This window comes from Stenotrophomonas acidaminiphila, from assembly GCA_002951995.1.
Lineage (GTDB): Bacteria > Pseudomonadota > Gammaproteobacteria > Xanthomonadales > Xanthomonadaceae > Stenotrophomonas > Stenotrophomonas acidaminiphila_A.
In genome coordinates, this window is the sequence record CP019797.1 from 3,126,219 (window position 1) to 3,181,622 (window position 55,404).

Here is a 55,404-nt window from a genome sequence, read left to right on the forward strand (position 1 = left end):
TTGAGCTGCGCGCCGGCGCCCATCTCCACCACCTGGTAATGGACGTTGCCGTTGACCCGGGCGGTGGGCGTCAGTTCGATGCGTTCGCCGGCGTGGACGTCGCCGTCCATGCGCCCGCTGAGCACCACCACCGACGCGCGCACCTCGCCGTCGATATGGCCCTGTTCGGCCAGGGTCAGCACCGCCTTGGCGCCCTCCTCGGCGATCACCCGGCCCTCGATGCGGCCTTCCACGTACAGGCCGCCGCTGAACACCACGTCGCCCCGGATCACCACCTGCGGCCCGATCAGGGCGTCCACCACCAGGTGGCTGTCGCGGCTGGACTTGTTCTTGAACATCACTGCTCCCCTCTGCCGTTGCCGGCGAGTTTCCAATCGAATGTCTGCGTCGCGCTCCCCCGGGCCCGGTCAACGAGACTCGCACACGTTGCGGGGTGAAATCCTTGGGCAGCATCACGCTGCCGTCCAGGCGCTGGAAATAGCGGAACGAATAGGCCTGCCCGGGCACGTCGCGGCGCTGGTGGAGCTCATCCCAGCTCACCGTCGCCAGCTTGCCGCCCTTGACCCCTTCCACCGAGAACCGCATCTGCCCCTGGCTGATGGCCCCCCTGTTCAGGTTCTGCGTCAGCACCACACTGTACTGCCAGGTGCCGGCGGCTTCGGCGGAGAACTCCACCGAATGCGCATTCAGCCCCTTGCGCTGGCTGGTGGCGCCCACCAGGCGCTCGTAGAACGCGACGTCCGCGCGCAGCCCGGCGATCTCCTCGTCACGCTCGGCCAGCGACGCCTGCACCTCGGTGTTGGCCGCGCGGCTGATCTTGTCCGATGCCTCCAGCGTGGCCTGGCGCTGCCGCAGCTCCTCGATCTGCGCGCGCTGCGCGGCCACGGTGCGCTCGCTCTGGCGCAGCCGCTCGCGCAACCCGCCGGCATCGGGCGAGGCGTAGCGGGCGGCCAGCCAGCCGACCAGCAGCAGCGACACCAGCCAGGCGACGGCGAGGGCGGCCAGCCGGGTCCAGGCCGATCGCTGCGGGGTGCCGCGCAGGGTGATCTGGAAACGCGACGGGGATCGGTTGCTCATGGCGCTGCATCACCGGTGCCGGGTCCTGCGCGAAGCGGCACCTTCGCTCCGGTTGAAACGGCTGGGCAGTGTAAACGACTCCCGGCATGGCCTGCCGGGAACTGGCAATCGCCAGGGGCATGGTCGATAGTTGCGATTCTGCTCACAGTTCCCGCGGGAGTCCGCGACCATGACCGACGCCCACGTTTTCGTCATCGGCATCCTGCTGGCCTGGCTGGCCGGCATCCGCGTGTACCTGACCGTGTTCGGCGTCGGCCTGGCCGGCGTGCTGGGCTGGGTCGAGCTGCCACCGGCACTGCAGGCCACCCAGTCCTGGTGGGTGCTGGGTACCTCGGCGGCGCTGGCGACCACCGAGTTCTTCGCCGACAAGATCCCCGGCGTGGATTCGATCTGGGACCTGCTGCAGACCCTGGCGCGGGTACCGGCCGGGGCCTTCCTGGCCGCGGCCACGTTGTCCCCGGATGGGCATCTGGGTGCCGGCGCGCTCGCCGCCGGCGCCGGCGTGGCGCTGGCCAGCCATGGCCTGAAGGCCGGTACCCGCGCACTGCTGAACACTTCCCCGGAGCCGGCCAGCAACTGGGCCGCATCGGTGGCCGAGGACGGCGTGGTGATTGCCGGCCTGGCCCTGGCGCTGGCCCACCCGTGGCTGGCGCTGGCGCTGGTGGTAGGCGCCAGCCTGCTGGGTGCGCTCACCGTATGGCTGGTGTGGCGCGCGCTCTGGCGCGGGGTCAAGCGCCTGTTCGCCGCACCAGCGCCGGCCGCGCCAGCGGCACCGGCCAGGGACCATTCGCTGCCACCGGCTCGTTGACCGCATAATCCACGGCATACGGGGAGTACCGATGGCAAGCAACGACACACCCACTTCCTCCGCCCGGCTGACGCGCGCGGAGGTCCCGCCGGCTGACTACTGGCAGCGCTGGAGCGTGGAGAACGCGCCGCCGGCCGAGGCGGTCCGCGCGCATATCGCCGCCGCGCCGGCCACCGCGCCCGAGCCGGGCCAGGCCGCCGCAGCGGCCGAAACGCCCTATCGCGTGCTGATCGTCGAGGACGACCGCTCGCAGGCCCTGTTCGCGCAGAGCGTGCTGCACGGCGCCGGCATGCAGGCCATCGTGCAGATGGACGCCGAAGGCGTGCAGCAGGCGATCGTCGAGCACCGCCCCGACCTGATCCTGATGGACCTGCACATGCCCGGGCTCGATGGCATGCGCCTGACCGCGCTGATCCGCCAGAACCCGCAGCAGCAGTTGCTGCCCATCGTGTTCCTGACCGGCGACCCGGACCCCGAGCGCCAGTTCGAGGTACTCGACAGCGGCGCCGACGACTTCCTCACCAAGCCGATCCGCCCGCGCCACCTGGTCGCCGCGGTGGCCAACCGCATCCGCCGCTCGCGCCAGCAGGCGCAGGGCACGGCCGAAGGGCTGGCGCTGAGCAACCCGGAGACCGGCCTGCCCACGCGCCACAACCTGATGCTGCAGCTGGATACGGCACTGGCCGGATCCGAGCACGGCGGGTTGATGTTCATCGAGATCGCCAGCGCGCTGGGCCTGCGCGAACGCTATGGCTATGCCGCCTTCGAACGGTTGATGGTGCAGGCCGGCCGGCGCCTGGCCGAAGCCGCGCGGCCGCACCTGCTGGCGCGGCTGAACGACAACAGCTTCCTGCTGCTGGGCCGCGGCATGGACGAGGACGCGGTCGAGGCGCTGGCCCGTTCGGTACGCCAGGCACTGTCCGCGCACCCGTTCGTGGTGCGCGATGACGAATCGCTGCATCTGCGCTGCGCGGTCGGCCACGCCCGCCTGTCGCAGGGCTTCGAGGATGCCGGCGTCGCGCTGGAGGCGATCGAGCGCACCGCCCTGCAGGCGCGGCTGCTGGCCGACGGCGTGGCCGCCCACCAGGGCAACGGCGATGCCGCCGCGCAGGAACACCTGGCCCTGCTGGAAGGCCAGATCGAGCTGGCCTACCAGCCGATCGTGGCCGTCGCCGGCAGCGACACCGCGCAGTACCAGGTACTGCTGCGCCTGCGCCGCAACGACGGCACCCTGCTGTCGGCCGGCCAGGTGATTCCGGCGGCCGAAGCGGCCGGGCGCATCGGCGACCTCGACCAGCAGGTGCTCGACCACGCGCTGGGACTGCTGCACCGCTACCAGCACGCCATGCCACCGATGCGGCTGTTCGTGTCGCAGTCGCTGCGCAGCCTTGCCCGCGAGGCCTTCGCCGGCTGGCTGCTCAAGGCCATCGCCGACCGGCAGATCGCCGGCAGCTCGCTGGTCATCGACGTGCGCCTGGGCGATGCGCTGGTGCACGCGGTGACGCTGCAGCAGTTCTGCGAGCGGCTGATGCCCGCCGGCGTGCAGTTCTGCCTGAGCCAGTTCGAACCCGGCGACGAGGCCAACGCGCTGATGACCCAGCTGCCGCTGGGCTTCGTGCGCATGGCCGGGCGTTTCGCCGGCAGCCATGCCAGCCAGAAGCTGCGCGACGAGCTGCGTGGCGCGATCGACGCCGCGCACCGCGCCGGGCTGCAGATCATCGGCCAGCAGATCGAGGACCCACAGGCCGCCGCCGCGATGTGGATGAGCGGCATCGACTTCATCCAGGGCAACGTGGTGCAGTCGGTCGGCAGCGAGCTGGACTTCGACTTCCAGAACACGGTGCTCTGACATGCGGGCAGCCAACCGCTGGGCCATGGCTTCGGCGATGCTCGCGGTGGCCGCGGGCGCGGCGCAGTGGCTGCCGCCGCCGCTGCCGGCGCACGCGGTGTCCACCGTCTTGGCCGGGTTTGCCTGCCTGTGCGCGCTGCTGGCGGCGCTCGCCGCGCGCGCCCTGGCCGAAACCTCCGCCGCGTTCGCGCGGCGCGCGCGCGACAACGAGCGCGAGCTGCAGCGCCTGCGCCAGGAACAGCAGCGCCATGTGCAGCTGGAGCAGCAACTGCTGCAGGCCAAGCAGGACGCCGAAGCGGCGATGCTGGCCAAGGGCGAGTTCCTGGCCACCATGAGCCACGAGATCCGCACCCCGCTCAACGGCATCATCCCGATGCTGGAGATGGTCGCGCAGGGGCCGCTGGGCGCCGAGCAGCGCGAGATGCTCAACACCGCCAGCGAAAGTTCGCGTGCGCTGTTCCGCATCGTCGACGACATCCTCGACTACTCCAAGCTCGAAGCGCAGCGGCTGGAGCTGGAGATCACCACCTTCAACCTGCGCGAACTGCTCGATTCGCTGCTGCAGCTGATGCGGCGTTCGGCGGCGCACAAGGGGCTGGACATCACCCTGGCGCTCGATCCGGCGGTGCGGCTGGCGGTGCGCGGCGACCCGGTGCGCCTGCGCCAGGTCCTCAGCAACCTGATGGTCAATGCGATCAAGTTCACCGAGCGCGGCGGCATCCAGGTGCAGGTGCGGCGCATGGGCGAGACCAATGCCCAGCACCTGCTGCGCTTCGAGGTTCGCGACACCGGCATCGGCATCGACGCCGACCAGCAGCAACGCCTGTTCAGCGCCTTTACCCAGGCCGACGCCTCGACCACCCGCCTGTACGGTGGCACCGGCCTGGGGCTGGCCATCTGCAAGCGCATCATCGACCTGATGCACGGCAAGATCGGCCTGGACTCGGTACCGGGCCAGGGTTCGACCTTCTGGTTCGAGATTCCGCTGCTGAAGGTGATCGGCGACCTGCGCGTGCCCGCGCATGCCGCCCATCCCCGGGTGCTGCTGGTGTCCACCGACGCGCGCCTGCGCCAGCGGCTGGAGCTGGTGCTGCCGAACTGGGGGTTCGACGTGCGCAGCGTGGACACGGTGCAGGAAGCGCTGGACCTGCTGCGCGCCGGCGGCACGCCGCAGCCCTGGCATGCCGTCATCGGCGACCTGCCGTCGCTGCGCCTGGGCGTGGCGGCGCTGCAGCGCGCCAGCGGCGAGCACCGCCTGGTCTGGCTGCAGGGCGATGCGCCACTGCCGGCCGAGCTGCACGACGGTGCGCGCGTGATCGCGCGCGAGGCGGCCGATGCGGCACTGCGGACGGCCTTGAGCGAACCGGCCACCCGCGCGCCGCTCCCGCTCCAGCAGACGCCCGCCACCACAGCGGAAGCGCCGCATGCCGACATGCCGCCGCCGGCACGCGCCGGCGGGCTGGCCGGCGCGCGGGTGCTGCTGGTCGAGGACAACCCGGTCAACCTGCTGGTGGCGCAGAAGCTGCTGGGCGTGCTCGGCTGCGAAGTGGACACCGCCATCAACGGCCAGCTGGCGCTGGACAAGCTGCACGCCACCACCTACCAGGCGGTGCTGATGGACTGCCAGATGCCGGTCCTGGACGGTTACGCCGCCACCCGCCGCTGGCGCGAGCACGAGGCCGCCACGCAGGCCGCACGCCTGCCGATCATCGCCATGACCGCCAACGCCATGGTCGGCGACCGCCAGCGCTGCCTGGACGCGGGCATGGACGACTACCTGTCCAAGCCCATTTCGCGCCAAGGCCTGCAGGCCTGCCTGCTGCGCTGGTGCGGACCCGCGCCGACCGCCGGCGACGAACCGCCGCAGGCGGCACCGGCCCAGCTCGAGGAAGCCCCGGCCTCGGCCGCGCAGTCCACCGCCCTGCCGGTGCTCGACCGCGAGGTGCTGGACGAACTGCGCGAGATCGCCGGCGCCGAGACCGCCACCATCATCGACGTGTTCCTCGACGACACCACCCCGCTGGTGCGGCAGTTGCAGGAGGCCGCGGTCGCTCCCGACCTGGAGCAGTTGCGTGAACTGGCGCACAGCCTCAAATCGGCCAGCGCCAACGTCGGCGCGCTGGCACTGTCGGCCGCCGCGCGCCGGGTCGAACTGGCCGCCCGCGCCGGCAAGCTGGAACGCCCGGCGGTCATGGTCGCGCTGATCATCGCCGAGTTCGCGCGCGCGCGGCTGGCATTGATCGGCTACCAGTCGGACATGCGCGGCGAACGCGCCGTGCAGGCCTGAACCCGGCTCATGCGCATGCGCGCGTCGCGCCCGAGCGCGCGTGCGGGCAAGGGAGTGAGATCACCGCCGCGCAGGCAGCACCGCACTGCGCAGGTGAGGGATGCCGTGGCACACGGCGGCGCGGACGCGCCGTAGCCGGGGAGCCGGCAGTGCCCGGCGCGGCGCCGGGCCGCAGGTTCAATCGTCCAGCTTGGTCAGCAGGTAATTCGGTTCGCCGATGCGCTCGATCAGGTCGAGCTGGGTTTCCAGCCAGTCGATGTGCTCTTCCTCGGAATCGAGGATCTTCACGAACAACTCGCGGCTGACGTAGTCGCCGATGCTCTCCGCGTACGCCACGGCTTCGCGCAGCACCGCCACGGCTGAGGTTTCCAGCGCCAGGTCGCAACGCAGGATTTCCACCGGGCTCTCGCCGATGCGCAGCTTGCCCAGCGCCTGGAAATTCGGCAGCCCCTCGAGGAACAGGATGCGGTCGGACAAGGCGTCCGCATGCTTCATCTCGTCGATGGATTCCTTGTACTCGTGCTCGGCCAGTTCCTTCAGGCCCCAGTTCTTCAGCATCTTGGCGTGCAGGAAGTACTGGTTGATCGCGGTCAGCTCGTTGTAGAGCACCTTGTTGAGGAATTCGATGACCTTGGCGTCGCCTTTCATGGGGGTTGCTCCTGCACGCGTTGAACGCGCGCACTGTAGCGTCACGCGTGCGGCGATGAAGGAACGCGAATCGTATGCATTGGTCCGGCCGCGATGGCGGCAGCGTCCCGCGAGGTCACCCCGCGGCGGTGCGCCGCGACGTTCTTCAGGCCACCCTGGCCAGGCCGAGGATCGGCAGCGGCAGGTCGCGCGCCGCGCGTGCCCGGGCCAGCAGCTCGCCCGCCATCTCCAGGCAGGAACCGCAGTTGGAACCGCAGCCGGTACGCATCGTCAGTTCGGCAACCGAACTGCAGCCGTTGTCGGCCGCTTCGCGGATCTGGTGGTCGGTGACACCGTTGCAGATGCAGACGTACACGGGGGCGCTGGGCAGGACCGGCCGGGAGTGGCCGGACACCATTTCATCGAAAACGAGAACGATTGTCAATTAAAATCCTGAATCGTTCTCGATCAGACGCCGCCAGTCAGGCCGTCGGCCCCTCGCCCTGCGCCTTGCGCGGCCAATAGCCGCGCTTGCGGGACCGCTTGCGCGGGCGCTCATGGCCCGCCGCATGGCCCGGCATCCACGCCTCCTGGGCGCTCTTCGGCATCGCGGTAACGCCCTGCCCGGCGATGCCCCGCGCCAGTGGCGCCAGGTGCCGCAGCGCACGCGCGTAGACCCCGCGCTTGAACATCACCACATGCTCGACCGGGTACCAGAAATCCACCCAGCGCCAATGGTCGAACTCGGGGCCTCGGTATGGTCCAGGCGCACATGGCCCTCGTCGCCGGTCAGCCGCAGCAGGAACCAGACCTGCTTCTGGCCGATGCAGACCTGCTTCTCGGTGCGGCGGATGGCGCGACTGGGCAACCGGTAGCGAAGCCAGCCCGGGGTAGCCCCGAGCACTTCGACATGTTCAGGCAACAGGCCGGTTTCTTCCTGCAACTCGCGATACATGGCCTCGACCGGGGTCTCGTCGGAGTTCATCCCACCCTGCGGGAACTGCCAGCCATCCCGGCGCACGCGTCGTGCCCAGAACACCTGTCCGTCTTCCCGCATCAGCACGATGCCGACGTTCGGTCGATAGCCGTCCGGATCGATCACGATGCGGACTCCTAAATATTTCTACTGGCTTGGACTCTGCCATGGCCGCTGCAATGCCACAAGCGTGGAAAAAACAGTTGACAGGCAAGCCGCCGATACGCAGAATTGCGGGCTCCCTGAGGCTATGTAGCTCAGCCGGTTAGAGCACAGCACTCATAATGCTGGGGTCGGTGGTTCGAGTCCACCCATAGCCACCAAGGGAGCAGGAGCTCGGCTCCTGAAAGCCACAGCCCCGTCGCCAAGCGGTAAGGCATCTGACTCTGACTCAGACATTCGGAGGTTCGAATCCTTCCGGGGCTGCCAGATACCGAAGACCAGATCGAAAGATCTGGTCTTTTTTTGCCTGCTCCAGCGGTCTTGCCACGCCTGTTGGCCTCGGCCGCCGCGGCATGCGATAATCCACCCCTGCCTAGCCCCGTCGCCAAGCGGTAAGGCACCTGACTCTGACTCAGGCATTCGGAGGTTCGAATCCTTCCGGGGCTGCCAAACAGCAAAGGCCTGATCGAAAGATCAGGCTTTTCTTTTTGCCCGTCCTGCCATCGGCAGGCACCTCGACCGGGCGGCCGCGCGGCATGGCCTTCGCGCCACCCTTGAACGACAAAAGCCCGGCCAAGGCCGGGCTTTTGTTTTCCCAGCGGGATCCCGGAGGATCCCACGCCAGGCGCGATGGATCAGCGCTTGGAGAACTGGGTGGCGCGGCGGGCCTTGTGCAGACCAACCTTCTTGCGCTCGACTTCGCGGGCGTCGCGGGTCATGAAGCCGGCCTTGCGCAGCTCGGACTTCAGGCCTTCGTCGTACTCGACCAGGGCGCGGGCGATGCCCAGGCGGATCGCACCGGCCTGGCCGGTGGTGCCGCCGCCGGTGGCGGTGACGATGACGTCGAAGCTCTCGGTGTTCTTGGTCAGCTCGAGCGGCTGGCGCACGATCATGCGCGCGGTCTCACGGCCGAAGAACTCGTCCAGCGGACGGCCATTGACGGTGATGTTGCCCGAACCCTTGCGCAGGAACACGCGGGCGGTGGAGGACTTGCGGCGGCCAGTGCCGTAGTTTTGCGTGATAGCCATGATTAGATATCCAGAACTTGCGGCTGCTGGGCGGCGTGCGGATGCTCGGCGCCGGCGTAGACCTTGAGCTTGCGGTACATGGCGCGACCCAGCGGGCCCTTCGGCAGCATGCCCTTGACAGCGATCTCGATCACGCGCTCCGGGTGGCGCTCCAGCGCTTGGGCCAGGGTCTCGGTCTTCAGGTTGCCGATGTAGCCGGTGAAGCGGTGGTACTGCTTGTCCTGCAGCTTCTTGCCGGTGACGACAATCTTTTCTGCGTTGATGACAACCAGATAGTCGCCGGTATCGACGTGTGGGGTGTAGACCGGCTTGTGCTTGCCACGCAGGCGGCGGGCCAGCTCGGTGGCCAGACGGCCCAGGGTCTTGCCCGAGGCGTCGACGAGATACCAGTCACGCTGGACGGTCTCGTTCTTTGCGGTGAAAGTGCTCATGAAAGAACTCAGGTTAGGTCGGGCTCATTGCGGCGCTGCACTGCCGGAACTCTGCCACGCGTTGTGAAGGTGAAACACAAGAGGCGGGATTGTACCGGCCGCGGCCGGCTCACGCAAGCCGCCGCCCGCCCGGCCTTGGCAGCCCCGGGGACAGCGGCGAGAATCCGGCTCTCCCCCACCCCGCCTGGACGCCATGATCACCGACCGCGCCTTCACGCCCCTGGATCGCCTGCTGACCGAGGCCCAGCGCGCCCTGGACACGGTGTTCGGCAACCCGCCGGCGCGCCGGCCCAACCCGGCCGGCGACACCCCGGACGTGGTGCTGGAACCCGATGAAAGGCGCCACGCCGCGGGCCTGATGCGCATCAACCACGTCGGCGAAGTCTGCGCACAGGGGCTGTATTTTGGACAGGCGGCCGTCGCCCGCGATGCGTCCACCCGCGCGCACCTGCTGGCAGCGGCGCAGGAAGAGACTGACCACCTGGGCTGGTGTGCGGACCGCCTGCGCGAGCTCGACAGCCGCCCCAGCCTGTTCAACCCGCTGTGGTATGCCGGCAGCTATGCCATCGGCACCCTCGCCGGGCTGCGCGGCGACGGCTGGAACCTGGGTTTCGTGGTGGAAACCGAGCGCCAGGTCGAGGCGCACCTGGACGAACACCTGGAGACCCTGCCAGCGGCCGACCAGCGCAGCCGCGAGATCCTCAAGGTCATGAAGATCGACGAGGCGCGCCACGCCGACCATGCCGAACACGCTGGCGCGCGACTCCTGCCGCCACCGATCCCGACGGTGATGGCACTGGCCTCGCGCGCCATGAAAGCCATCGCCTATCGCCTCTGAATCCAGGCCCCGGGCCCACGGCGCTACGCCTAGAGCGCCCGGAGCCCCCTGCAGCACCGCCTTTCTCCAGGCGGGCGCGACGATCGCCGCGGGGACAGGCGAACCCGACGCCCCGGCCGGGTTCAGCGCGGCGCCCGCGGAGGCAGCACCCGCGCGCGCCGCCCCTGCCACTGCCGATCCGCGCAGTGATGGCACCGGCCGCCCGGCCGGCAAAGGCCAGCGCCGGCCAGCCCCCGGGCACCCCAGTCCACACAGCGGAACGCACGACGCCTGCAACCCGTCCGGTGCGCCGCGGCCTTTGCAAAAGCCGGCGCACCGAAGGCACGCGGGATGGGCCGACCCGCGGCGGGCCCCGGGGCTGGCCACACAAACCCCGGGGCCTGGCCGCGCCGCGGCCAGGATCACCCCACCACTTTCAGCCCGATCACGCCGGACACGATCAGGCCGATGCACAGCAGTCGCGGCCACGAGGCGCTGTCACCGAACAGCACGATGCCCAGCGCCGCGGCGCCGACCGCGCCGATCCCGGTCCAGATCGCATAACCGGTGCCGATCGGGATCGACTTGAGCGACTGCGACAGGCACCAGAAGCTGACCCCCATCGCGGCCAGGGTGCCCACGCTGGGCCACAAGCGGGTCCAGCCCTCGGTGTACTTCAGGCCGATCGCCCAGACGACTTCGAACAGGCCGGCCACCAGCAGATAGATCCAGGCCACGGGTTTCCTCCTTGGGTACGGGACAAAAAAGAAGCGGCCCGGTGCGTGAGCACCGGGCCGCCGTCGGCTGTGGTCCGCGGATCGCTCCACGGGGCGGGCCGTCCCGCCGGGTATTTCAGGAGCGGCAGGCTAGCAACCGCTCCCCGAACCGCATGTAACCGTCACTCGGCCAGGTTGCGACCGTGGAACAGCTCCTCGATCTCGCGGCGCAGCAGCGCCTCGATCTTCATGCGCTCCTTGAACGACAGGTTCTTCGCCTTCTCCTCGAACAGGTACTGGTCAAGGTCGAAGTCCTTCAGGTGCATCTTCGTGTGGAAGATGTTTTCCTGGTAGACGTTGACGTCGAACATCTCGTAGCGCGACTTGATGTTCTTGGCCAGGAAGTTCTGGATCGAGTTGATCTTGTGGTCGATGAAGTGCTTCTTGCCCTTCACGTCGCGGGTGAAGCCACGGACGCGGTAGTCCATGATCACGATGTCCGACTCGAGGCTCTCGATCAGGTAGTTCAACGCCTTCAGCGGCGAAATCACGCCGCAGGTGGCGACGTCGATGTCGGCGCGGAAGGTGGCGATGCCTTCCTGCGGGTGGGTCTCGGGATAGGTGTGGACGGTGATGTGGCTCTTGTCCATGTGCGCGACCACGGCGTCGGAGATCAGCTCCTTGCCCGCGGCCTTCTTGTCGATCACCGGCTCCTCGGAGATGAGGATGGTCACCGACGCACCCTGCGGATCGTAATCCTGGCGGGCGATGTTCAGGATGTTGGCGCCGATGATCTCGGCCACATCGGTGAGGATCTGCGTGAGTCGATCGGCGTTGTATTCCTCGTCGATGTACTCGATGTAACGCTGGCGCTCCTCTTCGGTACGCGCATAGCAGACGTCATAGATGTTGAAGCTCAGCGCCTTGGTGAGGTTGTTGAAACCCTGCAACCTCAGGCGAGGCAACGGCTTGACCACGGCGGTCGGTCCTGTGAATGGTGGGAAAGGGGGCAATTATGGGGCAAACCGCCCCCTGGCGAAACGTGCGCGGCCAACAGGCGTTTGCCCCTTATGGCCGGCGTCGCTAAGCTTGTCCGTTAAGACAAGTTCATAAACACGAACATGAACGTCATCATGAGTCCAGGGATCGCCAACACCGTGCCTACCGTGCGCCTCGCCTCCAGCCCCTTGGCCCTGGACATCGCCACCATCGATCGGTTCCTGGCCCACAGCCACCGCCGCCGCTATCCGGCGCGTACCGATGTGTTCCGCCCGGGCGACCCGGCCGGCACCATGTATTACGTGGTCAGCGGCTCGGTCAGCATCATCGCCGAGGAGGACGAGGACCGCGAGCTGGTGCTGGGCTACTTCGGCGCTGGCGAGTTCGTCGGCGAGATGGGCCTGTTCATCGAATCGGACAAGCGCGAGGTGATCCTGCGCACCCGTACCCCCTGCGAACTGGCCGAGATCAGCTACGAACGGCTGCACCAGCTGTTCCTCGGGCCGCTGTCCAGCGACGCCCCGCGGCTGCTGTACGCCATCGGCTCGCAGATTTCACGGCGCCTGCTGCATACCAGCCGCAAGGCCAGCCGCCTGGCGTTCCTGGATGTGACCGACCGCATCGTGCGCACCCTGCACGACCTGGCCCGCGAGCCGGAATCGATGAGTCATCCGCAGGGCACCCAACTGCGCGTGTCACGCCAGGAGATCGCCCGGCTGGTGGGCTGTTCGCGGGAAATGGCCGGGCGCGTGCTCAAGAAGCTGCAGGCCGACGGCATCCTGCACGCGCGCGGCAAGACCATCGTGCTGTACGGAACGCGTTGAAAGCGCGTAGACGTACTTTCAACGCAAAAGTCTGCAAAGCAGACTTTGGGCCCCGGCGTACTGGACACCCGAATCCCCACGCCTGCTGGCGCGCGCCCTTTGCCAAAGGGGGCTGTTCCGGCGGGAACTCGGCTTCGCCCGCCTCAAGGCAGGGCAGCTACGTCCCGCCTCCCATCTCCTTGACGCATCCGCCCCAAGCGAACAGGCTCCGGTGATGGAATTTGGAAGCGAGTTCTACTGGTTCATCCTGATCGGAATCGGGGCACAGCTGGTCGATGGCGCGCTGGGCATGGCGTTCGGGCTGGTGTCCTCGTCGGTCCTGCTGAGCATGGGCCTGCCGCCGGCGGCGGTGAGCGCCAGCATCCACACGGCCGAGGTGTTCACCACCGGCGCGTCCGGCGTATCGCATCTGGCAGCGGGCAATGTCGACCGGCGGCTGTTCCTGCGCCTGGCATTGCCGGGGGCGGTCGGCGGCGCGCTGGGCGCCTATGTCCTGACCCAGTTGCCCGGCGAGTTCATCCGCCCCTTCATCTATCTCTACCTGCTGGCGCTGGCGATCTTCATCCTGGCCCGCGCGGCCGGCCGCTTCACCCCACGCAGCGAGGTGCAACGGGTGCCGGTGCTGGGCTTCTTCGCCGGCCTGCTCGACGCCAGTGGCGGCGGCGGCTGGGGGCCGGTGGCGACCTCGACCCTGCTCGCGCGCGGCGGCCAGGCGCGCACCACCATCGGCACGGTGAATGCCGCCGAGTTCATCGTCACCCTGTCGATCTCGGCCACCTTCCTGCTGTCGATGGGGCTGCAGCACCTGTCCATCGTCGCCGGACTGCTGGTGGGCGGGATGATGGCCGCGCCGGTGGCGGCGCTGCTGGTCAAGCACCTCAACGAGCGCTGGGTGCTGGTGGCGGTGGGCGTGCTGGTGCTGTCGATCAGCCTGTTCCAGATCGGCCACGCGCTGCACCGCTGGCTGGGATGACCGCCGCCGGCCACCGGCCGGCAGCGCCGCTCAGGCCGGTTCGCCGCCGCGGTCGACGCAGCCCCAGTTGAGGATGCGGGTACCGGCCGGCAGCACCCGGCGGAAATAGGCCACCCGCGCCTGTTTGGGGTTGACCACCACCGGCGCCCTGGCCGCGCGCAGCAGCGGCAGGTCGGCGGTGCTGTCCGAATAGGCGATGGCGATGTCGCCATAGCCGCGCTCGCGCAGCATGCGCATCTTCTCTTCGTTGTGGCAGTGGCGGGTGGCGCCCATGGCGCCCAGCCGCGGCCCCACTTCGCTGCCGACCACCGGCACGTCCTGGTGCGCGACGAAGGCCAGGATGGCCCGCGCCAGCTCCGGCGGCGCACCGGTCGCGACCACCACCCGGTCGCCGGCGCGGCGATGCGCGGCGAATACCGCCAGCGCGCGCGGCAGCAGGCGCGCGCGGATGGCCGGCTCGTGCGCGCGCACGTACTGGTCGATGATGCCGTTGAACTCGCGTGCCCGGTGCAGGCCGAACGTCGCGATCCACACGTAGCCGGAGATACCAAAACGGCGCGTCGGCAGCAGCGCCACCAGCGGGCCCAACAGCGGCGTGGCCAGCACTGCCGCCAGCATCCGCAGCGGGTTGCGGCGGATCAGCCAGGCGAACAGGTGGCTGCCGGAATCGCCGTCGTACAGGGTGTGGTCGAAATCGAAGACGACCAGCTGCGCGTCGTCGCGGGGAACGGGGTAGGACTCGGTCATGCGCTGAAGAATAGCTGACGCAAGCCCTCGCCCGGCTCCTCCACGCGCATGAAGGCCTCGCCGACCAGGAAGGCGTTGACGCCGGCCTCGCGCATGGTCCTGACGTCGCTCGGGCCGAGGATGCCGCTCTCGGTGACCAGCAGGCGGTCACGCGGCACCGCCGCGCGCATCGACAGGGTGGTGTCCAGCGATACCTCGAAGGTGCGCAGGTTGCGGTTGTTGATGCCCACCAGCGGCACCGGCACCTGGATCGCGCGCTCCAGCTCGTCGATGTCATGGACTTCCACCAGCACGTCCATGCCCAGCTGCATCGCCAGGTCGGACAACCCGGCCAGCTGGCGGTCGTCCAGCGCCGAAACGATGAGCAGGATGCAGTCCGCGCCCAGCACGCGGGCCTCGACCACCTGATAGGGGTCGATGACGAAATCCTTGCGCAGCACCGGCAGCGTGCAGGCCTCGCGCGCCTCCCGCAGGTAAGCGTCGGCGCCCTGGAAGAAGTCCACGTCGGTGAGCACCGACAGGCAGCTGGCGCCGCCCAGCTCATAGCTCACCGCGATCTCCGCGGGGCGGAAGTCAGGGCGGATCACGCCCTTGGACGGGCTGGCCTTCTTGACCTCGGCGATCACCGCCGGGTCGCCGTTGGCGATGGCCGCCTGCAGCGCACTGGCGAAACCGCGCACCGGCGGCGCGTCGGCCACGCGCGCCCTCAGCTCGGCCAGCGGCACGCGGGCACTGCGCTCGGCCACCTCCTGCGTCTTGCGGGCAAGGATGGTGTTGAGGATGTCGCTCATGGCTCTGCTTTCCTGGAATGCGGTACGGCGGTAGGGGAAGACGGGGGGACGCTCAACCGGCCAGCGCGCGGCTGACGGCGACGTACTGCTGCATGCGTGCGCGGGCGCTGCCGTCGGCGATGACCGCGCGCGCCCGCGCCAGGCCATCGGCGATGCTGTCGGCCACGCCGGCAGCGTACAGCGCGGCGCCGGCATTGAGCGCGACGATGTCGTTGGCCGGGCCGGGCTGGTTGTCGAGCACGCCGCGCAGCATGGCGATGGACTCTGCCGGATCGGCGACCTTGAGGTTGCGGCTGGCCGACATGGCGATACCGAAATCCTCCGGGTGGATCTCGTACTCGCGCACCTTGCCGTCGCGCAGCTCGCCGACCAGGGTGCCGGCGCCGAGCGAAATCTCATCCATGTTGTCACGCCCCCACACCACCAGCGCACGCTCCGCGCCGAGCTCGCGCAGCACCCGCGCCTGGATGCCCACCAGGTCGGGGTGGAACACGCCCATGAGGATGTTGGTGGCGCCCACGGGGTTGGTCAGCGGGCCGAGGATGTTGAAGATGGTGCGCACGCCCATCTCGCGGCGTACCGGCGCCACCACCTTCATCGCCGGGTGGTGCATCGGCGCGAACATGAAGCCGATGCCGGTCTGTTCGATGAGCCGGGCCACCTGGTCCGGCTGCAGCTCGATCGCCGCGCCCAGCGCCTCCACCGCATCGGCGCTGCCGGACTTGGACGACACGCTGCGGTTGCCGTGCTTGGCCACCCTGGCGCCGGCCGCGGCCACCACGAACATCGAGCAGGTGGAGATGTTGAAGGTATGCGAGCCGTCGCCGCCGGTGCCGACGATGTCGACCAGGTGGGTCTTGTCGGCCACCGCCACCGGCAGCGCGAACTCGCGCATCACCGTGGCCGCGCCGGCGATCTCGCCGACGGTTTCCTTCTTCACCCGCAGTCCGGTGAGGATGGCCGCGGTCATGGTCGGGGACACCTCGCCACGCATGATCTGCCGCATCAGGTCGACCATCTCGTCGAAGAAGATCTCGCGGTGCTCGATGGTGCGTTGCAGGGCTTCCTGCGCGGTGATGGTCATGAAAACTCCAGGATCAGGAAATGACGATGTAATCGCTCTGGCAGCGGATGCCTTCGTGGGCGCCGGGAACCAGGTGCACGTACAGGCCGCCGATGGGGCCGACGGGCAGGCAGCTGTCGACCTCGAACAGGGCGTCGCGGTGTGGCTTGATCCATGCCGCGCCGGCCTGCCGCAGCGCCTTGCGCTTGGCGTCGGCCGGGTCGTCGGCGACCACCAGCAGGTAGCGGTGGGCCTCGCCGAACTCGCCGGCGACGTAGCCGCCCAGGTTCACGAAGTAGAGCCGCGGTGCATCGGCGGCCGGCACGTCCGCGGACAGGCGCACCTGCCACTGCTCGACGCCATCGACCGTCATCCACGAATCCAGGTGCAGCCCCGCCGCATCGCCGAACCATTGCTGGCGCAGCTGCGGGTAGCTCTGCTCGATACCGGGGGCCACGGCGAACACCACGTCATGCACTTCGGTGTTGGCGCGCGCATGGCGGCCGCCGAGCATCACCACGAACAGCCGCAGCGCTTCGGTGCCGCTCAGCACGTGCGGTCCAGGAAGTTCTTCATCAGCGCGTGGCCGTGCTGGGTGAGGATGGACTCAGGATGGAACTGCACGCCTTCCACCGGGTACTGGCGGTGGCGCAGGCCCATGATCTCCTCCATCGAGCCGTCCGGGTTCTCGGTCCAGGCGGTGATCTCCAGCACGTCCGGCAGCGTGTTCTTGTCCACCACCAGCGAGTGATAGCGCGTGGCCTCGTAGCGGTCCGGCAGGCCGGCGAACACGCCCTTGCCCTCGTGGCGGATCGGCGAGGTCTTGCCATGCATGATGTTGCCGGCGCGGATCACGTCACCGCCATACACCTGGCCGATGCTCTGGTGGCCCAGGCACACGCCGAAGACCGGGATGGTCGGGCCGAGCCGGCGGATCACCTCCAGCGACACGCCGGCGTCGTCGGGCGTCTTCGGCCCCGGCGACACCACGATGTGCGAGGGATTGAGCGCGGCGATCTGCTCGACGCTGAGCGCGTCGTTGCGCACCACCTTCACCTCGGCACCCAGCATCTGCAGGTACTGCACGAGGTTGAAGGTGAAGCTGTCGTAGTTGTCGATCATCAACAGCATGGTTCGTCTCTCATCGTTGTCCTGTTGCGGCGGGCGGCTGCGGGTGGTCGGCCACCAACCGCCATTCCCCGTCCCAGCGCCCGTAGCCGGGCATGCCATAAGCGGGGTCGGCCGCCACCGAATCGATTCCAAATTTCGCCATGTCCGCGACCGTAACGGTCCAGTTGCACCCGCAGTCCTGCAGCTGGCCGAGCACCGTTATCCGCGGATCGACTCCGATCCTGGCGTAGAACGCGGCCTGCTCGGCCGAGATCCTGCGCAGCCACTGCCTGGCCGTCCGCTTCATGGACCACCGCTCCCACCAGGTAGGTGGCCGGCCGAGCTGTCTCTGCACGCCCGAGTAATCAAAATCCTCAAGCAGATTCTTCTGGATCATGGAGCCGTGCCAGATCACCAGCGCGCCGCTTTCCACGATCTTCCGCCGACCTGCCGGAAACACGTAATTCGCGCAGGACGACATGCAGACATCACCGACGACGCGCACGTCCAGGCCGCGGTCACGGACCAGCCCGCCCAGCGCAAGCCCGGCTTCGACATCGCCGCCGCCCGAGCGGATCGCCAGTTCCTTCAACGAGCCGTCGGCCTCAAGCAGCATGCGTACCGCGGCAACGGAGGCCTGCGTTATCCGGCCGTCGTAATGAACGACCCTGCCTTCGGCACGGACCGCCGCCTGCGCGCCATCCACGGTGCCAGCGGCTTGCGCAGCGGACACCGTCGTCGCCGCTCCCGTCACTGCAGCGAGCAGGACGACTGGCAGGCAATTGGCGGCCATGCCGTTCACCTCACAACCCTTTCGCCGCCTGCGCCACCGCGCGGAACAGCGCGCGGCCCTTGTTCATGGTCTCCTGCCACTCGGCGTCGGGGTCGGAGTCGTAGACCACGCCGCCACCGGCCTGCACGTACAGGTAACCGCCCTGGATGACCGCGGTGCGGATGGCGATGGCGGTGTCGCCGTCGCCATGCCAGCCGATGTAGCCGACCGCGCCGGAATAGACGTTGCGCTTGACCGGCTCCAGCTCGCGGATGATCTCCAGCGCGCGGATCTTGGGCGCGCCGCTGACGGTGCCGGCCGGGAACGTGGCGCGCAGCACGTCGCTGTAGCTCAACCCGGCCTTCAAGGTGCCGGTGACTTCGCTGACGATGTGCATGACGTGGCTGTAGCGTTCGATCACGAACTGCTCGCCCACCCTCACCGTGCCCGGCTCGGCGATGCGGCCGACGTCGTTGCGGCCCAGGTCGATCAGCATCACGTGTTCGGCGCGCTCCTTGGGATCGGCCAGCAGCTCGACCTCCAGCGCCTTGTCCTGTTCCGGCGTGGCGCCGCGCGGGCGGGTGCCGGCGATCGGGCGCACGGTGACGATGCCATCGCGCAGCCGCGCCAGGATTTCCGGCGAGGAGCCGACCACCTGGGTGCCGCCGACGTCGATGAAATACATGTACGGCGACGGATTCAGCGCACGCAGGGCGCGGTATACGTCGATCGGCCGCGCACGGAACGGCACGCGCAGGCGCTGGCTCGGCACCACCTGGAAAATGTCGCCGGCGCGCACGTACTCCTGTGCCTTGCGCACCACCGCGTGGTACTCCTCGCGGGTGAACGAGGACTGGAAATCCTGCTCGTCGATGGCATCGGACACCTGCGCCTGCGGGTAGCCGGCCCCGCCCTGGCGCAGCCGGTGCGCCAGTTCGTCCAGGCGGCGGTTGGCGCGGGCCCAGGCCTGCGGCTGCGCCGGGTCGGCATGCACGATCAGGTACAGCCGGCCCTTGAGGTTATCGAACACCGCCAGCTCTTCGGAGAGCATCAGGTAGATGTCCGGCGTGCCGAGTTCGTCGGGTTTGTCGCCCGCGCCCAGGTGCGGCTCGATGTACTGGATGCACTCGAAGCCGAACCAGCCGACCAGGCCGCCGGTGAAACCCGGCAGGCCATCGAACTGTGGCACCGAGTGCTGCGCGCGCAGGACTTCGACCTCGGCCAACGGGTCGGCGACCTCGCGGCGTTCGATCACTTCACCCAGTTCGCTTACTTCCAGCGTATGGCCGCGGACGCTGTAGATGCGCCGCGCCGGCAGGCCGATGATCGAATAGCGGCCGAAGCGTTCGCCGCCCTCGACCGATTCGAACAGGTAGGTATGCGGGCCGTCGGCGAGCTTGAGATAGACCGACAGCGGCGTGTCCAGGTCGGACAGCACTTCGCGGACGACGGGGATGCGGGTATGGCCTTCAGCGGCCTGCTGCTGGAACTGCTCTTGCGTGATCAAGACGGCTTTCCTTCCGGGAATCGACGGTGGCGGTACGGACGACGGCAACGGGCCACCATCGCCACCAGCGGCGAGCGGAAGAAAGGGAACGCTTGGTCGTCAGAATGGACACCGCGCAACTGTACCGCAAATGGGCCGCAGCGGGGGCCGCGGCGCCCGGCCGGAACGCTTGCACAGGCAACTGTCCAAGCCCGCCTGGGGGTGCGCGGCGCCCCTCCACGGGCCTCAGGCCAGGGCAGCGGGCGGCCGCCGTGGCAGCTGCACGGTCACGCACAGCCCCGGGGTGCCGCCCAGGCCCGGGTCGCCCGCGGACAGCACAACGGTGCCGCGATGGCGGCTGACGATGGCGCGCACCAGGCTCAGGCCCAGCCCGGTACCGGGCTGGCCGCGGTCGGCCTGCAGGCGTTCGAAGCGATCGAACACGCGCTGGCGGTCGCCTTCGGGGATGCCCGGGCCCTGGTCGCGGATGCGCAGCACGGCATGCTCGCCGTCCACCGCCGTGTCCACGCTGACGGTACCGCCGGTGGGCCCGTACTTGAGCGCGTTGTCGAGCAGGTTCACCAGCACCTGGAACAGCTGGTCGGGGTCGCCCGCCACCTGCAGCGGCACGCCGGAGACGCACAGGCGCATGCCGCGCTGCGCGGCAACCGGCTGGTAAAGCTCGACCACGTCGGCGACCAGCTGGTCCAGGTCGACCACGGTGGCATCGTCGGTGGTCGCCGCCTGCGCCTCGATCCGCGACAGCCGCAGCAGCGCGGAAAAAGACTGCAGCAGGCCGTCGGCCTCGGCCAGCCCCGACTCCAGTTCGGCCAGCGCCGCCGGCGACGCGGCAATGGCCGGTACCGCGCGCATCGTCTCCAGCCGGGTGCGCAGGCGGCTCAGCGGGGTGCGCAGGTCATGGGCGATGTGATCGGTGGCGTGGCGCACCGCGTCGAGCAGCGCCTGGATCCGGTCGAGCATGCCATTGAAGCGCAGCGCGACGCGGTCGAAGGCATCGCCACTGCCATCGCTGCGCACGCGCAGGTCCATTTCGCCGGCCGCCACCCGCTCGGCGGTGCGGTCCAGGCTGCCGAGCCGGCGCGCCACCCAGCGCGAGGTCCAGCCGCCGACCATCGCCCCCATCACCGCCGCCGCCAGCAGCGCGGCCAGCGCCGAGTGCAGGATCAGGCGCAGGAAGCCGTCCTCCGAACGCATGCGCAGGCCGGCGACCAGGTACTGGCCGTTGTCCAGCCGCTGCTGGTGCGCGACCACCCGCGGGGCGTCGTCGGCCTCGACGTCGGTGAACTCCAGCCAGCGCGCATGCGCGGTCCAGCCCGGCACGTTCGCCAGCGTGCCGACGATGACCTCGCCGCGCGCGTCCAGCAGCATGTACACCATGTCCGGGTCGTCCGGGGTGCCGATACGCCCCTGCAGTTCCTCGCGCAGCCGCGCGTAGCCGGCGTGCCGGTAGAGATCGCGCAGCCCGGCCGCGTCGGTACGCACGACCTCGTGCGCGTCGCGCTCGAGCAGGGCGGACACCGCGGCATAGACGCCGGTGCCGAGCACGATGAACGCCAGCAGGAACGCGACCGACACCGCCAGCGCCAGCCGCGAGGTGGTGGAGCGCGGCAGGCGCATCAGCCGTCGAGCCGGTAGCCGGCACCGCGCACCGTATGCAGCAGCGGCGTGGCGAAGCCATGGTCGATCTTCTGCCGCAGGCGGCTGATATGCACGTCGATCACGTTGGTCTGCGGATCGAAATGGTAGTTCCACACCGACTCCAGCAGCATGGTGCGGGTGACCACGCGGCCGGCGTTGCGCATCAGGTACTCCAGCAGCATGAACTCGCGCGGCAGCAGGTCGATGGCACGGCCTGCGCGCGAGGCGGTGCGGCGCAGCAGGTCCAGTTCCAGGTCGGCCACCTGCAGCCGCGTCGACACGGCGGCCGGCGATGCCCCGGGAGCGCGCCGCGACAGGCCATCGAGCCGGGCACTGAGTTCGGCGAACGCGAACGGCTTGACCAGGTAGTCGTCGGCACCGGCGCGCAAGCCTTCCACCCGGTGGTCGACATCGGCCAGCGCGGTCAGCAGCAGCACCGGCACCGTATTGCCGGCGCCGCGCAGCGTGCGCAGCACGGTGAGCCCGTCCAGGCCGGGCAGCATGCGGTCCAGCACGACCGCCGCGTAGGTTTCGGTAGTGGCCATGAACAGGCCATCGCGGCCGTTGTCCACGCAGTCGACGACGTGCCCGTCCTCGCGCAGTCCCTTGGCGATGTAGGCCGAAATCTGGGTATCGTCCTCGACGACCAGTATGCGCATGACGGCGTGGCTGTGGCCTGGGTCGGGCAAGCATAGCGCCGGCGGCGGCGCGGTTCAGCGGGTCGGAGCGGGCGTTGCCGCGGGGGCGGCGCGGTTGCCGCCGGACGCGGCTGGCGCGCGGCGCTCGCATTTGCCCAGCGCGCTGCGCTTGAGGCAGCGCGGCAGCACTTTTGCCGTTGCCGGGCGGGGTGCGGAAGCCGGCGCACTGGCGCCCGCGGGCGTAGCCGGGGCCGCAGGTGTGCCGGGCAGACCCGTGCCCCCCAGGACCGCCAGCATGACCAGGGCCGCCAGCGAATACGGGTGATGGATGCTGGTGTTCATGGCCCTGCCCTCGGTCACGGTGACTCGACCGGACGCAGGCGGATCACGCCGGCCGACGGACCGGCGTGACCCTCCCGGGCCGGGGACTTACTTGCCGTCTGCCGGGGTGGCGGGCGTTGCCGGCTTGGCCGCGGCGGCGTGCTGGTGGTGCTTCTTGGCGTGGTGCTTGGTGGCCGGCGCGGTGGTGGTCTTGGCCGCCGGCGCCATCTGCATGGCCGGGGCCGCCGGGGTGGCGGGCGTGGCGGGGGTGGCCGGGGTCGACTGGGCGGCGAACGCGGTGCCGGCCCCCAGGGCCAGGCCGACGGCGAGGAGCAGGGCGGAGGTCTTCATGTGCGTGATCCTTTGGGCGGGCTACAGCGTGGAAGTTCGGGAAGATGGCGTTTCCAACCATCGCCGACAGATTGCGCCGCGCCGGCTAACGGGAGCGTGGCGCAGGCATGAACGCGCTGTAATGTGCATCCGCCACGCAACCGCAACGCGGCCGTCATCGCCGCGTCATCGAACCGGCGGAGCATGGGAGGCCATAGCAGGGACGATGGATGGAGGCAGGATCAGCCTCCCACGAATTCCCCCGGCCGTGGCAACGATGCCACGGCCTTCTTTTTGCCGGTGCCGGCCGGCGCGGCGGTTACCGCGACGCCGGCACCCATGCCGTGCCTCAGCCCTCGGCGAACCGCCGCAGCGCGTCGCCCTGCAGCCGGTACACGGTCCACTCGTCCTGCGGCAGCGCGCCGGCGGCGCGGTAGAAGTCGATCGCCGGCGTGTTCCAGTCCAGTACCGACCACTCGAAGCGGCCGCAGCCCTGCGCCACCGCCAGCCGCGCGATGTGCTGCAGCAGTGCCTTGCCCGCCCCGCAGCCGCGATGTTCCGGGCTGACGTACAGGTCTTCCAGGTAGATGCCGTTGCGGCCCAGCCAGGTGGAATAGTTGTAGAAGTAGACCGCGTAGCCGATGGCCTGCCCGTCGCGCTCGCAGACCAGCGCCTGCGCCTTGGCATCGGCACCAAACAGGCTGGCGCGGATCCCGGCCTCGTCGGTCTGCACCGACGATTCGGCCCTTTCGTAGATCGCCAGTTCGCGGATGAAATGCAGGATCAGGCCCGCATCATCGGCGGTGGCCGGACGGATGTGCAGGCCGGCAGCCATGCTCACCCCGCGCCGCGGCGACGTTGGCGCGCATCTGCGCGATCACCTGCGCGTAGTCCGGGGCGTTGAAGATGGCCGAGCCGGCAACGAAGGCGTCGGCGCCGGCGGCGGCGATCTGGCCGATGTTGTCGGCCTTGACCCCGCCGTCCACTTCCAGGATCACCGGCTTGCCGAGCTTGTCGATCATCGCCCGCACCGCGCGCAGCTTCTCCAGGGTCGAGGGAATGAACGCCTGGCCGCCGAAGCCGGGGTTGACCGACATCAGCAGCACCAGGTCCAGGTCCTCCAGCACCCAGTCGAGCACTTCCACCGGGGTCGCCGGGTTCAGCACCAGACCGGCCTTGCAGCCATGTGCCTTGATCAGCTGGATGGTGCGGTGGACGTGCCGCGACGCTTCCGGGTGAAAGCTGATCAGGCTGGCGCCGGCCTCGGCGAAGTCCGGCACGATGCGGTCCACCGGCTCGACCATCAGGTGCACGTCGATCGGCGCGGTCACGCCATGCCTGCGCAGCGCCTGGCAGACCATCGGGCCGATGGTCAGGTTGGGCACGTAATGGTTGTCCATCACGTCGAAATGGACCCAATCGGCACCGGCGGCGAGGACGGTGTCGACCTCCTCGCCGAGCCGGGCGAAGTCGGCCGAGAGGATGGACGGGGCGATGATGCAGTTGGACATGACGGGGCCTTTCAGCGCTTGCGCAGGGTTTTGATGCGGTCGTAGGCGGCGTTGATCTGCCGGGCCTTCTTCTCGGCCTGGGCGCGCAGTTCGGGCGCTGCACCGGCCAGCTTGTCGGGGTGGTACTGGGAGATCAGGCGGCGGTAGGCCAGGTCGATCTCGGCATCGCTGGCCTCGCGGGTCACCCCCAGCTCGCGGTAGGGCAGGTCCTTGCCGAGCCTGAACCAGTCGCTGTCGAACGCATGCCCCAGCAGCATGCCCACCACCGCGCCGAACAGCGGGTTGGGCCTGAACAGCAGGGCGCCGGCGATGAATCCCAGCAGTTTTCCGTACCAGCGCATGGGCGGGGCCGTGGCCTTGAAGATCGGGGCCGTATTTTATGCCACAGCCGCCCCGGACGGCCTTACACTAGGCCGCCCGCCGTCCCGCCGCGGGCCCCCGGGTCCTGTGCCGACGGCTTCATCGCCAAGTTCCAGGAGTGCCCGTGCCGACCACGCTGCTGCAATCCGATCTTCCCGGCCTGCCCTTGCGCCACCGCGGCAAGGTGCGCGATGTATTCGATATCCCGCGCGAACGCCTGCCGGCCGACACGCCTGCCGGCGATTACCTGCTCATCGTGGCCACCGACCGCCTGTCCGCGTTCGACGTGGTGCTGCCCGACCCGATCCCGGGCAAGGGCGAGATGCTGTGCCAGGTGTCCAATTTCTGGTTTGCCAAGACCGCGCACCTGATGCCCAACCACCTGACCGGCATCGACGTGGCCAGCGTGCTGCCCGACGGCGTGGACCCGGCGCTGTACGCCCGGCGCGCGGTGGTCACCCGCAGGCTCAAGCCGGTGCCGGTGGAGGCCATCGCCCGCGGCTACCTGATCGGCAGCGGCTGGAAGGACTACCAGCGCACCGGCCAGGTCAGCGGCATCAAGCTGCCCGACGGCCTGCAGCAGGCGCAGCAGCTGCCCGAGCCGATCTTCACCCCGTCCACCAAGGCCGCGGTGGGCGACCACGACGAGAACATCGACTTCGACGCGATGGTCAAGGCGGTGGGCGCCGAGCTTGCCGAGAAGGTGCGCGACGCGACCCTGCGCATCTACAAGTTCGCCGCCGAGTACGCGGCTGAGCGCGGCATCCTGCTGGCCGACACCAAGTTCGAGTTCGGCACCGACGCCGACGGCCGCCTGTACATCATGGACGAGATGCTCACGCCCGACTCCTCGCGCTACTGGCCGGCCGACGAGTACGCGGTCGGCACCAGCCCGCCGAGCTACGACAAGCAGTTCGTGCGCGACTACCTGGAAACGCTGGACTGGAACAAGACCGCCCCGGGCCCGGCGCTGCCGGCCGAGGTGATCGCGCGCACCCGCGACAAGTACGCCGAGGCCCTGCAGAAGCTGGCGGGCATCCACATCGACTGAGTTCCCCGCGCGCCCGTCGGGGCGCGCGCCACCGCCCCTGCCGGGAGAAGAGGCCGCATGGACATGAGTGCCGCACGCCCCATCGACCGTTGGTTCGCCAGCTATTCCGGCGACCACCGCAATCCCGTCAACCAGGCCATCCACGTGGTCGCGGTGCCGGCCATCCTGTGGTCGGTGATCGCTCTGTTGTGGTGCATCCCGCCGCTGCTGCCCTGGTTCCAGAACGGCATCTGGGCGGCGCTGGCGATGTTCGGCGCATGGGCGTACTACAACCGCCTGTCGCGGTCGCTGGGCATCGGCATGCTGATCCTGTTCTTCGTCTCCGGCTGCCTGTGCCGGCTGCTGGAGGACCGCATCGGCGTGCGCGGCCTGCTGTACGCCGGCGTCGGCGTGTTCGTCGTCGCCTGGATCGCGCAGTTCATCGGCCACCACATTGAAGGCCGCCGGCCCAGCTTCCTCACCGACCTGACCTATCTGCTGATCGGGCCGATCTGGGTGCTGGCCAAGCTGTACCGGCAGTTCGGCTGGAAGTACTGAGCGGCGCGCACCCGCGGGCAGGCCAGGGACCGTGGATGCGGGGCGAGCCCCGCACTACAGCCCGAACATGTCCCGGGTGGGATGGAACGGGCGTGGCGCATAGCCGAAGTCGCGGCGTGCCGGGTCGATATCGAACACCAGCGGCTCGCGCATGCGTGCCAGCGCGGCGGCGTTCATGCCGCGCAGGCGGCCCATGGCATGGGCCATCGCCAACGCCCCGCGGAACAGCGGCGCCGGCACCCGCAACAGCCGCGGCGGCGGCTGCAGCGACGCCAGCACCCGCCGCACCATTTCCGCATAGGCCAGGCGCTCGCCACCGCCGAGCGCATAGGCGTGCCCGGCGGTGGCCGGGTGCCGCAACACCTGCAGCGCGGCGTCGGCCAGATCCTGCACGTGCACCGGCTGGCGCAGGCCGTCGGCCCCGGCCGGCAGCACGAACACGCCGCTGCGGGTGGCCAGCCGCGCGATCGCGGTCAGCGTGGCATCGCGGCCGGCGCCATAGACCAGGGTCGGCCGCAGCACCGTGGCGGCCACGCCACGGGCGCGTGCGACGGCGAACAGCGTGGCCTCGGCCTCACGCAGGCGGCGCGCGACATCGCGCTCGGCCGGTTCGCGCGAGTCCTCCTTGACCTCGACGCTGGTCGAGCCGAACGCGACCACCCGCGGCGCGGCGATGTCCGCGGCCTGATACCAGCGCGCAAAGTGGTCGAGCGGGCCGCAGCTGAACACCGCATCGAACGGGCCATCGTCCCGCCAGTCGCCGGACAGGTCGCCCTGTCGCCAGCTCAGCCCCGGCGCGGCCGCACGCGGCGCGCGCGACACGGCCTGCACCCTCCAGCCATCGGCCAGCAGCCCGGCCAGCAGCCGTTCGCCGATCTGCCCGCTGCCGCCGAACACCAGTGCCCGCCGCGGCATGTCTTCTGCGTGTTGCCCTGCTTCCATGCGGACAGCATAGGCGATGGCGGCACAGCGACGCGCCATGTCCGCGCACGGCCACCGCCATGGGCACCGCGATGGCATCCGCGGCGCGAACACCGGACGCGCCGTTGCCGGTGCCTGGCGGGCCGGTCTCCGCGCCTGCCAGGCGCGCCGCAGCGCACGCGCGTCCGCCCTCCGGCAGCGCCACGCCGGCCCGTTCCGCCGGGGGCGGCCGGGCCTGCTGCCGGGGCGCGGACGCCGGCCACCCGGGGCGCCCGGCGCGGACCGCGAACCCGAACGGCTCGTTCATCTACGGGGTTCCGGCGGCAAAAAAGCGCCTGCTAGACTGCTGGACCTGCTCGCGAATCCCGCATTCCCTGCATGACATCCGTTCTCCCCCTGCTGCTCGCGCTGCCATTCCTGATGGCCGCGCTCATCGCCCTGCATGGCCGCCTGTCGCGCACGGCCGCGGCGTGGGTGGCCGGTGCCGCCCCCCTGCTGGGCCTGGTGCTGCTGGGAACGATGACCCCGGCCGTGCTCGACGGCGCGGTACTGCGCGAAAGCTGGCCCTGGCTGCCGCGGATCGGGCTGGAGGCCACCCTGCGCCTGGACGGGCTGGCGTGGATGTTCGCCGGGCTGGTGCTGGGCATCGGCGCGCTGGTGGTGCTGTACGCGCGCTACTACCTCTCGGCGCAGGACAGCACGCGCCGCTTCTACAGCTGCCTGCTGCTGTTCATGGGCGCGATGCTGGGCATGGTGCTGTCCGGCAACCTGCTGCTGCTGATGGTGTTCTGGGAGCTGACCAGCATCAGTTCGTTCCTGCTGATCGGCTTCTGGTCGCACCGCCGCGACGCCCGCGAGGGCGCGCGCATGGCGTTCGTCGTCACCGGCGGCGGCGGGCTGGCGCTGCTGGCCGGCGTGCTGCTGATCGGCCGCATCGTCGGCAGCTTCGACCTGGACGTGGTGCTGGCCTCGGGCGACCTGATCCGTGGCAGCGCGCTGTATCCGTGGGCGCTGCTGCTGGTTCTGGCCGGCATCTTCACCAAGAGCGCGCAGTTCCCGTTCCATTTCTGGCTGCCGCACGCGATGGCCGCGCCCACCCCGGTATCGGCCTACCTGCACTCGGCGACGATGGTGAAGGCCGGTGTGTTCCTGCTGGCGCGGCTGCACCCGGCGCTGGCCGGCAGCGAACTGTTCTTCTACCTGGTCAGCGGCATTGGCGCGATCACCCTGCTGGTCGGCGCCTGGAATGCGATCTTCCAGCATGACCTCAAGGGCCTGCTGGCCTATTCGACGATCTCGCACTTGGGCCTGATCACCCTGCTGTTCGGCCTGTCCACGCCGATGGCCGTGGTCGCCGGCGTGTTCCATATCCTCAACCACGCCACCTTCAAGGCCTCGCTGTTCATGGCCGCGGGGATCATCGACCACGAAACCGGCACCCGTGACATGCGCCGCCTTGGCGGCCTGCGGCGGCTGATGCCCATCACCAGCACGCTGGCGATCATCGCCTCGCTGGCGATGGCGGGCATCCCGCTGCTCAACGGCTTCCTGTCCAAGGAAATGCTGTTCGCCGAGGCGCTGGCCACCGGCGGCCCGCAGTGGATGCGCACGGCGATGAGCTCGGCCGCGCTGCTGGCCGGCATCCTCGGCGTCGCCTACAGCCTGCGCTTCGTCCACGACACCTTCTTCGGCAAGGGCCCGCTCGACATCGAGGGGTGCCGCACGAACCGCCGCGCTGGATGAAGGTCCCGGTGGAGGTGCTGGTGCTGATCTGCCTGGCGGTCGGCATTGCCCCGGCGCTGACCGTGGCCCCCGTGCTGCACGCCGCCGCGCAGTCGATCCTCGGCGCCGCCATGCCCGTCTACAGCCTGTCGGTCTGGCACGGCTTCAACCTGCCCCTGGCGATGAGCGCGGTCGGCGTGGCCGGCGGCATCGCGCTGTATGCCGGCCTGCGCCGGCGCACCGACCTGTATGCCGCGCGCAACCGCCCGGTCGGCAAGCTGCTGTTCCAGCGCGGCATGGACGCGCTGTTCGGGCTGGCCCAGCGCATCACCCACGCGCTGGCGGACGGCAGCCTGCAGCGCATGCTGCTGGCGCTGGTGCTGGTGGCGGTGATCGTGGCCGGTGCGCCGTACGCCGCCGCCCCGGCATGGCCGGCCTGGCCGGCGGCGCAGCCGATGCCGCTGCTGGGCTGGGCACTGTGGCTGGTGATGCTGGCCTGCGCCCTGGGCGCGCTGTTCCTGTACCGGCAGCGCCTGCTGGCGGTGATCGTGGTGGGCGGTTCCGGGCTGATGGTGGCGCTGGCGTTCGTGTTCCTGTCCGCGCCGGACCTGGCGTTGACCCAGCTGATGGTGGAGATGGTGACCCTGGTGCTGATGCTGCTGGGCATGAACTACCTGCCGGCGCAGTCGCCACCCGAGCGCACGCCGTGGCGCAAGCGCCGCGACGCGCTGATCGCGGTGGTCGCCGGCGGCGGCCTGGCCGCGCTGGCCTACACCATGATGACCCTGCCGCCCAACACCGTGGCCGGCGAGATGCTGCAGCGCGCGCTGCCCGAGGCCTACGGCCGCAACGTGGTGAACGTGATCCTGGTCGACTTCCGCGGCTTCGATACCTTCGGCGAAATCACCGTGTTCGGCATCGCCGCGCTGGTGGTGCATGCGCTGCTGCGCCGCGCGCGCATGGCGCCCGAGCAGATCATGCCCGGCCCGCCGATCAAGCTGCCGGTACCGGCCGACCTGGCGCAGATCATGTTCCCGCTCACCCTCACCGTGTCGATCTTCCTGTTCCTGCGTGGCCACAACGCCCCGGGCGGTGGCTTCATCGCCGGGCTGGTGCTGGCGGTGCCGCTGCTGATCCAGTACGTGATCCAGGGCACGGTGTCGGTGGAATCGCGCTTCGGCTTCGATTACATCCGCTGCATCGGCGTGGGCCTGCTGGTCGCCGTGCTCAGCGGCATGGCGTCGATGCTGTTCGGGGTTCCGTTCCTGACCAGCGGCCACCTCGACCTGCACCTGCCGCTGATCGGCGAGCTGCCGCTGGCCAGCGCGATGGGCTTTGACACCGGCGTGTACCTGGTGGTGTTCGGCGGGGTGATGCTGATCCTGTCGATGATGGGCACCGTCAAGCCGTCGCGCACGCGCAGCGCGCGCCATGGCGAGATCGACATCCACCGCCGTTCGCCGCGCACCGGGGAGATGCATTGATGGAACTGGCCCTGGCAAGCGCGATTGGCGTGCTCACCGCGATCGGCGTGTACCTGCTGCTGCGCGCGCGCAGCTTCGACGTCATCCTCGGCATGACCTTCCTGTCCTATGCCACCAACCTGCTGATCTTCAGCGCCGGGCGCCTGGCCAGCGGCAAGGCGCCGGTGCTCAAGGACGGCGTGGCCCCGGACCTGGCGCACTACACCGACCCGCTGCCGCAGGCGCTGGTACTGACCGCCATCGTCATCGCCTTCGCCATGACCGCGGTCAGCATCGTGCTGGCGATACGCAGCCGCAGTGACAACCACAGCGACCACGTCGACGCGCACGAGCCCGACGACGGCCGCGACGCCGGCAACCGGGAGGGCGCATGAACCACCTGCCGATTCTGCCGGTCCTGGTACCGCTGCTGGGCGCGTCGCTGTCGTTGTTCGTCGAACACCGGCGCTACGGGCCGAAGGTGCAGCGCAGCGTGGCCTGGGCCAGCATGGTGGTACTGGCACTGGTCGAAGGGCTGCTGATCGCCGCCACCAGCCAGGGCGAGACCATGGTGTACCTGCTGGGCGACTGGCCGGCGCGGCTGGGCATCGCCCTGGTCGCCGACCGCCTGGCCGGCTGGATGCTTGGCACCACGCTGCTGCTGGCCGCGGCCTGCCTGTTGCATGCGTGCACCGGCTGGGACCGCCGCGCGCCGCACTTCCATGCCCTGTTCCAGTTCCAGCTGGTCGGTCTCAACGGCGCCTTCCTGACCGGGGACATCTTCAACCTGTTCGTGTTCTTCGAGGTGCTGCTGATCGCCTCCTACGGCCTGCTGCTGTCCGGCGGCCGCGGCCTGCGCCTGCGCATCGGCCTGCACTACGTGGTGTTCAACGTCTCGGCCTCGACCGTGTTCCTGATCGCACTGGGCATGCTCTATGCCACCCTGGGCACGCTCAACATGGCCGAGATCGGGCAGCGCATCGCCGAGCTTCCGCCGACCCACCTGAAGCTGGCCAAGGCCGCGCTGGGCCTGCTGCTGGTGGTGTTCTGCGCCAAGGCCGCGCTGCTGCCGCTGTACCTGTGGCTGCCCGAATCGTATGCGCGCGCACCGGCGGCGGTGGCGGCGCTGTTCGTGATCATGACCAAGGTCGGCCTGTACGCGGTGCTGCGCGTCGGCACGCTGTGGTTCGGCGAGGGCGCCGGCGCACTGGCCGGCTATGGCGCCGGCTGGCTGCTGTGGGCCGGCATCGGCACCCTGCTGCTGGGCGCGCTGGGCGCACTGGCGGCGACCCGGCTGCGGGTGCAGGTGGCGTACCTGGTGGTGGTTTCGGCGGCGACCCTGTTCATCGCCTTCGCGCTGGGCAACGCCGGGACCATCTCGGCCGGGCTGTACTACCTGCCGCACAGCACGTTCACCGCGGCCGCACTGTTCCTGGTCGCCGACCTGATCCGCCGCCGGCGCTGGCGCGCCGGCGAACGCGGCGAACGCGACCTGGCCGCCGCGCTGCCGGGCAAGACCATCCCCGGCCTGCTGTTCCTGGTCGGCGCGGTGGCGGTGGCGGGGCTGCCACCGCTGGCCGGCTTCCTGGCCAAGGCCGCGCTGCTGTCGGCGGTGCCCGACGCGCATACCGGACTGGTCTGGGCGGCGGTACTGGGCAGCAGCCTGCTGGTGATCATCGGCCTGGTACGCAGCGGCATCCGCCTGTTCTGGCACGTGCCCGGCGAGGACGACGCGCCGCCAGCACCCGCGAGCGAAGTGCCGGCGCGACCGTTCGAGACCGCCGCCACCACCGCGCTGCTGGCCTGCGCACTGGCGATGAGCGTGTTCGCCGCGCCGCTGATGCGGCAGACCGACGCCATTGCCGCGCAGCTGCTGGCGCCGCAGCAATACCTGCACGACGTGCGCGGCGCCACGCCGCAATCGAGGCTGCCATGAGCGCGCGCCGGCCCCTGCTGCGGCGGCTGTTCCCCTCGCCCGCGCTGTCGATCACCGTGGTCGCGTTCTGGCTGGTCATGTCCGCCAGCTTCGACCTCGGCCAGCTGCTGCTCGGCATGTTGCTGGGCGTGGTGATTCCGCTGTTCGCCGCGCGCCTTGACCGCGAGTTCGCCCGCATCGGCACGCTGCGGCCATTGCCGCGGCTGGTATGCGTGATGTTGTGGGACATCCTGCTGTCCAACTTCCGCGTCGCCGCGCAGGTGCTGGGGCCCGAGCGCAGGCTCACCCCGGGGTTCATCTGGGTGCCGCTGGACATCGGCAACATCCACGGCATCGCCGCGCTGACCAGCCTCATCACCCTCACCCCGGGCACGGTGTCCTCCGCCCTGTCCGACGACCGCCGCTACCTGCTGGTGCACGTGCTGCACCTGGAGGACCCGCAGGCCCTGATCGCCGAGATCAAGTCCCGCTACGAGGCGCCGCTGATGGAGATCTTCCCGTGACCGGACTCCTGGTTTTCCAGACCACCGTGGTGGTGTGCATGCACATGGTCGCGCTGGCGATGCTGCTGGCGCTGTGGCGCCTGCTGCGCGGGCCGACGGTGCCCGACCGCATCCTCGCCCTGGACACGCTTTCGGTTACCGCCATCGCCGAACTGATGCTGTTCGGCATGTACCTCAATTCGGCGGTCTACTTCGAGGCCGCGCTGGTGATCGCCATGCTCGGCTTCTGCAGCACCGTGGTGCTGAGCAAGTTCGTGCTGCGCCGGGACATCGTCGAATGATGGCCGTGCTGCCCTTCGTGCTGTCGGCGCTGCTGCTGTTCGGCTGCTTCTTCATCCTGGTCGGCGCGCTCGGCCTGGTCCGGTTGTCGGACTTCTTCAAGCGCCTGCACGCCCCCACCAAGGCCAGCACGCTGGGCGTGGGCTGCGTGCTGGTGTGCTCGGTGGCGTACCACATCTTCCTCGGCGAGGATCCGCAGCCACGCGAGCTGCTGATCACCGTGTTCCTGTTCATCACCGCACCGGTGAGCGCCCACATGATGGCCAAGGCGGCCCTGTCGCTGATGATGGAAAGCCGGCCGGAAGTGCCGGGCGACGACAGCGCGCGCAGGGAACAGCTGCCACCGCCGGAAGCGCGCGACGGCGACTGAGGCGACGCGCGCAGGCGGCGCCCATGTCATCACGCTTTCACCTGCGACGGGCAGGCTTGGGGCTCCGCGCCGCATCGCCCTTCCGCCCATGCAACCGCGCAAGACCGACCTCGCGCATGCCGCCCTCCAGGCCCACCGTGCCCCGCTGGACCTGCGCCAGCGCCGCGCCCTGATCCTGTGCGACGGCAAGCGCGACCTGGCCGAGCTGGTCACCCTGCTCGGTGACGACGCCCCGGCCCTGATCGCGCGGCTGCAGCGTGACGGCTACCTGCACATGGCACAGCCGGAACCGGCGCCGGCAGCCGTGCCCGACGCCGCGCCATCGGCGGCGGCACGGCGCCGCTCGCTGGTGGCCGCGCGCATCTACCTGCTGGACATGCTGGCACTGCAGCGCCACCCCGCCGCCGCGCGCCTGCACCAGCTGCTGCAGGCCACCCGCGGCGAAGACGATACCGTGCATGCGCTGCGGCTGGCGCTGGCGCAGTTGCCGGCAATGGCGTCGGACGGCTACGTCGGCCGCGTGCGCGATCGCCTGCGCGAAGTACTGCCCGAGTCTTGCCTGGCAGCGGTGCTGGACACACCGCTGCCGGCCTGAGTCACCGCGGCGGCGCGAAGTTGTCGCGCAGCCCGCTCCAGCAGGCCTGGTAGTCGCGCTGCCGGTGCGCGGCGGCGATGGCCTGCTCGGTCGGGCGGATCACGCCACGGGTCTCGAACATGAACGCCATGGTGTCGGTGATCACGTCCGGCCGCGACAGGTCGGCGGCGGAGGCCTTGTCGAACGTGGCCGCGTCCGGGCCATGGCCGGTCATGCAGTTGTGGATCGAGCAGCCGCCCGGCACGAAGCCCTCGGCCTTGGCGTCGTACGCGCCATGCACCAGGCCCATGAACTCGCTGGCGATGTTGCGGTGGAACCACGGCGGGCGGAACGTGTCCTGGGCCACCAGCCAGCGCGGCGGGAAGATCACGAAATCCAGGTTGCTGGTGCCGGGCGTGTCGCTGGGCGAATGCAACACCAGGAAAATCGACGGGTCCGGATGGTCATGGCTGATCGAGCCGATGGTGTTGAAGCGGCGCAGGTCGTAGCGGTACGGCGCGTAGTTGCCATGCCAGCCGACCACGTCCAGCGGCGAATGGCCGATGCCCGCGCGCCATAGCCGGCCCTGGAACTTGGCGACCAGTTCGAAATCGCCCTCCAGGTGCTCGTACGCGGCCACCGGCGTTTCGAAATCACGCGGGTTGGCCAGGCCGTTGCTGCCGATCGGGCCGAGGTCGGGCAGCTTCAGCAGCGCGCCGAAGTTCTCGCAGACATAGCCGCGCGCCTGCCCGTCCGGCAGCTCCACCGCGAAACGCACGCCGCGCGGGATCACCGCGATCTGCTGCGGTTCGACCTCCAGCACGCCCATCTCGGTGCGCAGCCGCAGCCGGCCCAGCTGCGGCACGACCAGCAGCTCGCCATCGGCGTTGTAGAAGTAGCGGCCGCGCATGTCGGCGTTGGCCGCGTACAGGTGGATCGCGGCGCCGGCATGCGCCTCGGGCGAGCCGTTGCCGCCCATGGTGTACAGGCCCTCGACGAAATCGGTGGGCGCCTGCGGCAGCGGCAGCGGGTTCCAGCGCAGCTGGTTGGGCGACACCGCCGCGTGGCTGAAATCGCCGTGCAGGCACGGCTGCGCGAACGGGGTGAACTCGCCGTGCATGGCCGCCGGGCGGATGCGGTACAGCCAGCTGCGGCGGTTGCTGCCGCGCGGCGCGGTGAACGCGGTGCCGGTCAGCTGCTCGGCATACAGCCCGTGGGTCACGCGCTGCGGCGAGTTGCGCCCCACCGGCAGGGTGCCGGGCACCGCCTCGGTGGCGAACTCGTTGCCGAAACCGGTCTGATAATCGTTGCTGAGCATGGAGCTGCCTGCCTGTTTGCTGTTTTCAGAGCCCTCTCCCTACCGGAGAGGGGCCTGGAGCGCTTTGCTTACAGCACGCCGCGCTTGATCTGGTCGCGCTCGATGCTCTCGAACAGCGCCTGGAAGTTGCCTTCACCGAAACCTTCGTTGCCCTTGCGCTGGATGATCTCGAAGAAGATCGGGCCGATGCAGTTCTGGGTGAAGATCTGCAGCAGCTTGCGCTGCTTGGTTTCCGGGTCGGCGTCGATCAGGATCTTGTTCCTGCGCAGGCGCGGCACGTCCTCGCCATTGTCGGGGATGCGCAGGTCGACCACGTCGAAGTAGGTGTCCGGCGTGTCCAGGAACTCGATGCCGTGCGCACGCATCGCCTCGACGGTGTCATAGATGTTGTCGGTGAAGCAGGCGATGTGCTGGATGCCCTCGCCCTTGTACGCGTCCAGGTACTCGTTGATCTGGCTCTTCGGGTCGGACGACTCGTTGAGCGGAATGCGCACGATGCCGTCCGGCGCGGTCATCGCCTTGGACACCAGGCCGGTCTTGGCGCCCTTGATGTCGAAGTAGCGGATCTCGCGGAAGTTGAACAGGCGCTCGTAGTAATCCGACCACTTCTGCATGTTGCCCAGGTACAGGTTGTGGGTCAGGTGGTCGATGAAGGTCAGGCCGAAGCCCTTCGGGTCCTGCTCGGCGCCGTCCACCGGCACGTAGTCCGCATCGTAGATGCTGCCGGCCTCGCCATAGCGGTCCACCAGGTACAGCATGCAGTCGCCGATGCCCTTGATCACCGGCGCCGGCACCGCGCGGGTGTCGGCCAGCAGTGTCACTTCCTCGGCGCCGTTGCCCAGCGCCGCGGACAGCACCTCGGCGGCCGGCTTCTGGAAGCGGATGGCGAAACCGCAGGCGCACGGGCCGTGCTTGGCGGCGAAGTCGGCGGCGAACGAATCCGGCTCCTCGTTCACCAGGAAGTTGACGCCGCCTTGACGGTAGACGGTAATAGCACGCTGCCGATGGCGGAGCACGGCAGTGAATCCCATGTTCCTGAAGTAGTCGTGCAGCCCGGCGGCCTGACCGGCCGGCGCGGCGAATTCGACGAACTCGAAACCGTCGATGCCCATCGGGTTCTCGAAGGTGGTCACCTGCATGCCCAGGTTGGGCGCGTTGGATGCGGCGTGGACGTGGGTGTTCATGGGTTGCCTCCGGAAGTGGGTCGTCGCCGCAGCCGGCGGCGCAATACAGGAAGACACGCGGCGAACGCGGGTCAGAACCGAAGGTTATAGTTTCACATGAAACCACCATCAAGGTGCACTGCAGCATGAGCGCTTCCGATTACAGCAAGTCCACCAGCATCCGTGCCTCGCACGTGCTGCTCGATCTAGAACAGTTCCTGCCCTACCGCATCAGCGTGCTGTCCAACCGGGTCAGCGGCAACATCGCGCGCCTGTACGGCGAGCGCTATGGCCTGTCGATCCCGGAATGGCGCGTGATCACCATCCTGGCGCTGTACCCCGGCTCGTCGGCGAGCGAGGTGTCCGAACGCACGGCGATGGACAAGGTCGCGGTGAGCCGCGCGGTGGCGCGCCTGCTGGAGCGCGGCTTCATCCGCCGCGAGACCCATGGCGACGACCGCCGCCGCTCGGTGCTGGCGCTGTCGGCGGCCGGTTTCGAGGTCTACGAGACCGTCGCGCCGATGGTGATGGAGATCACCCGCAAGCTGATGTCGGTGCTCACCGAAGAAGAAGAGCAGGTGCTGGAACGGCTCATCACCCGCCTGGCCGATGCCGGCCTGGCGCAGATGACCCTGGATTGAAACGCCTGGGGGTCCCTCCCGTGAAAGCGGGGCAGGCCCTGCAGGAGACGTCCCGATGCAGTCCATGCGGCGCAGGCTGCGCATCCACCGCTCTGCTCAGCTCAGGAACTTGCGGCGCGCGTAGATCCACGGCGCGGCCAGCGCGGCAATGGCGCCACCGGCGAAGCCGAGCGCCGCCGCCACCGCCGCGGCCTCGACGCGACCGGGCAGGGCCAGCGCCGCGATCAGCAGCAGTGCCGCCGGCAGGCCGATGAACGAGGCCAGGAAGAAGCGCCAGCGGGGCACCCAGGTATGCAGCTGCATCAGGCTCGCGCTGCTCCAGGCCTCGCCGGCCCGGCTGCGCTGGATCTTGTCCACCAGCCTGACCAGGTCAACCTCATGGGCCCCTTGCCAGCCCTGGCCAGGCCAAGTTCGGCATCCACCTCGACCGGATCGGGCCATTGCGCCGGCCACGCCTGTGGCGCGACGACGCCGTAGGCGGTCAACAACGGGACACTCAGCGACGGCGCCGACAGCGCGCGCAGCCTGCGGTTGTCCAGCACGCACCAGACCTGCGTGGCGCCGGCAACGCTCACCTGGTACAGCGCCAGCTGCTCCGGCGCCGGGTACGGCAACGCGGTGACCCGCGCGGCCAGCGACTCGGCCCCCATCGCACGCAGGAAGCCGACCCGGCTGCGGCCGACCTGGGCCCAGCCCAGCCCCAGCGGCCCCAGCAGCATCACCTCGGCCGCATCGGCCGCGCCCGCGGCGGCGCGTTCGTCGCTGGCCAGGAACGCACTCAGCGAACGGGGCTCGGCGACGTCATCCCTTCCCCAGCGATGCGACTGGCCCAGCAGGTACTTCAACGGCACCCGCGCGGCGACGGTCTCGCCGCGCACGCTGTCCGAGGCGAACGGCACCACCGAGGCGACGAACGCGCGCAGCTCGTTGCCCGGCACCGCGCTCCACTCGGCGGGGAACAGGCCGTCGAGCAGGCCTTCGCGGGCCAGCCGGTCGATGCGCTCCTTCTGCTCCACCAGCCGCGCCACCGCGGCCTGCAGCATGATGGTCGGCGGCACCGCCGACTGCGGCAGCCGGTAGCGCGGCGCCGGCGCATCGGCATCTGCATCGGCGGGTGGCTGCTCGTCCATCAGCGCGTCCACCGTGGGCAGGCCCGTGCCCGTCGCCCCGGCGACGGCCGGGACGCTGGTTTCGGGGGTGGCATCGGAAGGAAGCGACATCGGCAATCGGCCCCGGCGAGCAAGCGAATGCTCCCGTTAGCGGCCGCTGGCCACGGAAATGAAGTCCGGATCGAAAACGGCGCCCTGCGGCGCCGTCGCTTGCCTCGCCCGCGCCCTGCTCAGGGCGTGGCCGGCGGCGCCCATTGCTTGAGGAACGCAAAGAAGCGGGCGCGGTCGTAGCCCTTGCCCTTCTCCAGTTCGCCGGTGAACTGCGAATGCAGCAGCTGGCCCTCGGCGTCGAGCACGAACAGGTGCGGGTAGGCGGTGATGGCGGGGAAGCGCGACAGGAACGCCGCGTTCTCGTTGTCCTCGCTGTAGTTGACCTTCATCCACACGTAATGCGCGTCGCGGAAGCGGCGGATCTCCGAGTCGCCTTCCATGAAGGCGTCCATCAGGTGGCACCAGGAGCACCACTCGCCGCCCACGTCCAGCACGATCCGCTTGCCGCCGCGCTGGGCCTCGACCTTGGCCGTCTCCAGGTCGGCGACCGGGTCGCGCGCGGGGTCGAACTGCGCGTTGAGCGCGGCCACGGCGGCGATGTCCGCCGCGGCCGGGGTATTGCCCGAGGCGACCGGCTGGCTGGTATCGGCCACCGGCGCCTTCTGTTCGGAGGTATCCAGCGGCTGCACCTTCTCCGCCGGCGGTGCCGGTGGCTGCGCACAGCCCCCCAGCAGCGCCGCCAGGAGCAGGGATATTCCACCGGACATCCGCTTCATCGTTGTTTCCTCACTTCACGCCATGCATCAGCTTCTGCACCAGCGGCGCGATCAGGAACAGCAGCACGCCGGCGCCCAGCAGCGACCAGAAGCCGAAGGTATACCCCTTCAGCGCCGACTCGACGGTCATGCCGCTTTCACCGCTGACCACCGCGGCGAAGATGCCCGACAGGTTGTTGCCGATGGCGGTGGACAGGAACCAGCCGCCCATCGCCAGGCCGACGACCTTGAGCGGGGCCAGCTTGGTGGTCATCGACAGCCCGATCGGCGACAAGCACAGCTCGCCCACGGTCTGGATCACGTAGACCATGAACAGGGTCCAGAACGGGATCTTGCCGGCGTCGTCGACCAGCGAGGACAGCGCGTACATCAGCAGCAGGAAGGCCAGGCCGTTGAAGATCAGGCCCAGGCCGAACTTGCGCGGGATCGACGGGTTGGCCTTGCCCAGCGCGGTCCACAGCCACACGAAGATCGGGCCCAGCGCCAGGATGGCCACCGAGTTCACCGACTGGAACCAGCCGATCGGGAAGATCCAGCCCGCCAGGTCGCGGTCGACGATGTTCTGCGCCAGGAAGTTGAACGAGCTGCCGGCCTGTTCGAAGAACATGAAGAACAGCACGTTGAACACGAAGATGATCAGCATGGCGATGGAGCGGTCGCGCGCCACCTTGCCCTCGCGGATGCCCTCGACCAGGATCATCACGCACAGCGCGGTGAACAGCGCGCCCAGGATCCAGCCGAGGATGCCGGCGTCGATCGTCAGCAGGCCATAGGCCACCGGCACCGCGACCAGCGCGCCGACTAGCACCGCGATGGTGCGGCCAATGCCCGCCCCGGCCGGGGCCGCGCCGACGCTGCCAAGCTGGCGGCGGCCGATCCAGAACCACACCAGGCTGATCAGCATGCCGATGCCCGAGGCGATGAACACGTACTTGTAGGCCGGCATGGCCTCGGTGCCGAACAGCTTGTCGGCCAGGATGCCGGTCAGCACCGGGGCGACCAGCGCGCCGGCGTTGATGCCCATGTAGAAGATGGTGAAGCCCGAATCGCGGCGCGAATCATTGATGCCGTACAGCTGCCCGACCATGCTGGAGATGTTGGGCTTGAACAGGCCGTTGCCGGCGATGATCGTGGCCAGGCCGATGCGGAACACGCGGTCGTCGGGAATGGCGATCAGGAACAGGCCCAGCGACATCACCGCCGCGCCGATCAGGATCGAGCGCTGGTAGCCGATGATGCGGTCGGCGACGAAACCGCCGAACAGCGCCGCCGCGTAGACCAGCGCCAGATAGGCGCCGTAGAGCTTGCTGGCCCCGGCCTGGCTCTCGGCGAACTGGGCGACGATGTACAGCGCCAGCGCCCAGCGGATGCCGTAGAACGCGAAGCGTTCCCAGAACTCGGTCATGAACAGCATCCACAGCGGACGCGGGTGGCCGAGGAGGTTCTTGAACTCCGGCACGGGCGCCGGGGTGGATGCGGAATTCGGCGCGGCAGCGCTCATGCTGGGTTTCCCCCTGAGTGATTCGTTGGGCAGATGATGCAAAGGAAGTCGGCCGGAATCGGCACGACGCGCGAGGATCACCGAAGCGCCGGCTTCACGTCAAATCCACAAGCGCCGCGCCCGCGGCCCGGGCCGCGCGCGGCGGGCAGCGGCCGTGACCGCCGGCGGCCGCGCGCAACATGCTGAATACGCTGGCGTTTCAGGCGCCGGCGGGGGCCGGCCCGGTGTCGCCGCGGATGCTGGTGCGCACCTCGAACAGCTCCGGGAAGAAGGTCAGTTCCAGCGCCTGCTTGAGGAAGCCCACGCCGCTGGAGCCGCCGGTGCCGCGGCGGAAGCCGATGATCCGCATGACCGTGCGCATGTGGCGGAAGCGCCACAGCTGGAACGCCGACTCCAGGTCCACCAGGTCCTCGCACAGCGAATACTCACGCCAGTAGCGGTCGGTGTCCTGGTAGATGCGCTCGAACACCGGCCGCAGCGCCGGATCACTGACATGCGGGCGGGTCCAGTCGTGGCCGGCGTACTCCGGCGGGACCGCATGGCCGAAGCGCGCCAGGTAGCGCAGGAACTCCTCGTACAGGCTCGGCGCCTCCAGGGTCCGGCGCAGCCGCCCCTGGCCCTCCGGGTCGTAGTCGAACACCGCCAGCATGTCCGCGTTCTTGTTGCCCAGCAGGAACTCGATGCAGCGGTACTGCAGCGACTGGAACCCGGAGGCCGGGCCGAGCACGTCGCGGAAGCCCAGGTACTCGGACGGGGTCAGGGTTTCCAGCACCGACCATTGCTCGGTCAGCTGGCGCAGCACCTGCTTGCCGCGCGCCAGCACCTTGCGGCACTGCCAGACCTGGTCGCGCTGCAGGAAGCCGATGGCCGCGCGCAGTTCATGGTCGAGCAGCTTCAGCCACAGCTCCGAGGTCTGGTGCTGGATGATGAACAGCATCTCGTCGTGGTGCGCCGGGCTGGACAACGGCTGCTGCGCCGACAGCAGCCGGTCCAGGCAGAGGTAGCCGCCATAGGTGAGCCGGCCGTGCAGGTCGGTGTGGATGCCGGCTTCGAGCTCACGCTGGTTCTGTTCTACGGTCATCGGCCTTGCCATCTGCGTGGGGCGCAAAGGGTAACCCGGCCCGGGCGGCGGCCGCTGCCCGCGCAAACGGAAAGCGAACACTTGCGATTGCAACCGGCGCGACAATCGGCCGGTGGCCGCGGCGGCTGGCTGAATGCGTTGGATCCACGTGCCGCGGCGGCCGCCCATGGGCCGGCGCACGGATTTCGTGCTGCGGCGCAGGACGGCTTTTCCCGCCCGATTCCTTACCATGCGCAATTCCTATCATTTGAAACCATCTGTCCAAGGTGTTGCTGCAATGACGGTTTCCGCCCAGTTCCACATCGACTACCTGCAGTACCTGGATGCCGACGGCACCCTGGTACGCGACGACCTGCCGGCCTCGTTGCGCGATCCGCGCGCGCTGCTGCCCCTGTTCCGGCAGATGCTGGCCACCCGGGTGTTCGACACCAAGGCCGTGGCCCTGCAGCGCACCGGCAAGCTCGGCACCTTCGCCTCCTGCCTGGGCCATGAAGCGGCCCACGTCGGGATCGGCGCGGCGATGAAGCCCGGCGACGTGTTCGCCCCCAGCTACCGCGAGTACGGCGCCATGTTCATGCGCGGCGTGCGCCCGCGCGACGTGCTGATGTACTGGGGCGGCGACGAGCGCGGCAGCGATTACGACCGCGACAGCGACGCCGCGCGCGACTTCCCGATCTGCGTGCCGATCTCGACCCAGTGCCTGCACGCGGCCGGCTCGGCGCTGTCGTTCAAGCTGCAGGGCAAGCCGCAGGTGGCGGTGACCGTGTGCGGCGACGGCGGCAGCTCCAAGACCGACTTCTACGCCGCGGTGAACTCGGCCGGCGCCTACCAGCTGCCGCTGATCCTGTGCGTGGTCAACAACGGCTGGGCGATCTCGGTGCCGCGTTCGGCCCAGACCGGCGCCCAGACCCTGGCCCAGAAGGGCCTGGCCGGCGGCCTGTTCTGCCTGCAGGTGGACGGCAACGACCTGATCGCGGTGCTGGCGGCGATGGAACAGGCGCGCGAGCGTGCCCTGTCCGGCCAGGGCGGCACCGTGCTGGAGTTCCTCACCTACCGCCTGTCCGACCACACCACCGCCGACGACGCGCGCCGCTACCGCGACGACGCCGAGGTCAAGGCCGCGTGGCTGAAGGAGCCGCTGATCCGCCTGCGCAGGTACCTGACCGCGCAGGGCGTGTGGAGCGAGGAAGAGGAGAAGAACTGGATCGCCGAATGCGGCGCGCGCGTGGACGAGGAGGTCAATGCCTACCTCAACTGCCCGGTGCAGCCGGTGGAGGCCATGTTCGACTACCTGTATGCCGACCCGCCGCCGGACCTGCTGGCCCAGCGCGCCGCGGCCATTGCCCTGGAGCAGCGCCATGGATGACATCAAGCGCAGCACCGGCGTCCCGGCCGGCCACGACCTTGCCAGCGACCACGGCGCGACCGGCGCCAGCGGAGAGACCCCCATGACCGCCACCCCCATCACCCTGATCGAAGCCGTGACCCAGGCGCTGGCCTGGGAAATGGAGCACGACCCGTCGGTGCTGGTGCTGGGCGAGGACGTGGGCGTCAACGGCGGCGTGTTCCGCGCCACCGCCGGCCTGCAGCAGAAGTTCGGCGCGCAGCGCGTGCTCGACACCCCGCTGGACGAGACCACCATCGCCGGACTCACCGTCGGCCTGGCCGTGCAGGGCATGAAGCCGGTGGCCGAAGCGCAGTTCGACGGCTTCGTCTACCCGATGGTCGACCACATCATCTGCCACGCCGCGCGCATGCGTAACCGCACCCGCGGCCGCCTGCACTGCCCGATGGTGCTGCGCGTGCCGTGGGGCGGCGGCATCCGCGCGCCGGAACACCACAGCGAGGCCAACGAGGCCATCTTCACCAACGTGCCGGGCCTGCGCGTGGTGCTGCCGTCCAGCCCGCAGCGCGCCTATGGGCTGCTGCTGGCGGCGATCCGCGAGCCGGATCCGGTGATCTACATGGAGCCCAAGCGCATCTACCGCCAGTACAAGGAAGTGGTCGCCAACGACGGCGAGGCGCTGCCGCTGGACGTGTGCTTCGTGCTGCGCGACGGCACCGACGTGACCCTGGTGGCCTGGGGCGCGCAGGTCAAGGAAGCGCTGGAAGCGGCCGACAAGCTGGCCGGCGAAGGCATCAGCGCCGAGGTCATCGACGTCGCCACGCTGCGCCCGCTGGACTTCGCCACCATCGCCGAGTCGGTGGCCAAGACCGGCCGCTGCGTGATCGTGCAGGAAGCGCCCAAGACCGCCGGCTTCGGTGCCGAAATCGCCGCGCGCCTGGCCGAGGAGTCGATGTACGACCTGCTGGCGCCGGTCGAGCGCGTCACCGGCTACGACACCCACATCCCGCTGTTCCGGCTGGAAATGAAATACCTGCCGAGCGTGGAGCGGATCGTGGCGGCGGCAAGGCGCGCGGTGGCGGCCGGCTGACATGCGCGCGCGACTGCTCAACGCCTACCGCAGCCAGTACCCGGTGCCGTTGCGTTTCCACGCCGGGGAGATCGTCGAGCTCGGCGTGCGCGACGAGGAATGGCCGGACTTCGCCTGGGTGCGCACCGCCGACAACCGCGCCGGCTGGGCGCCGGTGGCGTGGCTGCGCGTGCTCGGCGACGACCGCGCCGAGGCGCTGCGCGACTACACCGCGCAGGAGCTGGACGTGGACAGCGGCGAGATGGTGCGACTGCATCACGAACACGGTGGCTGGTGGTGGGCCGAACGCGCCAATGGTGCGCTCGGCTGGCTGCCGGCACGCGACCTGGAACTACTGGAAGAAACCCCCTGAAATGAGCCAGACCAAGAACTTCAACCTGCCCGACCTGGGCGAAGGCCTGCCGGACGCGACCATCGTGGAGTGGTTCGTCAAGGAAGGCGACGTGATCAAGCTGGACGAGCCGCTGGTGTCGATGGAGACCGCCAAGGCGGTGGTGGAAGTGCCGTCGCCGGTCTCCGGCAAGGTGCTGAAGCTGGCCGGCGGCGCCGGCGACATCGTGGTGACCGGGCACATGCTGGCCCAGTTCGAGATCGATCCGAACCTGCCGCAGCGCGCCGAAGGCCAGGACACCGGCCACCACCACGGCGCACCGGCAGCGGCCGCTGCGGCGCCCGCGCCTGCCGCGGCGCCGGCACCGGCTCCCGCTGCCGCCGAACGTGCCGACGAAGGCACCGTGGTCGGGGCGATGGTCAGCTCCAACGCCGTGCACACCGAACAGGCCGTGGCCGTGGGCGGGGTCAAGGCGGTGCCGGCGGTGCGCGCGATGGCGCGCAAGCTCGGCGTGGACCTGGCGCGGGTGCGTGCCACCGGCGCCGACGGCGCGGTGACGATGAGCGACGTGAAGCAGGCCGCCGAGGCCGGCACCGCCAAGGTCGGCAGCGCGCCGGCAGCGGCACCGCAGGCGGTCCAGGCCGCCGCGCCGGCGCCGGCCGTGCGTGCCGATGCCGCGCGCACGCCGCTGTCCGCCGCCGGCAGGCCGATGCGCACCGCGCCCCCGGGCGTGGTCGCCAAGGGCCAGCCGGAGCCGCTCAAGGGCGTGCGCCGCAACATGGCGCGGGTGATGGCCGACGCGCACAGCAAGGTCGTGCCGACCACGCTGACCGACGATGCCGACATCCATGCCTGGGCACCGGGCAACGACATGACCTCGCGGCTGGTGCGCGGCATCGTCGCCGCCTGCCAGGCGGTGCCGGCGATGAACGCCTGGTTCGACGGCGACACCCTCACCCGCACCCTGCACGCGCAGGTGGACATCGGCATTGCCGTGGACACCGACGACGGCCTGTTCGTGCCGGCCCTGCGCAACGCCGACATGCTCGACGCGCGCGGCGTCCGCGAAGGCATCAACCGCCTGCGCCAGCAGGTGGAAGAGCGCAGCATCGCCCCGTCGGAACTGAGCGGCTACACCATCAGCCTGTCCAACTTCGGCATGTTCGCCGGCCGCTATGCCACCCCGGTGGTGGTGCCGCCGTGCGTGGCCATCGTCGCCGCCGGGCGCGCCCGCTTCCAGGTGACGCCGGTGATGGGCGGGGTGGAAACCCACAAGGTCATCCCGCTGTCGGTCACGTTCGACCACCGCGCCTGCACCGGCGGCGAGGCCGCGCGCTTCCTGCGCGTGCTGATCGACGATCTGGCGCGGCCGCACTGACCGCCCCCGGGCGAACGCTTTGCAGCAGAACTTGAGCCCGCAGCAATGCGGGCTTTTTTTTCGTGCTCGATGGCGACAACGCCCGCGACCGCGGCGGGCACCGCCGGCGATGCGCCCGGCCGCTCACCCTGGCGCGGCCCGCGCGGCGGGCACCACGACGCCCCGGGTCACGCTACGATGCGCGCATCGCACAGGACAGGCGTGACCATGACCCATTGGATCTGTAGCCGCTGCAGGGAAAGCAACGAAGACACGTTCGAGCAGTGCTGGAACTGCGGCACCCGCGTCGATGGCAGCGCGGACCCGGACTTCCGCCCCGACAACGCCGATCCGGCGGCCCGGCCGCCGCGCCTGATCGATTGCCTGCGCTGCCCCGGCATGCCGATGGTGTTCGCCGGACGCAAGCGCTTCCACGAGGGCTCCCAGGCGCTGCCGTTCCTGCTCGGCAACCTCGGCGAACTGCTGGTGAACCGCGAGGCGTTCGACCTGCATGCCTGCCCGTCCTGCGGCAAGGTCGAGCTGTTCCTGGCCAGCGCAGCGCGCTGATCCGGCCTCCGGCACCCGCCCCGCGACCGCCATGTCCCACCCGCGCCGGATCGTGCCGCTGTTGGTGCTCGCCTACCTCGGCATGCTGTTCGGCGGCGCGCTGCTCAAGCCCGGTTATTCGCACATGGCCCAGTACATCAGCGAACTGGGCGCCAGCGGCAGCGCGCATGCGCGGCTGATCAGCCTGGCCGGCTTCGTTCCGGTGGGCCTGCTCGCCGCCTGGCTGCTGCTGGCCTGCGCGCGGCTGGCGCCGGTCCGTGGCGCCAGCCGGCTCGGCTACTGGCTGCTGATGTGCGAACCACTGGCCTGGATCGGCTCGGCGCTGGCGCCCTGCGACCCCGGCTGCCCGGCGACCGGCAGTCTCGACCAGCAACTGCACACCCTGCTGGGCATGCTCACCTACAGCGGAACCGCGTTGGGCCTGCTGCTGTTGGCCACCGCGCCACGACTGCCGGCCCGCATCCGCCTGCTGTGGGCCGGGCTGGCGGCCACCTGGCTGCTGTTGTTCGTGCTGATGGCCCTGCCCGAACTGCAGGCCTGGCGCGGGCTGCTGCAACGGCTGGCCGAATGGCTGGTCTATGGCGTGCTGTGCGGCGCCGCGTGGCGGCTCGGTGGGCCGGCGCGGGCCACTGCCGCCACGCGCCCGCCCATGGCAGGGGCGTAAGCTCGCGGTTCCCACCGCAGGAGCACGCGCATGGCCCATCGCAGCCGCCTGGCCGGCTTCATCATCGACTGCCAGGACACCGACGCCGGCACCGCCGCCCGCTTCTGGAGCGCGGCGCTGGGGCTGGCACCGCGCCCCCCGAGACCGACACCGACGGCGCGCAGTACGCCGGACTGGCCGGCGCCCCCGGTGGCCTGCACGTGGAAGTGCAGCGCGTCAGCCATCCCCCGCGCGTGCACCTGGACATCGAAGCGGACGACATCGATGCCGAAGCCGACCGGCTGGAAGCGCTGGGCGCGCGCCGCATCGGCTTGGTCAAGCGCTGGTGGGTGATGGAAGCGCCGACCGGCCACCGTTTCTGCGTGGTGCGCATGCAGCACCCCGACAACGGGCAGCCGGCCACGACCTGGCCGTGAACCGCGGCCTTTGCGGCGACAATACCCACCGGTTCCCGCGGAAGACGCCACGATGACGGTTCACCCACTGCGCGATGCCCGCGTCCTGATCGCCGGCGGCAGCCGTGGCATCGGCCTGGCCATCGCCACCGCGTTCGCGCGGCACGGCGCGCGCCTGGGCCTGTGCGCACGCGGCGACGACGGCCTGCAGCGCACACGGGAAGCACTCCAGGCCACTGCCGCCCACGTCCACGTGCACGCCTGCGACCTGGCCGACCCGGCACAGATCGAAGCCTGGATCGAGGCCGCCGCCGCCGCGCTCGGCGGCATCGACATCGTGGTCAACAATGCCTCCGGGTTCGGCAACGGCAACGACGACGCCAGCTGGCAGGCCGGCTTCGACATCGACCTGATGGCCGCGGTGCGCAGCAACCGCTTGGCGCTGCCATACCTGCGGCGCAGCACGATGCCGGCCATCCTCAACGTCAGCTCGATCAACGCGCGCGTGCCGACCCCGCGCGCGACCGCCTACTCCACCGCGAAGGCCGCGCTGGACTACTACACCGTCACCTTGGCCACCGAGCTGGCGCGCGAGCGCATCCGCGTCAACGCCATCGCCCCCGGCTCGATCCTGTTCCCCGGCGGCCTGTGGGACCAGCGCCGCACCTCCGAACCGGCGCTGTACGCCAGCGTCCGCGACCGGATCCCGTTCGGTGGCTTCGGCGCCGCCGAAGACGTGGCGGCGGCCGCGGTGTTCCTGTGCTCGCCCGCCGCCCGCTGGATCACCGGGCAGGTGCTGGCGGTGGATGGCGGCCAGTCGCTGCCGGCCTGAGCGCGGCCGCTCCCGGCGCGCGGCGGCTATGCCAGCTGCGCCGAGCCGATCACCCGCACCCCCGGCGCCGGCGCCAGCGCCGCCTCCACCAGCGCCGCGGCGATGCGCCCGGCCGGGTTGATGCGCCATGCGCGCGGCAGTACCGGCCCCAGCGCACCCAGCACCCGCGCCGCCGCCTGCTCGCCCGGGCGTGGCTCGGAGCGCGCGCCGCCGATCAACCCCGGCCGCACCAGCGCCAGCGACGCGAACCCCAGTGCGCGCAGGTCGCGCTCCAGTTCGCCTTTGACCCGGTTGTAGAAGAACGCCGAACGCGGGTTGGCGCCCATCGCCGAATTCAGTGCGAACACCGTGCAGCCGTGCATCTTCACCGCGCGGGCGATGGCCAGCGGGTAGCCATGGTCGATGCGCGCGAACGCCTGCCGCGAGCCGGCCTGCTTCAGGGTCGAGCCCAGCGTGCAGACCGCCGCATTCGCCTGCCACCACGGCGCCTGCAGCGGCAGCACGTCGAAATCCAGCAACGGGGCGGACAGCCGTGGATGCTGCAGCGGCAACGGCCGCCGCACCGGTGCCACCACCGCCGTGCAGCGGGTATCGGCCAGCAGCCGCTGCAGCACCTGAGACCCCACCAGGCCGGTCGCTCCGGCCAGCAGTACGCGCATCCCGCTCCTCCTCTGCCCGGCGGTTCAAGCCGGCATCCGCCTCGCCGATAATGGGGGACATCGATCCCCCGCCCGCGGCCCGTCCGCACAGCCCGTCCGGAACCGCCTCGCGATGGCCGACAGCACCGACATTCCGCCCTCCAAGCCTGCCGGACTGGGACGCATCCTGTCACGCCGCCAGGTCATGGCCGGCGCCCCGGCGGCGGCCGCGCCGGCGCCGAAAGCCGCCGCGCACGGCCACGGCACGACGCCGCTGCAGCGGATCTTCGGCCACGCCCACGCGCCCGATGCGCTGCTGCACGCGTTCGCCCAGGGCATGTCCAGCCTGCCCGGGGAGCTCGGCGATCTCGGGCGGCTGCTGCAGAGCGCCTACGACGGCCAGGAATGGGAACGCTACGGCCGCCTGCTGCGCCAGCTGATCGACAAGTACATCCGCACCATCGACCTGGAACCGGCGCAGGCCGGCAACAGCGAAGCCGAGCGGCTGCGCGACATGCTGCGCAACACCCTCGGCGCGGTGCTGTCCAGCCTGCTGCAGCAGGCGCCGGAACTGGAGACCCAGGCCCGGCGCATGGGCGAGGAACTGCGCGGCTGGCAATCCGGGCAGTCGCTGGAACCGGTGGAACAGCACCTGCGCGAGCTGTGCCACCAGGTGGGCGTGCGCAACGATGTCCTGCACGAGCAGCACGACCTGCTGCTCAACCTGTTCGACCTGTTGCTGCACAACATCGCCGAGCTGATCGACGGCGGCAGCTGGCTGCATGGCCAGATCGGCAACGTGCGGCAGGTGCTGGCCGGGCCGCTGGACCGCACTTCGCTGGAACGCACCCGCAACGACCTGCGCGAGGTGATCTACCGCCAGGGCGTGCTGCGCCAGGGCATCGAGGAATCCAAGGCGGCGATGAAGGACCTGATGGTCGACTTCGTCGAGCAGGTCGAAGGCATGGCCTCGGAAACCGGCGATTACCACGACCGCATCGCCAGCTACGCGGTGGCGGTGCGCCAGGCGCGCAGCCTGGCCGACCTGGGCCAGCTGCTGCAGAACGTACTGCAGGACACCGCGCGCGTTCAGGCGCAGGCGCTGCGCGCACGCGACCGCCTGGCCAGCGCGCGCGCCGAGGCGCTGGCCGCCGAACAGCGGGTGCAGCAGCTCGAGCGCGAACTGGAGGAAGCCGGCAGCCAGCTGCGCACCGACCCGCTGACCGGCGCGCTGAACCGGCGGGGCCTGCAGGACGTCCTGGCCGAAGCGATGGGCGGCGCGCAGCCACTGCTCAGCATCGCGATGCTGGACCTGGACCACTTCAGCCGCACCAACGCCGACCATGGCCACGCCGGTGGCGACCATGCGCTGCGCCACCTGGTGGCGACCGCGCAGACCCGCCTGGGCAGCCACGGCCAGGTCGCCCGCCTCGGCGGCGATGAGTTCGTGCTGGTCCTGCCCGGCATGCCCCAGGACCAGGCCGACGCGCAGCTGCGGCGGCTGCAGGAAGCGCTGGCCCACCGCCCGTTCCAGCACGAGGGCCAGCGCGTGCACGTGCGCTTCAGCGCCGGCGTCGCGCAATGGCGCCCGGGCGAATCCGCCGACGCCCTGCTGCAGCGCGCCGACCGCGCGCTCTACGCGGCCAAGCAGGCCGGCCGCGACCGGGTCGGCAACGCCGATTGACCCTGCCGCCGGCGCGGACCGCGGCCCCGCGGACGCGCTTCCATCGATACGACCGGGGCGGCACGTGGCCGCCCCGGCATCCCTTTGCCTGAAGCGGCGTTACTTGAAGTCGCCGGCCACGAACACGCTCAGGCTCTCCGGCTTGAGGTGCTTGCGGATGGCGGCATTGACCTGCTCGACCGTCAGCGCCTGGTAGGCCGCGTCGCGCTCGATCACGAACGCCATCGTGCGGTCGTAATCGAGCAGGCCCTGCAGCAGGCCGGCCACCGCGGCATCGCTGGCGCGCGACTGTTCGCGCTGCACGATGCGCGCGGCCACCGCATCGCGCACTTCCTGCGCGGTCACCCCGTCGGCCACCAGCCGTGCCAGCTCCTCGCGCAATGCGGTCTCGACCTTGCCCATGTTCTGCGGCGCGGCGATGGCCTGCACGGTAAGGCTGCCGTTGTCGTCGCGGCCGACGCGGCTGTCGTCCGCGCGCAGGCCGGCGCTCACGCCGTAGCTCAGGCCTTCGCGCTGGCGGATGCGGTCGGCCAGGCGCGACTTAAGCGGATCGCCGCCCAGGATGTCCACGGCGATGCTCAGCGCCGGCATGTCGGCGTCGGCCACGTTGAGCGACAGGTTCTGCCGCGCCAGCAGCACCGCGTTGGGCTTGTCCGGCGTGGTGAAGCTCTCGCGGTGCGCGGCACGCGGCTGGTAGCGGGTGGCGATGGGCGCGTAAGGCACCGGCGACTTCCAGCCGGCGAACAGTTCCTGCAGCTGCGCCTTCACCGCGTCGGGATCGAAGTCGCCCACCACGCTGATCTGACCGCTGGCGGTCCCGTAGAAGTCGCGGTGCCAGGCGCGCAGGTCGTCCAGCTTCAACGCCTTGAGTTTGGCCAGGGACTCGTCCAGCGAATCGGCGTGCAGCGGATGGCCCGCCGGCCACGGATCGAAGTACCTCGCCATCGCCATCGACGCCTGCATGCCCGGCTCCTTGCGCTGCGCCTCGATCCCGGTGATGGCCTGTAGCCGCAGCTGCTCGAACTGGTCCTGCGGGAAGTCCGGCTGGCGCAGCACCTGCGCGGCCAGTGCCAGCGCCTCGGCCAGGGTTTCGCGCTTGCCGCTCAGGCGGATCTGCGCGCCCTGCAGGTTGCCGCCGATGGACGCCTCGGTCTTGAGCGCGTCGAAGCGGGCGACGAGCTGTTCGTAGCTCTGCCCCGCCGCGCCGCGCAGCAGCATCGACCCCACCCACTGCGCGGCGGTGTCGCGCCCGGTCACGGCCTGTTCGTTGCCGAACTCGAAACTGGCGTTGACGGTGACCGTCTGCCCGCGCGTCCGGCGCGGCAGCAGCGACACCTTCAGGCCCTCGCCCAGGGTGAACGTCTGCGTGCGCGCGGCGATATTCTGCGGCGTCGCCTCGAACGTTTCGCCCGCCTCCACCGCCGCCCGGCCGGTGTAACCGTCGACCACGCTGGCGATCGCCGGCGCGGCGGGAATCTCGGCGCGATCCGGCGCATCGGTGGGCACGAACCGGCCGAGCGTGCGGTTGCTCGGCTTCAGGTATGCCGCCGCCACCCGGTTGACGTCCGCGGCGGTCACCTTGGCGATGGCGTCGCGGTGCACGAACAGCAGGCGCCAGTCGCCGGCCGCTTGGTACTCCGACAGCGCCATTGCCACCGCGTTGACGTTGTTGAGCAGGTTTTCCTGCTCGTTGGCGATGCGCTGCTTGGCCGCCTCCACTTCCTCCCCGGTCACCGGCCGGGCCGCGATGGCTTCGGCCTGCCGCAGCAGCTCGGCTTCGGCCTTGGCCGCGTCGCCGTCCTTGGGCAGCACCGCGATCACGTTGAACAGCCCCGGATCGCGCATGCTCCCGCTGCCGGCTCCCGCGCCCGCCGCCAGCTTGGTTTCCACCAGCGCCTTGTGCAAGCGCCCGCTGGGCGTATGCCCGAGCACATTGCCCAGCACCGCCAGCGCCGCGCTGTCGGCCTGCACCAGCGCCGGCACGTGGTAGGTGGTGGCCACCAGCGACAGGTCGCCGCTGCGGCGCACCGTCACCTCGCGCTCGCCGTCCTGGGTCGGCTCGACGGTATGGAACGCCGGCAGCACGCGCGCCGGCTTCTTCAGCGGCCCGAAATGCGCGGCCACGCGCGCCAGCGTGGTGTCGGCGTCGATGCGGCCGGCCACGATCAGCAGCGCGTTGTCCGGCTGGTACCAGGTGCGGTAGAACGCCTGCAGGTTGCCGATCGGCACGTTCTCCACGTCCGATCGCGCGCCGATGGGTAGGTTGGCGTAGTTGTGCCAGTCGTAGGCGACCGAACGCATGCGCTTCATCAGCACGCCTGCAGGATTGTTGTCGCCGGCTTCCATCTCGTTGCGGACGACGGTCATCTCGCTGTCCAGGTCGGCCTTGGCGACCCTGGAATTGACCATGCGGTCCGCTTCCAGCGCCAACAGCCAGTCCAGCGTGTCGTCGTTGGCCGGGAACGAGGCGAAGTAATTGGTGCGGTCCAGCGAGGTGGTGGCGTTCTTGTTCACCCCGCGCTGCTGCATCTCGCCGGGGATGTCCGGATGCGTCGGCGTGCCCTTGAACAGCAGATGCTCCAGCAGGTGCGCCATGCCGGTCTCACCGTAGTTCTCCTGCATCGAACCCACGCCGTAGACCAGGTTGACGGTGACGGTGGGCTTGCTCGCATCCGGGAACAGCAGCACCCGCAGTCCATTGGGCAGGCGGTACTCGCAGATCCCCTCGACGCACGGCCCGGCCGTCACGGCGCGCGGCAGCGTCGCCGACTCGCCCTTGGCGTATACCGCCGGCATCAACGCAAACGAAAGTGCCACGCCCAGGGCGCAGGAAGACAGTTTCAGCATCATTTCCCCTTGTCTGATGATCGACACGACACGCCGGCCCGTACACCGCCGGCATTCACTGCAAGGCGCGCATGCGCCGCAAACCTGACGATTTGAGCCGGAACGCGCGCGGGCGCGCAACTGTCGAAACTGACAGCATCGCCCCAGGTCGTCCCTCGCCTGCCCCAACGGCATGCGCACGCATCGCAATCCGGCCGCCACCATTGCGGGCAGGCATGTGTATATGAGGCATCGTCATCTTCATGCACGGATGCGCCCTGCTACACCGGCATCGCTACTGCTTCGGCTTCCACCGCCTCCGCGCTCCGCGGAGCCTGCGGACGCAGCTCCTGCACGATCCTTCCCTGCTCCATCACCAGCACGCGATCAGCGCTGGCGATGGTTTCCGGGCGATGGGCGACGATCACGCGTGTGACGTCCAGCCGCCGGATCGCCGCATTCACCAACTGCTCGTTGCCCACGTCCAGGTGGCTGGTCGCCTCGTCCAGGAACAGCAGCTTCGGCTGCCGGTACAGCGCGCGCGCCAGGATGATGCGCTGCTTCTGCCCACCCGAGAGCGAGCTGCCCATGTCGCCGATCAGGCCGTGGTAGCCCATCGGCATCGCGGCGATATCGTCGTGCACCGCCGCCAGCCGCGCCGCCTGCTCGACCCGCTCAAGATCGAACTCGGGGTCGAAGAAGCCGATGTTGTCGGCAATGCTGCCGGCGAACAGTTGATCGTCCTGCATCACCGCGCCGACGATGGCGCGCACGTTGCGCGCGCCGAGCTTGTGCAGGTCGTGGCCGCCGACGTGAACGCTGCCTTCGCTGGGCTTGAGCAGGCCCAGCAGCAGCTTGACCAGCGTGGTCTTGCCGCACCCGGACGCACCGATGATCGCCACCGACTCGCCCGGCGCGATACTGAAACTGCAGTCACGCAGCACCCACGGCTCGCCCTCGGCATAGCGGAAGGACAGGTTGCGCACCTCGATGCGCACGTCCTGTGGCGGCAGCGCCTCCGGCACAGCATGGTCGTCCTCCGGCGGCGTCAGCACGATATCGGCCAGGCGCTCGCCGTGCAGGCGCAGCATGCGGAACTCCACCCACTTGTCGATCAGCGCGCTCATGCGCCCCGCGAACTGGTCCTTGTAGGCCAGGTAGGCGATCAACATGCCCACCGAGAACACATTGCCCAGCGCCAGCACCGCGCCGATCCAGATCACCGCAATGCGCTCGATGCCGAACACCAGCTGGCTGGCGCCGTTGAAGCCCAGCCCGAGGTGGGCCAGTCGCACTTCCTTGTTGACGGTCTCCACCATCAGGTTGTCGTAGGTGCTGCGCCGCCGCGATTCCTCGCCGGCGACCTTCACGCTCTGCATGCCACGCAGCGATTCCAGCAGGTGGGTCTGCTGCTTCGCTGCAGCCACAAGCTGCTGCTCGGTTCCTTCGCGCAGCGGACGGTAGGCCAGCGCACGAATGCCGGCATACAAGGCCACCGCCAGCAGCGTCACCAACGCCAGCTTCCAGCTGTAGACCAGCATCAGCCCCAAAGTGACCACGGCCATCAGACCGTCAATCAGGGCTTCTACGAAGCTGGTGGTCAGCGTGCGCTGGATGGCCTGCACCGACGACAGGCGCGACGTCACGTCGCCCAAGTGGCGCTTCTCGAAGAAGTCCAGCGGCAGCTTGAGCAGATGCGCGAACACATTGCCCATCCACTGCAGCCCCAGGCGCGACGACAGATGCACCACCGCCACGCCGCGCAGCAGGCCGATGCCAATCTGCAGCAGCAACGCCAGGCCGAAGCCCAACCCCAGTACGGTAAGCAGGTCGCGGTCGGCCGACACCAGCACCTGGTCCACCACCCACTGCATGAAGAACGGTGCCAAGACCACGAACACCTGCAAGGCCACCGACAGCAGCAGGATCTGCCCCAGCGCGCCCCACAGACCCCGCATCGGGCCGGTCAACTGTCGCGCGGTGATCGCTGGCACCGCCTTCTGCGGCTTGAACCCCGTGCTCGGCGACAGTTCCAGCGCCACGCCGGTGAAATGTTCGGAAACCTCGGCCAGCGACAACACCCGCTCGCCGATGGCCGGGTCGAGAATCGTGACCTTGCTGCGGCCGACTTTGGCCAGCACCACGAAGTGGTTCAGATCCCAATGCAGGATGCAGGGCAGTTTCAGCTTGCCCAGATCCTCCATATCCAGTCGCAGCGGACGGGTGGAGAAGCCCAGTTGCTGGGCGATCTGGATCAGATGCGAAAGCTTGGCGCCCTTGAGCGATAGCGGGAAGCGGCGGCGCAGCTGCGGCAAAC

General features: G+C 69.7%; 54 protein-coding genes, 3 tRNA genes and 4 pseudogenes (2 of these 61 running past the window's edge). 28 read left to right on the forward strand and 33 right to left on the reverse strand.

The annotated features are described in order from the left end of the window. Nucleotides 1-338, reverse strand: the 5' portion of a protein-coding gene (locus B1L07_13945) for a cell shape determination protein CcmA (GenBank protein AUZ56005.1). The gene continues 91 nt to the left of window position 1, outside the view; 338 of the gene's 429 nt are visible here — the first part of the coding sequence; the start codon lies at nt 336-338; the stop codon falls past the left edge of the window. After that, a pseudogene (locus B1L07_13950) lies at nt 338-1,077 on the reverse strand (hypothetical protein). The gene B1L07_13945 and the pseudogene B1L07_13950 overlap by 1 nt, the downstream one beginning before the upstream one ends. Before the next feature lie 169 nt (nt 1,078-1,246). Here B1L07_13950 and B1L07_13955 point away from each other — a divergent pair. Genes B1L07_13955 through B1L07_13965 form a run of 3 tightly spaced genes read left to right on the forward strand, consistent with a single transcriptional unit; the run spans nt 1,247 to nt 6,021 of the window. Then, entirely contained in the window at nt 1,247-1,885 is a 639-nt protein-coding gene (locus tag B1L07_13955; GenBank protein AUZ56006.1) for a hypothetical protein, read from the forward strand. Nucleotides 1,886-1,916: 31 nt separating this feature from the next. After that, nucleotides 1,917-3,734, forward strand: coding sequence for a response regulator receiver protein (locus B1L07_13960; GenBank protein AUZ56007.1), 1,818 nt, complete (start codon nt 1,917-1,919; stop codon nt 3,732-3,734). Between the two features lie 25 nt (nt 3,735-3,759). Continuing rightward, entirely contained in the window at nt 3,760-6,021 is a 2,262-nt protein-coding gene (locus B1L07_13965; protein ID AUZ56613.1) for a hybrid sensor histidine kinase/response regulator, read from the forward strand. 177 nt (nt 6,022-6,198) lie between these two features. On the opposite strand, the gene B1L07_13970 is transcribed toward B1L07_13965, so the two are convergent. The 3 genes and pseudogenes from B1L07_13970 to B1L07_13980 all read right to left on the reverse strand — a co-directional run bounded on the left by B1L07_13970 (nt 6,199) and on the right by B1L07_13980 (nt 7,750). Beyond that, nucleotides 6,199-6,669 carry a bacterioferritin gene (locus tag B1L07_13970; GenBank protein ID AUZ56008.1) on the reverse strand — a complete coding sequence of 157 codons (471 nt, stop codon included), beginning with the start codon at nt 6,667-6,669 and terminating at the stop codon, nt 6,199-6,201. A 145-nt stretch (nt 6,670-6,814) separates the two neighbouring features. Then, nucleotides 6,815-7,024 (reverse strand): bacterioferritin, encoded by a 210-nt coding sequence (locus B1L07_13975; GenBank protein AUZ56614.1) that lies wholly within the window; start codon nt 7,022-7,024, stop codon nt 6,815-6,817. Between the two features lie 106 nt (nt 7,025-7,130). After that, nucleotides 7,131-7,750: pseudogene (locus B1L07_13980) on the reverse strand (RNA pyrophosphohydrolase). Nucleotides 7,751-7,870: 120 nt separating this feature from the next. On the opposite strand from B1L07_13980, the gene B1L07_13985 reads away from it, so the two are divergent. The 3 genes from B1L07_13985 (at nt 7,871) to B1L07_13995 (ending at nt 8,236) form a co-directional block, all read left to right on the forward strand. After that, a tRNA-Met gene (locus B1L07_13985) sits at nt 7,871-7,947 on the forward strand. Between the two features lie 31 nt (nt 7,948-7,978). After that, nucleotides 7,979-8,053, forward strand: a tRNA-Gln gene (locus B1L07_13990). A 108-nt stretch (nt 8,054-8,161) separates the two neighbouring features. Further along, nucleotides 8,162-8,236, forward strand: a tRNA-Gln gene (locus B1L07_13995). A gap of 185 nt (nt 8,237-8,421) precedes the next feature. On the opposite strand, the gene B1L07_14000 is transcribed toward B1L07_13995, so the two are convergent. Both B1L07_14000 and B1L07_14005 read right to left on the reverse strand, forming a co-directional pair. Next, nucleotides 8,422-8,814 (reverse strand): 30S ribosomal protein S9, encoded by a 393-nt coding sequence (locus tag B1L07_14000; protein ID AUZ56009.1) that lies wholly within the window; start codon nt 8,812-8,814, stop codon nt 8,422-8,424. Between the two features lie 2 nt (nt 8,815-8,816). After that, nucleotides 8,817-9,245, reverse strand: coding sequence for a 50S ribosomal protein L13 (locus tag B1L07_14005; GenBank protein AUZ56010.1), 429 nt, complete (start codon nt 9,243-9,245; stop codon nt 8,817-8,819). Between the two features lie 193 nt (nt 9,246-9,438). Between B1L07_14005 and B1L07_14010 the strand changes: the two genes are divergently transcribed. Beyond that, on the forward strand, nt 9,439-10,083 hold the full coding sequence (locus B1L07_14010) for a demethoxyubiquinone hydroxylase family protein (protein AUZ56011.1): 645 nt from the start codon (nt 9,439-9,441) through the stop codon (nt 10,081-10,083). A 401-nt stretch (nt 10,084-10,484) separates the two neighbouring features. Here the strand turns inward: B1L07_14010 and B1L07_14015 are convergent, their stop codons facing one another. Together B1L07_14015 and B1L07_14020 are read right to left on the reverse strand one after the other, a co-directional pair. Further along, a complete protein-coding gene (locus B1L07_14015) occupies nt 10,485-10,799 on the reverse strand; it encodes a QacE family quaternary ammonium compound efflux SMR transporter (GenBank protein ID AUZ56012.1) in 315 nt (104 codons plus the stop codon). A gap of 161 nt (nt 10,800-10,960) precedes the next feature. Further along, entirely contained in the window at nt 10,961-11,755 is a 795-nt protein-coding gene (locus B1L07_14020) for an S-adenosylmethionine decarboxylase (protein AUZ56013.1), read from the reverse strand. Between the two features lie 156 nt (nt 11,756-11,911). On the opposite strand from B1L07_14020, the gene B1L07_14025 reads away from it, so the two are divergent. Both B1L07_14025 and B1L07_14030 read left to right on the forward strand, forming a co-directional pair. After that, nucleotides 11,912-12,601, forward strand: coding sequence for a transcriptional regulator Crp (locus tag B1L07_14025; protein ID AUZ56615.1), 690 nt, complete (start codon nt 11,912-11,914; stop codon nt 12,599-12,601). A gap of 214 nt (nt 12,602-12,815) precedes the next feature. Then, nucleotides 12,816-13,574, forward strand: coding sequence for a hypothetical protein (locus B1L07_14030; GenBank protein AUZ56014.1), 759 nt, complete (start codon nt 12,816-12,818; stop codon nt 13,572-13,574). Between the two features lie 30 nt (nt 13,575-13,604). On the opposite strand, the gene B1L07_14035 is transcribed toward B1L07_14030, so the two are convergent. The 13 genes from B1L07_14035 to B1L07_14095 form a co-directional block, all read right to left on the reverse strand. Continuing rightward, on the reverse strand, nt 13,605-14,321 hold the full coding sequence (locus B1L07_14035) for a haloacid dehalogenase (protein ID AUZ56015.1): 717 nt from the start codon (nt 14,319-14,321) through the stop codon (nt 13,605-13,607). Then, nucleotides 14,318-15,112, reverse strand: a complete 795-nt coding sequence (trpC, locus tag B1L07_14040; GenBank protein ID AUZ56016.1) for an indole-3-glycerol-phosphate synthase — start codon at nt 15,110-15,112, stop codon at nt 14,318-14,320. The genes B1L07_14035 and trpC overlap by 4 nt, the downstream gene beginning before the upstream one ends. Nucleotides 15,113-15,164: 52 nt before the next feature. Then, nucleotides 15,165-16,196: an anthranilate phosphoribosyltransferase gene (locus tag B1L07_14045; protein AUZ56017.1), complete on the reverse strand. Its 1,032-nt coding sequence runs from the start codon at nt 16,194-16,196 to the stop codon at nt 15,165-15,167. 13 nt (nt 16,197-16,209) lie between these two features. Next, entirely contained in the window at nt 16,210-16,689 is a 480-nt protein-coding gene (locus tag B1L07_14050) for a hypothetical protein (GenBank protein AUZ56616.1), read from the reverse strand. A 32-nt stretch (nt 16,690-16,721) separates the two neighbouring features. After that, a complete protein-coding gene (locus B1L07_14055) occupies nt 16,722-17,306 on the reverse strand; it encodes an anthranilate/aminodeoxychorismate synthase component II (GenBank protein AUZ56018.1) in 585 nt (194 codons plus the stop codon). A gap of 10 nt (nt 17,307-17,316) precedes the next feature. Then, nucleotides 17,317-18,087 carry a hypothetical protein gene (locus B1L07_14060; protein ID AUZ56019.1) on the reverse strand — a complete coding sequence of 257 codons (771 nt, stop codon included), beginning with the start codon at nt 18,085-18,087 and terminating at the stop codon, nt 17,317-17,319. 1 nt (nt 18,088) lies between these two features. Continuing rightward, entirely contained in the window at nt 18,089-19,564 is a 1,476-nt protein-coding gene (locus tag B1L07_14065) for an anthranilate synthase component I (protein ID AUZ56020.1), read from the reverse strand. 225 nt (nt 19,565-19,789) lie between these two features. Next, nucleotides 19,790-21,181, reverse strand: a complete 1,392-nt coding sequence (locus B1L07_14070) for a hypothetical protein (GenBank protein AUZ56021.1) — start codon at nt 21,179-21,181, stop codon at nt 19,790-19,792. Further along, on the reverse strand, nt 21,181-21,861 hold the full coding sequence (locus B1L07_14075) for a DNA-binding response regulator (protein AUZ56022.1): 681 nt from the start codon (nt 21,859-21,861) through the stop codon (nt 21,181-21,183). The genes B1L07_14070 and B1L07_14075 overlap by 1 nt, the downstream gene beginning before the upstream one ends. Before the next feature lie 408 nt (nt 21,862-22,269). Next, the gene (locus B1L07_14080; GenBank protein AUZ56023.1) at nt 22,270-22,512 is read right to left on the reverse strand and encodes a hypothetical protein; all 243 of its coding nucleotides are present in this window, start codon (nt 22,510-22,512) and stop codon (nt 22,270-22,272) included. A 328-nt stretch (nt 22,513-22,840) separates the two neighbouring features. Further along, nucleotides 22,841-23,326 (reverse strand): N-acetyltransferase, encoded by a 486-nt coding sequence (locus B1L07_14085; GenBank protein AUZ56024.1) that lies wholly within the window; start codon nt 23,324-23,326, stop codon nt 22,841-22,843. Further along, on the reverse strand, nt 23,286-24,002 hold the full coding sequence (locus B1L07_14090; protein ID AUZ56025.1) for a ribulose-phosphate 3-epimerase: 717 nt from the start codon (nt 24,000-24,002) through the stop codon (nt 23,286-23,288). Before B1L07_14090 ends, B1L07_14085 begins: the two co-directional genes overlap by 41 nt. An 11-nt stretch (nt 24,003-24,013) precedes the next feature. Continuing rightward, nucleotides 24,014-24,343, reverse strand: coding sequence for a hypothetical protein (locus B1L07_14095; GenBank protein AUZ56026.1), 330 nt, complete (start codon nt 24,341-24,343; stop codon nt 24,014-24,016). 143 nt (nt 24,344-24,486) lie between these two features. Here B1L07_14095 and B1L07_14100 point away from each other — a divergent pair, with 143 nt between their 5' ends. Together B1L07_14100 and B1L07_14105 are read left to right on the forward strand one after the other, a co-directional pair. Continuing rightward, complete coding sequence (locus tag B1L07_14100) at nt 24,487-25,413, forward strand: phosphoribosylaminoimidazolesuccinocarboxamide synthase (GenBank protein ID AUZ56027.1); 927 nt, start codon at nt 24,487-24,489, stop codon at nt 25,411-25,413. Between the two features lie 57 nt (nt 25,414-25,470). Continuing rightward, entirely contained in the window at nt 25,471-25,950 is a 480-nt protein-coding gene (locus B1L07_14105; GenBank protein AUZ56028.1) for a hypothetical protein, read from the forward strand. Nucleotides 25,951-26,004: 54 nt separating this feature from the next. Here B1L07_14105 and B1L07_14110 read toward each other — a convergent pair whose 3' ends face one another. Next, nucleotides 26,005-26,892: a nucleoside-diphosphate sugar epimerase gene (locus tag B1L07_14110; GenBank protein ID AUZ56029.1), complete on the reverse strand. Its 888-nt coding sequence runs from the start codon at nt 26,890-26,892 to the stop codon at nt 26,005-26,007. A 357-nt stretch (nt 26,893-27,249) separates the two neighbouring features. Here B1L07_14110 and B1L07_14115 point away from each other — a divergent pair. The 7 genes and pseudogenes from B1L07_14115 to B1L07_14145 all read left to right on the forward strand — a co-directional run bounded on the left by B1L07_14115 (nt 27,250) and on the right by B1L07_14145 (nt 33,739). Further along, nucleotides 27,250-30,077, forward strand: a pseudogene (locus tag B1L07_14115) (monovalent cation/H+ antiporter subunit A). Further along, complete coding sequence (locus B1L07_14120; protein ID AUZ56030.1) at nt 30,077-30,451, forward strand: Na+/H+ antiporter subunit C; 375 nt, start codon at nt 30,077-30,079, stop codon at nt 30,449-30,451. Before B1L07_14115 ends, B1L07_14120 begins: the two are co-directional and overlap by 1 nt. Then, nucleotides 30,448-31,992 carry a monovalent cation/H+ antiporter subunit D gene (locus B1L07_14125; GenBank protein ID AUZ56031.1) on the forward strand — a complete coding sequence of 515 codons (1,545 nt, stop codon included), beginning with the start codon at nt 30,448-30,450 and terminating at the stop codon, nt 31,990-31,992. Before B1L07_14120 ends, B1L07_14125 begins: the two co-directional genes overlap by 4 nt. Then, nucleotides 31,989-32,495, forward strand: a complete 507-nt coding sequence (locus B1L07_14130) for a Na+/H+ antiporter subunit E (protein AUZ56032.1) — start codon at nt 31,989-31,991, stop codon at nt 32,493-32,495. Before B1L07_14125 ends, B1L07_14130 begins: the two co-directional genes overlap by 4 nt. After that, nucleotides 32,492-32,776, forward strand: a complete 285-nt coding sequence (locus B1L07_14135; GenBank protein ID AUZ56033.1) for a K+/H+ antiporter subunit F — start codon at nt 32,492-32,494, stop codon at nt 32,774-32,776. Before B1L07_14130 ends, B1L07_14135 begins: the two co-directional genes overlap by 4 nt. Then, nucleotides 32,773-33,144 carry a Na+/H+ antiporter subunit G gene (locus tag B1L07_14140; GenBank protein ID AUZ56034.1) on the forward strand — a complete coding sequence of 124 codons (372 nt, stop codon included), beginning with the start codon at nt 32,773-32,775 and terminating at the stop codon, nt 33,142-33,144. The genes B1L07_14135 and B1L07_14140 overlap by 4 nt, the downstream gene beginning before the upstream one ends. Before the next feature lie 88 nt (nt 33,145-33,232). Next, entirely contained in the window at nt 33,233-33,739 is a 507-nt protein-coding gene (locus B1L07_14145; GenBank protein ID AUZ56035.1) for a hypothetical protein, read from the forward strand. A 1-nt stretch (nt 33,740) separates the two neighbouring features. Here B1L07_14145 and B1L07_14150 read toward each other — a convergent pair whose 3' ends face one another. Then, nucleotides 33,741-35,036, reverse strand: coding sequence for a homogentisate 1,2-dioxygenase (locus B1L07_14150; GenBank protein ID AUZ56036.1), 1,296 nt, complete (start codon nt 35,034-35,036; stop codon nt 33,741-33,743). A gap of 68 nt (nt 35,037-35,104) precedes the next feature. Further along, on the reverse strand, nt 35,105-36,220 hold the full coding sequence (locus B1L07_14155; GenBank protein ID AUZ56037.1) for a 4-hydroxyphenylpyruvate dioxygenase: 1,116 nt from the start codon (nt 36,218-36,220) through the stop codon (nt 35,105-35,107). A 125-nt stretch (nt 36,221-36,345) separates the two neighbouring features. On the opposite strand from B1L07_14155, the gene B1L07_14160 reads away from it, so the two are divergent. After that, entirely contained in the window at nt 36,346-36,840 is a 495-nt protein-coding gene (locus B1L07_14160) for a MarR family transcriptional regulator (GenBank protein AUZ56038.1), read from the forward strand. 96 nt (nt 36,841-36,936) lie between these two features. On the opposite strand, the gene B1L07_14165 is transcribed toward B1L07_14160, so the two are convergent. The 5 genes from B1L07_14165 to B1L07_14185 form a co-directional block, all read right to left on the reverse strand. Further along, nucleotides 36,937-37,197 (reverse strand): hypothetical protein, encoded by a 261-nt coding sequence (locus tag B1L07_14165; protein ID AUZ56039.1) that lies wholly within the window; start codon nt 37,195-37,197, stop codon nt 36,937-36,939. Next, entirely contained in the window at nt 37,143-38,060 is a 918-nt protein-coding gene (locus tag B1L07_14170) for a hypothetical protein (protein AUZ56040.1), read from the reverse strand. The genes B1L07_14165 and B1L07_14170 overlap by 55 nt, the downstream gene beginning before the upstream one ends. Nucleotides 38,061-38,179: 119 nt before the next feature. After that, nucleotides 38,180-38,776 (reverse strand): disulfide bond formation protein DsbD, encoded by a 597-nt coding sequence (locus B1L07_14175; protein ID AUZ56041.1) that lies wholly within the window; start codon nt 38,774-38,776, stop codon nt 38,180-38,182. A 10-nt stretch (nt 38,777-38,786) separates the two neighbouring features. Continuing rightward, nucleotides 38,787-40,277, reverse strand: a complete 1,491-nt coding sequence (locus B1L07_14180; protein ID AUZ56042.1) for an MFS transporter — start codon at nt 40,275-40,277, stop codon at nt 38,787-38,789. Between the two features lie 199 nt (nt 40,278-40,476). Then, entirely contained in the window at nt 40,477-41,358 is an 882-nt protein-coding gene (locus B1L07_14185) for a tryptophan 2,3-dioxygenase (protein AUZ56043.1), read from the reverse strand. Between the two features lie 277 nt (nt 41,359-41,635). Here B1L07_14185 and B1L07_14190 point away from each other — a divergent pair, with 277 nt between their 5' ends. The 8 genes and pseudogenes from B1L07_14190 to B1L07_14225 all read left to right on the forward strand — a co-directional run bounded on the left by B1L07_14190 (nt 41,636) and on the right by B1L07_14225 (nt 47,939). Next, entirely contained in the window at nt 41,636-42,724 is a 1,089-nt protein-coding gene (locus tag B1L07_14190) for a pyruvate dehydrogenase (acetyl-transferring) E1 component subunit alpha (GenBank protein ID AUZ56044.1), read from the forward strand. Further along, entirely contained in the window at nt 42,717-43,793 is a 1,077-nt protein-coding gene (locus tag B1L07_14195) for an alpha-ketoacid dehydrogenase subunit beta (GenBank protein ID AUZ56045.1), read from the forward strand. The genes B1L07_14190 and B1L07_14195 overlap by 8 nt, the downstream gene beginning before the upstream one ends. 1 nt (nt 43,794) lies before the next feature. After that, nucleotides 43,795-44,145, forward strand: coding sequence for a peptide-binding protein (locus tag B1L07_14200; GenBank protein ID AUZ56046.1), 351 nt, complete (start codon nt 43,795-43,797; stop codon nt 44,143-44,145). Between the two features lies 1 nt (nt 44,146). Continuing rightward, nucleotides 44,147-45,502 (forward strand): branched-chain alpha-keto acid dehydrogenase subunit E2, encoded by a 1,356-nt coding sequence (locus tag B1L07_14205; GenBank protein AUZ56047.1) that lies wholly within the window; start codon nt 44,147-44,149, stop codon nt 45,500-45,502. A gap of 207 nt (nt 45,503-45,709) precedes the next feature. Further along, entirely contained in the window at nt 45,710-46,048 is a 339-nt protein-coding gene (locus B1L07_14210) for a hypothetical protein (protein AUZ56048.1), read from the forward strand. Nucleotides 46,049-46,079: 31 nt separating this feature from the next. Next, the gene (locus B1L07_14215; protein AUZ56049.1) at nt 46,080-46,712 is read left to right on the forward strand and encodes a hypothetical protein; all 633 of its coding nucleotides are present in this window, start codon (nt 46,080-46,082) and stop codon (nt 46,710-46,712) included. A gap of 30 nt (nt 46,713-46,742) precedes the next feature. Then, nucleotides 46,743-47,128, forward strand: a pseudogene (locus B1L07_14220) (glyoxalase). Nucleotides 47,129-47,180: 52 nt separating this feature from the next. Further along, nucleotides 47,181-47,939: a 3-oxoacyl-ACP reductase gene (locus tag B1L07_14225; GenBank protein AUZ56050.1), complete on the forward strand. Its 759-nt coding sequence runs from the start codon at nt 47,181-47,183 to the stop codon at nt 47,937-47,939. Nucleotides 47,940-47,965: 26 nt separating this feature from the next. Here the strand turns inward: B1L07_14225 and B1L07_14230 are convergent, their stop codons facing one another. After that, the gene (locus tag B1L07_14230; protein AUZ56051.1) at nt 47,966-48,598 is read right to left on the reverse strand and encodes an NAD-dependent dehydratase; all 633 of its coding nucleotides are present in this window, start codon (nt 48,596-48,598) and stop codon (nt 47,966-47,968) included. A 112-nt stretch (nt 48,599-48,710) separates the two neighbouring features. Between B1L07_14230 and B1L07_14235 the strand changes: the two genes are divergently transcribed. Further along, nucleotides 48,711-50,261, forward strand: a complete 1,551-nt coding sequence (locus B1L07_14235; protein ID AUZ56052.1) for a GGDEF domain-containing protein — start codon at nt 48,711-48,713, stop codon at nt 50,259-50,261. 99 nt (nt 50,262-50,360) lie between these two features. Here B1L07_14235 and B1L07_14240 read toward each other — a convergent pair whose 3' ends face one another. Then, on the reverse strand, nt 50,361-53,111 hold the full coding sequence (locus B1L07_14240) for a peptidase M16 (protein ID AUZ56053.1): 2,751 nt from the start codon (nt 53,109-53,111) through the stop codon (nt 50,361-50,363). 257 nt (nt 53,112-53,368) lie between these two features. Beyond that, nucleotides 53,369-55,404: the 3' portion of an ABC transporter gene (locus B1L07_14245; protein ID AUZ56054.1), read on the reverse strand. It continues 85 nt past the right edge of the window; 2,036 of the gene's 2,121 nt are visible here — the last part of the coding sequence; the start codon falls outside the window, past its right edge — the gene reads right to left on this strand; its stop codon occupies nt 53,369-53,371.

What these genes read in the sequence shown, in the direction of transcription:
- B1L07_14230 (AUZ56051.1), bottom strand. Translation starts at nt 48,598, where the DNA reads ATGCGCGTACTGCTGGCCGGAGCGACCGGCCTGGTGGGGTCTCAGGTG.
- B1L07_14070 (AUZ56021.1), bottom strand. Translation starts at nt 21,181, where the DNA reads ATGCGCCTGCCGCGCTCCACCACCTCGCGGCTGGCGCTGGCGGTGTCG.
- B1L07_14055 (AUZ56018.1), bottom strand. Translation starts at nt 17,306, where the DNA reads ATGCTGTTGATGATCGACAACTACGACAGCTTCACCTTCAACCTCGTG.
- B1L07_14190 (AUZ56044.1), top strand. Translation starts at nt 41,636, where the DNA reads ATGACGGTTTCCGCCCAGTTCCACATCGACTACCTGCAGTACCTGGAT.
- B1L07_14050 (AUZ56616.1), bottom strand. Translation starts at nt 16,689, where the DNA reads ATGCTCGGCGGCCGCCATGCGCGCGCCAACACCGAAGTGCATGACGTG.
- B1L07_14170 (AUZ56040.1), bottom strand. Translation starts at nt 38,060, where the DNA reads ATGTCGCTTCCTTCCGATGCCACCCCCGAAACCAGCGTCCCGGCCGTC.
- B1L07_14175 (AUZ56041.1), bottom strand. Translation starts at nt 38,776, where the DNA reads ATGAAGCGGATGTCCGGTGGAATATCCCTGCTCCTGGCGGCGCTGCTG.
- B1L07_13965 (AUZ56613.1), top strand. Translation starts at nt 3,760, where the DNA reads ATGGCTTCGGCGATGCTCGCGGTGGCCGCGGGCGCGGCGCAGTGGCTG.
- B1L07_14150 (AUZ56036.1), bottom strand. Translation starts at nt 35,036, where the DNA reads ATGCTCAGCAACGATTATCAGACCGGTTTCGGCAACGAGTTCGCCACC.
- B1L07_14035 (AUZ56015.1), bottom strand. Translation starts at nt 14,321, where the DNA reads ATGACCGAGTCCTACCCCGTTCCCCGCGACGACGCGCAGCTGGTCGTC.
- B1L07_14155 (AUZ56037.1), bottom strand. Translation starts at nt 36,220, where the DNA reads ATGAACACCCACGTCCACGCCGCATCCAACGCGCCCAACCTGGGCATG.
- B1L07_14185 (AUZ56043.1), bottom strand. Translation starts at nt 41,358, where the DNA reads ATGACCGTAGAACAGAACCAGCGTGAGCTCGAAGCCGGCATCCACACC.
- B1L07_14205 (AUZ56047.1), top strand. Translation starts at nt 44,147, where the DNA reads ATGAGCCAGACCAAGAACTTCAACCTGCCCGACCTGGGCGAAGGCCTG.
- B1L07_14000 (AUZ56009.1), bottom strand. Translation starts at nt 8,814, where the DNA reads ATGGCTATCACGCAAAACTACGGCACTGGCCGCCGCAAGTCCTCCACC.
- B1L07_14180 (AUZ56042.1), bottom strand. Translation starts at nt 40,277, where the DNA reads ATGAGCGCTGCCGCGCCGAATTCCGCATCCACCCCGGCGCCCGTGCCG.
- B1L07_14110 (AUZ56029.1), bottom strand. Translation starts at nt 26,892, where the DNA reads ATGGAAGCAGGGCAACACGCAGAAGACATGCCGCGGCGGGCACTGGTG.
- B1L07_13955 (AUZ56006.1), top strand. Translation starts at nt 1,247, where the DNA reads ATGACCGACGCCCACGTTTTCGTCATCGGCATCCTGCTGGCCTGGCTG.
- B1L07_14095 (AUZ56026.1), bottom strand. Translation starts at nt 24,343, where the DNA reads ATGCGCTGGTACGGAAAACTGCTGGGATTCATCGCCGGCGCCCTGCTG.
- B1L07_14010 (AUZ56011.1), top strand. Translation starts at nt 9,439, where the DNA reads ATGATCACCGACCGCGCCTTCACGCCCCTGGATCGCCTGCTGACCGAG.
- B1L07_14140 (AUZ56034.1), top strand. Translation starts at nt 32,773, where the DNA reads ATGATGGCCGTGCTGCCCTTCGTGCTGTCGGCGCTGCTGCTGTTCGGC.
- trpC (AUZ56016.1), bottom strand. Translation starts at nt 15,112, where the DNA reads ATGAGCGACATCCTCAACACCATCCTTGCCCGCAAGACGCAGGAGGTG.
- B1L07_14080 (AUZ56023.1), bottom strand. Translation starts at nt 22,512, where the DNA reads ATGAAGACCTCCGCCCTGCTCCTCGCCGTCGGCCTGGCCCTGGGGGCC.
- B1L07_14200 (AUZ56046.1), top strand. Translation starts at nt 43,795, where the DNA reads ATGCGCGCGCGACTGCTCAACGCCTACCGCAGCCAGTACCCGGTGCCG.
- B1L07_14225 (AUZ56050.1), top strand. Translation starts at nt 47,181, where the DNA reads ATGACGGTTCACCCACTGCGCGATGCCCGCGTCCTGATCGCCGGCGGC.
- B1L07_14210 (AUZ56048.1), top strand. Translation starts at nt 45,710, where the DNA reads ATGACCCATTGGATCTGTAGCCGCTGCAGGGAAAGCAACGAAGACACG.
- B1L07_14075 (AUZ56022.1), bottom strand. Translation starts at nt 21,861, where the DNA reads ATGCGCATACTGGTCGTCGAGGACGATACCCAGATTTCGGCCTACATC.
- B1L07_14025 (AUZ56615.1), top strand. Translation starts at nt 11,912, where the DNA reads ATGAGTCCAGGGATCGCCAACACCGTGCCTACCGTGCGCCTCGCCTCC.
- B1L07_14030 (AUZ56014.1), top strand. Translation starts at nt 12,816, where the DNA reads ATGGAATTTGGAAGCGAGTTCTACTGGTTCATCCTGATCGGAATCGGG.
- B1L07_13960 (AUZ56007.1), top strand. Translation starts at nt 1,917, where the DNA reads ATGGCAAGCAACGACACACCCACTTCCTCCGCCCGGCTGACGCGCGCG.
- B1L07_14120 (AUZ56030.1), top strand. Translation starts at nt 30,077, where the DNA reads ATGGAACTGGCCCTGGCAAGCGCGATTGGCGTGCTCACCGCGATCGGC.
- B1L07_14235 (AUZ56052.1), top strand. Translation starts at nt 48,711, where the DNA reads ATGGCCGACAGCACCGACATTCCGCCCTCCAAGCCTGCCGGACTGGGA.
- B1L07_14195 (AUZ56045.1), top strand. Translation starts at nt 42,717, where the DNA reads ATGGATGACATCAAGCGCAGCACCGGCGTCCCGGCCGGCCACGACCTT.
- B1L07_14240 (AUZ56053.1), bottom strand. Translation starts at nt 53,111, where the DNA reads ATGATGCTGAAACTGTCTTCCTGCGCCCTGGGCGTGGCACTTTCGTTT.
- B1L07_14090 (AUZ56025.1), bottom strand. Translation starts at nt 24,002, where the DNA reads ATGTCCAACTGCATCATCGCCCCGTCCATCCTCTCGGCCGACTTCGCC.
- B1L07_13970 (AUZ56008.1), bottom strand. Translation starts at nt 6,669, where the DNA reads ATGAAAGGCGACGCCAAGGTCATCGAATTCCTCAACAAGGTGCTCTAC.
- B1L07_14005 (AUZ56010.1), bottom strand. Translation starts at nt 9,245, where the DNA reads ATGAGCACTTTCACCGCAAAGAACGAGACCGTCCAGCGTGACTGGTAT.
- B1L07_14160 (AUZ56038.1), top strand. Translation starts at nt 36,346, where the DNA reads ATGAGCGCTTCCGATTACAGCAAGTCCACCAGCATCCGTGCCTCGCAC.
- B1L07_14145 (AUZ56035.1), top strand. Translation starts at nt 33,233, where the DNA reads ATGCAACCGCGCAAGACCGACCTCGCGCATGCCGCCCTCCAGGCCCAC.
- B1L07_14215 (AUZ56049.1), top strand. Translation starts at nt 46,080, where the DNA reads ATGTCCCACCCGCGCCGGATCGTGCCGCTGTTGGTGCTCGCCTACCTC.
- B1L07_14045 (AUZ56017.1), bottom strand. Translation starts at nt 16,196, where the DNA reads ATGACCATCACCGCGCAGGAAGCCCTGCAACGCACCATCGAGCACCGC.
- B1L07_14085 (AUZ56024.1), bottom strand. Translation starts at nt 23,326, where the DNA reads ATGGCTGCCGGCCTGCACATCCGTCCGGCCACCGCCGATGATGCGGGC.
- B1L07_14125 (AUZ56031.1), top strand. Translation starts at nt 30,448, where the DNA reads ATGAACCACCTGCCGATTCTGCCGGTCCTGGTACCGCTGCTGGGCGCG.
- B1L07_14105 (AUZ56028.1), top strand. Translation starts at nt 25,471, where the DNA reads ATGGACATGAGTGCCGCACGCCCCATCGACCGTTGGTTCGCCAGCTAT.
- B1L07_14130 (AUZ56032.1), top strand. Translation starts at nt 31,989, where the DNA reads ATGAGCGCGCGCCGGCCCCTGCTGCGGCGGCTGTTCCCCTCGCCCGCG.